The organism is Thioclava sp. UBA3469, from assembly GCF_002378135.1.
GTDB classification, from domain to species: Bacteria; Pseudomonadota; Alphaproteobacteria; order Rhodobacterales; family Rhodobacteraceae; genus Thioclava; species Thioclava sediminum.
This window is the reverse complement of sequence record NZ_DFRG01000062.1, coordinates 1-55,011: the sequence shown is the minus strand read 5'-3', so window position 1 is coordinate 55,011 and position 55,011 is coordinate 1. Positions and strand designations below refer to the sequence as shown.

Below are 55,011 nucleotides of genomic sequence, written 5' to 3'. Positions count from 1 at the left end.
CGAAACCCCGCCGCTTTTCAATGCAGTTTCGGGGCCAGTTTCCGGCGAATATCGGCGGGAAGCCGCTGAGCCGCGCCCGCCTCATTGAGACAGACGATGGTGACCTGCGCGGTGAACAGCACTTCGCCGTCGCGCTGCACGGTCTGCTCCATCACGAAACGCGCGCCTGTCTCGGCCACCAGATCGGTCGTGACCACCAGCTCGTCGTCGAATTTCGCGGGGCGCAGGTAATCGGCCTCGACCCGGCGCACCGCGAAGACCACGCCGTGATCGGCCTTCAGCGCGACCTGATCCACGCCCAGCGCGCGGACGAATTCGGACCGCCCGCGCTCGATGAACTTCAGGTAATTGGCGTAATAGACGATCCCCGCGAGATCAGTGTCCTCGTAATAGACCCGGATCGGAAACTCATGCGCCATTCTCGTTCTCCTGATCGTCCGGCTCCGCCTCGCCCACTTCGCGCGACAATTCCCGCACCGCCTCTGCGGCCTCGCCCTGACGCAGACCTGCGCGGGCGGCAAGGCGCAGCGCGTGGCTCGGATCTTTGGCAACCGCCGGCATCGTCGGATCGTAGCCCGCCGCAATGATCGCCGCGATCTCGGGGCGCAGCACGGTCACCCCGCGCGCAACCGCCAGCGGCGAGCGTTTCACGAAAGCCTTGTCGGACCACAGCAGGATCATCTGCACCGCCTGGCTCAGCGCGATCACCTCGGCAGGCACCTCGTCGAGCCCGGCATCCATCCGCACGAAGGCGAAACAGGCCCGGATCGCACCGTCCTTGTCGAAGCGGAAGACGCGATACTGGTTCGCGCCCTGATCGTCGAGCCGGATCACCAGATCCTGCAGCCCGTCGATCAGGTGATCGAGATTGGGCACCTCGAGCAATTCCTGCCAGTCGCGGAAGAAGAAGATCATCAGGTTCGCGCCAAGCTCAGGATCGGTCTCGGCCATCTTGTGCCCGGCCAGCGCGACCACCGCCTCGACCGCGCCTTTCACGGTCGCCAGCGTCGCAGCCTCGACCCCGAAGACCACCGGAACGACGGGACGCCCCCAGCGCGCGAACAGATACTCGTCGGAGGAACGCCGGAAGAGCTGCTCCACCATTTCGCCCGTGATCTCTGCCTGTTCCGACATGCTGCCTCCCTCGCTTCGCCCTGACCCTAAGAGATCGCGACGGAGGGGGAAAGGGGCCAACCCCTCTGCCGCGTATCCCCGGCTCTTGCCTGCAGCGGCATTTCGGCTTGGCACAAATATCCCGGGGGAGCGCCCGACAGGGCGTGGGGGCAGCGCCCCCCTCTTCTTCGGCATCTCCGGGCCCCCACAGTGACGGGCGGCAGCCCTTCCTGATCTGCGCTTGCCGCGCTTGCACCTCGCGCCTATAAGGGCGGCATGTTCTTGCTGGCTGCATATCCGCGAATTACCTGCCCGGCGCTCTGACGCGTCAGGGTAGCCGGGATATTGCGCCAAGCCCCGAGGCGTGCGCGCGCACGCCCTTCCCTTTCCCAAGGACGACAATTCCATGAGTTCCGACCAGACCACCGAGACGACCGCCCCCGATTATCGCGGCACCGTCTTCCTGCCGAAAACCGACTTCCCGATGCGCGCGGGCCTGCCCATGCGCGAGCCCGACTGGCTGGCGCGTTGGGAGAAGATCGGCGTCTATGACCGCCTGCGCGAGAAGGCCGCGAAGGACAACCGCCCGAGCTTCGTGCTCCATGACGGCCCTCCCTATGCGAACGGCCATCTGCATATCGGTCACGCGCTCAACAAGATCCTGAAGGACTTCATCACCCGCTCGCAGCAGATGATGGGCCGCGATGCGCGCTACGTGCCGGGCTGGGACTGTCACGGCCTGCCGATCGAGTGGAAGATCGAAGAGCAGTATCGCGCCAAGGGGCTCGACAAGGACGCGGTCGACGTCGTGGACTTCCGCCGCGAATGCCGCGCCTTTGCCGAGAACTGGGTCGACATCCAGCGCGAGGAATTCAAGCGTCTGGGCGTCTATGGCAACTGGGCCGATCCTTACCTGACGATGAACTACCATGCCGAGGCGGTGATCGCCGAGGAGTTCATGAAGTTCCTGATGAACGGCACGCTCTATCAGGGCTCCAAGCCCGTCATGTGGTCGCCGGTCGAGAAGACCGCGCTGGCCGAGGCTGAGGTCGAGTATCACGACCACACCAGCCACACGATCTGGGTGCGCTTCAAGGTGCGCCGGGGCGGCAACGCGGCCATGCCGACCGAGGATGCGGTCGAGTATGACGCGGCCGATCAGGCGCTGCTGGCCGATCAGCTGCATGAGGCGAGCGTCGTGATCTGGACCACGACGCCGTGGACGATCCCGCAAAACCGCGCCGTCTCCTTCCATCCGACGATCGGCTACGGCCTCTACCGGGTCGACACGCTGGGCGAGAAATCGACCGCCGAAGAAGGCGAGCTGCTGCTGATGGCCGATGCGCTGGCGCAATCCGTGATGGATCAGGCGAAGGTCGAGAGCTTCACCCGCGTGCGCGACGTGACCGCATCGGAGCTGGAAGGGCTGACGCTGTCGCACCCCTATGCCGGCGTCGATGGCGCGAATGGCGAATGGGATTTCGACGTGCCGCTCCTGCCCGGCGATCATGTGACCGACGAGGCTGGGACCGGCTTCGTGCACACCGCGCCGTCGCATGGTGACGACGACTATCAGATGGGCCTCAAGTTCGGCCTGCCGATGACCTACAACGTCGAGCCCGACGGCAGCTACCGCAAGGATCTGCCGCTGTTCGGCGGCGAGGCGATCGTCGCGGCGGACGGCAAGGACGGCCCGGCGAACGTATCGAACATCAAGCAGCTCGCTTGGGCCGGTGCGCTTCTCGCCAAGGGTAAGATCAAGCACTCCTACCCGCATAGCTGGCGATCGAAAGCACCGCTGATCTATCGCAACACGCCGCAATGGTTCGCCGCGATCGACCACACGCTCGACGATGGCATGGGCACCTACGGCGACACGATCCGCAAGCGGGCGCTGACCTCGATCGAGGAGCTGGTGACCTTCACGCCCGAGAAAGGCAAGAACCGCCTGCATTCGATGATCGAGAACCGTCCCGACTGGGTGCTGAGCCGTCAGCGCGCCTGGGGCGTGCCGCTGACCTGCTTCGTCAAGAAAGGCGCCAAGCCTACCGACGAGGACTTCCTGCTGCGCAATGCCGAAGCCAATGCGCGCGTCATCGCCGCCTTCGAGACCGAGGGCGCGGATGCGTGGTATGAGGACGGCTTCAAAGCGAAGGTTCTCGAAGGTCTGGTGAACCCCGACGATTACGAGCAGGTCTTCGACGTGCTCGACGTGTGGTTCGACAGCGGGTCCACCCATGCCTTCGTGCTGCGCGACCGCGCGGACGGGGCCGAGGACGGCATCGCCGATGTCTACCTCGAAGGCACCGATCAGCACCGCGGCTGGTTCCACTCCTCGCTGCTGCAGGCCTGCGCCACGAAGGGCCGCGCGCCCTATCGCAACGTGGTGACACACGGGTTCACGCTCGACGAGAAGGGCATGAAGATGTCCAAATCGCTCGGCAACACGATCGTGCCCGAGGAAGTCATCAAGCAATACGGCGCGGATATCCTTCGCCTCTGGGTTGCTCAGACCGACTTCACCGAGGATCAGCGTATCGGCCCGGAGATCCTGAAAGGCGTCGCGGACAGCTATCGCCGTCTGCGCAACACGCTGCGCTTCATGCTGGGCAATCTCGACGGCTTCTCCGACGCAGAGCGCGTCGATCCGACGGAGATGCCGGAGCTGGAGCGCTGGGTGCTGCATCGTCTGGCGCAGCTCGATGTGGAGGTTCGCAAGGGCTATGACGCGTTCGACTTCCAGGGCGTATTCCAGCAGCTGTTCAACTTCTGCACGGTGGATCTGTCGGCCTTCTATTTCGACATCCGCAAGGACGCGCTCTATTGCGACCCGGAAGACGGTCTGCGTCGCCGTTCGGCGCGCACGGTGCTCGATCTGCTGTTCCACCGCCTGACGACCTGGCTGGCGCCGATCCTCGTCTTCACGATGGAAGATGTGTGGCTGTCGCGCTTCCCGGGCGACGATGCCTCGGTGCACCTGCAGGACATCCCCGAGACGCCCGCGGACTGGGCCGACGCGAGCCTTGCCGCGAAATGGGACGGCATCCGCCGCGCCCGTCGCGTGGTGACCGCAGCGCTAGAAGTGCAGCGCTCAGCCAAGGTGATCGGGGCCTCGCTCGAGGCGGCACCTGTCGTGCATGTCGAGGATGCGGACGTTCTTGCGGCACTGAAATCGGTGCCCTTCGAGGATCTCTGCATCACCTCGGATATCGCGCTGACCGCCGATCCGGCCCCGCAGGAAGCGTACCGTCTGCCCGAAGTCTCGGGCATCTCGGTGGTCTTCGAGAAGGCGGATGGCGAGAAATGCGAACGCTGCTGGAAGATCCTGCCCGATGTCGGCACGCATAAGCATCCCGGCACCTGCAAACGGTGCGACGCGGCGCTGGACTGAGCAGACCGCTACCAAAGACAGAATGAAGGGCACCCCGCGCGGGTGCCCTTTTTCATGTCACCTCAGGACGGCATCTGATGCGGCGGCAGAGCCGGAGGCCCGAACCGGTTGCCGCCCGTGGAGCCGCGCTGAACGGTGAAGAAGAGCAGCACGAGCGTCCCGATCAACGGGATCAGCGCGATCAGGGCCCACCAGCCGGTCCGGTCGGTATCATGCAACCGCCGCACCAGCACCGCGAGCGAGGGCAGGAACACGACGAGAGAGAAGATCCCGCCGAGCAGCGATGCGTCGTGCCGCATCATCATCGGACCGAAAAGGATACGGTCCAAGATGCCGAAGACGATGTTGCCGAGAAAGATGAACAGAACGAACCACCAGAATTCGGGCCGGGCTGCGCGACCAGTGAATGTCACGTAGTTCGAGAAACATTTGCGGATTGCGTCGCTGAACTCCATCGGAGCGTCTCCCTCTGTTTATGTGCCGTAGGGAAAGCTTAGCCGCAGGGTCGCTCTCGACGCCAGCCTCAATGCAGATTCAGACCGCATCCCTGTCGCGCAGCCAGCGCTGCAGCGTGCGCTCTTCGGCCTGTGCCTGCTCGCGCTTTGCCAGCTCCGCCGCGCGTTCGGCGCGGGCACGGTCGAGAAGCGTGTCGTAGGTCTTCGCTTCTCGAAACAGCTCTCGCATCCGGTCTTCGAGCGGCACGCGGCGTTCGTTCAGCGTGCCGATTTCCTGATCGAGCCACGAGACCGTCTCGCGCACCGCCTCGCGAAACCCGGCCGCATAGGGAGCGGTCTCGGGCGAGGTGACGTGAAGCTCGGCCCTGGCGCGCTCTGTCAGCGTATCGCGTTCGCCTTCCAGCCGCGCGACCTGCGCATTCAATTTCGATAGCTCGCCAGCCTGCTCTTCGAGCTCGCGCCGCCGCAGCCGCCCGATCACCTCCAGAGCCGCGATCCGGTTGCGCGCCATCGCCTGTTTACGCCGCCTGCGGCAGCTCTTTCTGCGCCTGTTCGACGGCGTAGAAATCGGGCTGATAGACGGTGGGGATGCTGCCGCGACCGATCTCGATGCAGATATTCGGCGGGTGGTCGCTCACCAGCGCCACGAAGATATCGCGGATCACGGCATAGAATGCGGAATCCTCTTCCTCGATCTGGCGCAGACGCCCGGACATCGGCTGCACGAAGCAATAGGCAAGGAACACGCCGAGGAAGGTGCCGACAAGCGCGCCGCCGATCATGCCACCCAGAATTTCCGGCGGCTGGTCGATCGCCCCCATCGTTTTGATCACGCCCAGAACGGCCGCGATGATGCCGATGGCAGGAAGCGCGTCAGAAACGGTCTGCAGCGCGGAGGCCGGGGCCATGACCTCGCGGTGATGCTTCTTGAGCTTGCGGTTGATGACGTCCTCGGTCTGGTATTTGTCATCGAAGTTCATCGCCAGCATCCGGAAGCTGTCAGTAATCAGCTGGATCGCGAAATGGTCCTTCAGGATGCGTGGATAGCGACCGAATATCTCGCTCTCCTCCGGGGTCTCGATATGCGAGTCGAGCGCGATGATCCCCTTGTTGCGATAGAGCCGCGACAGTTCGAACAAAAGATTGAGCAGATCGGTGTAGTCCGCCGTCTTCCACTGGCTGCCCTTCATCACTTTCACAAGCCCGCGCCCCGAGCGGCGGATCATGCTGAACGAGTTCGCGATCAGGAAAGAGCCCAAGGCCGCGCCGCCGATCATCATCCCTTCGAAAGGCAGTGCGTGAATGAGAACGTCCATGCTGCCGCCGGAGAGGAGAAAGCCACCGAACACGAGGCCCACGACGGCCAACAGGCCAAGGATGATCGTCATTATTCTTTGTCCGTGTGTTTCGCGCCCTGCGGTCTTTCACCGACAGCCGCCGTTTCCTGAAATTCTTGGCTAAATCTCCGGCGACGCTCCCGTTAAGTCAAGTATAAATGCCGGAATCGCGAGCAATATTAAGCATAAATCTAAGACTTCGGAGGCTTAACAAGGAAACTTGACCGATTATTCATGAATAGATAAGTTCAATCCAACACGGATCTTGCATTCAGGGCATTTCATGAGCGCCAGCGCGGAAGCCATAGCCTTTCTGCTCGAAGAGCAGGACCTGCGCCATCTGTTCCAGCAATGGCCGCAGCAGATGTGTCTGGCTGTGGGCCTCGACCCGGAAGGCGGCTGCGCGATGCTGGTCTTTCACGCAAGCGAGGCCGAGCGCGTCCTGCCCCGGCTCGCGCGTTCGATGAACTGGCGGGCGGATGAGTTCGCCGTCATCCCGAAGGTCGACGGCTACCGGACCCGGCGGATGCTGTTTTCCGACGAGCAGAAGATCCTGTCCCTCGTACATGAGACCGACGATCTTCCGGAGATCGCGCGCGATTACGCGATCAATTTCGCCTATGCCGCCGATGAAGGTCTCGATCCGGAAGCGCTGACCGATGCGAAATCGGCCTCGGTCTCGCCCGCGATGCGCGAGGTGGAGCGGCTTCTGTCGGAGCTGAACCCGGAACAATCCACGACGACGGCGCCCGCAAGCAAGATCGCCGCGCCCCCGCCACGTGCCAGCGCGGAGGCCGCGCGCGCCACCGGCGAGGATGGCGGCCCGCCCGGCTTCCGGCGGTTGAGCGACACGCACCGGGCCGAGGCGCTGATGGCGACGTGCGAAATTAGCCTCAGGGGCGACACCGTGCGCATTTCCATCGAAGACGCCGGTGCCGATGCGCAGAGTTTCGGGGTGCGGGACGTGTATTTCCGTGACGACCTGCACAGCTTCGCCATTCCGGTCGCCGAACTGGCACGTCAGGGCGCGACCGCCATGCCCGGTCAGATCCACGCCCCCGCAGACCATTTTCCCGCCTCGCTTCTTGCGACCCTGCGGCGGACCCAGCTTTCGGCGCGACTGACCGCGCTCGACCACTTCATCTTCATCGCGCCCGAAGCCGCGAAACCGCAGGCCGCCCCCCTCGCCGCCCCGCTGCGCGAGGAGACAGGCAAGCTCCCGGTGAAGCGCGCGGGCGCGAAGCCGCAGATGCGCACGATGCTGGGTGGTGCCGCGCTGATCTTCTTTTCCGCGCTGGCGCTGCAACTTGGTCTGACGCCCGCGCTCAGCCACGGCGAGGCGCGGAAGGTCTCGCTCGATACGATCCGCGAGTCCGTCTTCCAGTCGCTTGCGGACGACCAAACAGGCGAGGAGCGCTGAGCCATGGATTGCGCCATCATCACCCCCATCGGCCCCGGCCACCGCGCGCTGTTCGAGGAAAGCTGTGCGCCTTCCGTCGAGACCGCGATCGGCTTTTCCAAGGGCCCGTTCGACCGGATCCATCACTACGCGATGGACGACACGCAAGGGCTTCACGGCCGCTCGGCACGCCGCAACGCCGCGATCCGGCAGGCACAGGAGGCGGGCGTCGCGTGGATCTTCTTCCTCGATGCGGATGACGTGCTGACCCCGAATGCGTTCGAGGCTTTCGGCGCGCGCCTTACCGAGGAGCCTGATCTCGACGCGCTTTGGGGTCTGATCTGCGAATTCGACGCGGCGGGCGAGCCCCAGCTGCGCGACGGTCAACCGGCCGAGATTTCCGCCTATGCGGAATTTCTCGCCACCCCGCCCTTCTTCGCGGTTCAGATCGGCGCCTTCATCCGCACCGAATTGGTCGCGCGCTTCGGCTTCGATGAAGCGATGGATACGGGCGAGGATTACAAGCTCTACCTGCAGCTCTGGCAGACCGGGAATTGCGCGAAACGCCCCGAGATCTTCTTCGTCAATCGCCGCGACCAGCACTCCACCGGTCCACGCTCTGCAACCGGGGCCGATTGGGCCCGGCAGGTCGAGCGGATGTGGGCCGACGCGGTCGAACGCGATCCGGTTTGGGCGCAGCTCGAACATCGGGGCGTGGCTGCGAAGATGCAGATCACCAATCCGCTCGACATCATCCAGAACACCCATCTGCAGGGGCGTTTCTTCGAGGATAGCTCGCTCGAGAAGCTGCGCGATCTGATCGGCGTGGCGCGCCCGCATATCGTCGAGGTCGGCGCGAATATCGGCAATCACGTCGTTTGGTATGCGCAGCACTTGGACCCGGCGCGCATCTATCCGGTGGAGCCGAACCCCGCCGCCTTGACCCTTCTGGAAGGCAATATCGCCGCAAACGGGATCGAAGACCTGATCGACCGGCGCGGGATGGGCTTCGGCGTCGGACGCGCGGAAGGTAGTTTCCGCGCCGAGACGACGGAAGAAAACAACCTCGGGGCTACGACACTGGTCGCCGATGAGGCGGGCGAGTTGAAGGTCGTGACGCTGGATGCGCTGATGATCGATGCCCGCGCCGATTTCCTCAAGATCGACGCCGAGGGGATGGAGCTCGATGTGCTCGCCGGAGCCGAGGCGCTGATTGCGCGCGACCGCCCGCTGATCTGGGTCGAGACCCGCCGCGACAATCTCCTCGCCTTCGCGCAGGAGTGGTGCCGCGCGCATGACTACGTGCTGATCGACAGCGTATTCTACGTCCACTCGATCGACTACTTCGCCATTCCGAGGGAACGCGCATGACCCAGACAACCCTCTCGCGCAGAGACCGGCGCGCCCGGGCCGCCAAGGCGTCGAAGTATTACGGCATCGCTGATGGCGCCGCGGCACTGACGATGCACGAAGCCTATGAGGCGCTGGCTGCGGCCGACGGCCCGAAAGCCGCGCGACTGGCGCATGAGGTCAGCCAGACGCATCCGGCCAACCGCCATCCGTGGCTCGTATTGGGCACTGTGGCGCTGGATCGCCGCGAGACCGAGGCGGCGGCGCAGTTCTTCGACCGCGCGCTGCTGATTGCGCCCACCGATGCGATGGCGTTAGCGGGGCTGGCCAAAGCGCGGGTCCTGAAGGCCGACATCTTCGCGGCCATCGATCTGTTCGCGCAGGCGATCGAGCGTGGCAGCGAAGACGTCCCGATGGCCCGCCTTTATGCCGATCTGATGGGGCGGCTCGACCGGTCGACCACGGCCGGACAAAATCTGCGCAAGATGGCTCAGCGCATGAAAACGGCCGAGATCTGGCTCATCACCGCCGACGCCTTTGCCACCGGCGAAAGCAACGGCGAGGCCGCACCGGCCTACGAGGAAGCCGCGCGTCTCGCCCCGCAGCCCCTTTCCCACCGGATCGGCCTGCTCAAGGCGAAACTCTTCCGGCAGGACTATCAGGGCCTCATCGCCGGAGCCGACGCCCTGCTGTCCGAGCTTGAGGAAACGAACGCGCATCGAGACGACGTCGTGACCCTGCGCATGGCCGCGCTGCGAGCGCATGGCGATATTCCGCGCGCGCTCGAGACGCTCTCGCATCGCTTCCAGGATCCGGCCCAGTTTCAGCGTGCCCTCGGGTTCTCCGCCAATTGCCACCTCGACCGCGAGGCGTTCCATGAGGCGCATATTGCCTTCCGGGAGGCGCTGCATCTTGTCGATGGTGGCGGGCTCTGGGTGAAGCGCGCCTATGGCACCTTCCTGATGGGTCAGGGCGATTTCGCTGGCGGCGCGCCTTACTACGCGGGACGTCAACCCGAGGCGAACCGCCGCCGTATTCCCTACGAGAACTCCGAACCCGATCGCCTCGCCGCGCGCGAGCGTCTCTTTCTGGTCGACGAGCAGGGGATCGGCGATCAGCTTGCGCTACTGCCGATCATCGACCGAGCCCCCCTCCCCCCTGAGGCGAAGGTGACTTTCGTGGGCGAGGCAAGGATGAAGCCGCTGATCGAGCGCTGCGGCCTTGGCGTCGATTTCGCGGAGACCACCGAGGTCGACAAGATGAACGTCGCGCCGGAAGAGATGATCTTCGTGGGCGATCTGGTGCGCTATCTCAGCGTCGAGGCGCTAGCGGAACAGCCGCTTGGCGGCTATTTGCGCGCGGATGCCGCGCGGGTCGAGGCGATCCGCGCCCGCTACCGCGAGATGGCGCAAGGCGGCCCGGTCGTTGGCATCGCCTGGCACAGCAACGACCCGATCACCGGCGCGCATCGCTCCCTCGCGCTCGAGACCCTGCTGACGGCGCTCCCCGAGGGTTCGCTGGTGGTGAACCTGCAATATGGCGACCGGGAAGCAGAGCTTGCACAGGCCGCCCGCACGCGCCCCGATCTGACGCTTTTCGACGATCCAGAGATTGACCAGCTCGCCGATCTCGACGGGTTCGCGGCGCAGATCATGGCGCTCGACCGGGTGGTGAGCATCGACAACACCACCGCTCATGTCTGTGGCGCGTTGGGGCATCCCGACAGCCATGTGCTGATCCCGAAAGGGGCGGCTTGCATGTGGTATTGGGGGCGTCACGGAAGCCCGGATCGCTGGTACGGCAATCTGCAGCTTCATCGTCAGACGCAACTTGGCGACTGGAGTGGTCCGCTCTCCGAGATCGCCAAGCTTTAAGGGCCGCTCAGGACCGGGGGCTTACGCGCCCTCGCCATTCCCCTCTTCGGGAAGCGGCACGTCGAACCCCGCCTCCAGAAGCAGCCGATAGGTTTCTGCGAAGGCCCGCATCGATCCAAGCTGCTCCGCTTTTCGCTGCGAGAAGAAGACCGTCGCGCTTTGGTGGAACCGGATCGCGGCATCCGTGTCGGGATCCGCGCCGGGGCGATAGGCGCCCACCCGGATCAGATCCTCCATATCGGCATATTTCCCGAGCGCGCGCCGGGCCGCCTGCATGATGCGATACTCGGCATCGGTGTGGCAGTCAGGCAGCATCCGCGAGATGCTTTTCTGCACGTTCACCGCCGGGTAGCGGTCCTGCTCGGCGATGTGGCGGTCGAGCACGATATGACCGTCCACGATCCCGCGCACGGTGTCAGCGATGGGCTCGTTCATGTCGTCGCCATCCACCAGAACCGTGTAGAGCCCGGTGATGTCGCCCGCCCCTTCGACGCCGGGCCCGGCCCGTTCCAGCAGATGCGGCAGCTCGGCAAAGACGGTCGGCGGGTAGCCCCGGGTGGTCGGCGGCTCGCCCCCGGAGAGACCAATCTCGCGCTGCGCCATCGCGAAGCGGGTAACGGAATCGATCAGCAGCAGCACCTGCTTGCCCTGATCGCGGAAATGCTCGGCCACGGCGGTGGCGGTCCAGGCTGCCTGACGGCGCAGCAAAGGCGGCTCGTCGCCCGTGGCCACCACGACGACCGCGCGCGCCATCCCCTCGGGGCCGAGATCGTTCTGGATGAAGTCCTGCACTTCGCGACCCCGCTCGCCCACGAGGCCGATCACGATCACATCCGTATCGGTGTTGCGCGCGAGCATCGCCATCAGGGTCGATTTCCCAACGCCCGATCCCGCGAAGACGCCCATGCGCTGGCCCCGGCAGATCGGGGTGAAAATGTCGAAAACCTTGATCTGCGTCTCCAGCTTCGCGCCGACCCGCTTGCGGTCGAAGGCACGCGGCGGGGCAGCCTTGAGGTCGCGCGCCGTCTCGCCCGGGGCCCAACCCGTGCCGCTGCGCACCGGGCGGCCCAGCGCATCCACGACCTGACCGATCCAGCTTTCATCGGGATGGATCAGATCGCCGTGCTGATCGAGTTCGACCCGATCTCCCACCGAGACGCCATCCCAGCTGCCGAACGGCAAAACGCGGGTCCCGGCCTCGTTCAGCCCCACCGCCTCGGCCAGCACCGGACCACGCCGCCCGTGCACGATGCACCGCTGACCGATTCCCATCGCGCGCTCGAGCCCGACGACAGTCAGCGACAGGCCGGTGACCGAATGGACATGGCCGACAATTCTTGCCTCGTCGGCCTCATCAACCGCATAATTCAAGGAAGAAAAAATCGTATTCACAAGGATAAACCCTACCAATCCATTCTCATACCGATATACTATCCATGAAAACGGAGCGATCCAACGTGAAACTTGATACGATATCCTTTTTTAACCTCGCATCGGATCGGATGCAGTGGCTTGCGGCCCGCCAGAAGGTGCTGGCCGAAAACATCGCCAACGCCGACACGCCGAATTATCGCGCGCGGGATGTGACCGACTTCCAGAGCTTCCTCGAGAAGAGCGACGCGAACCGCTCGGCGGGCGGCCCGCTGCACGAAACCACGGTCGAAACCATGGGCGGCAGTGGCGCTTGGGACAGCAGCCTCGACGGCAACGACGTGGCGCTGGAACAGCAATCCGTGATGGCGAGCGAGAATGCCGATCAATACCGGCTGGCGGCGAACCTCTATCGCAAGGCCTATCAACTTCTCAATGCCGCCAGCGGCAAGGAATAACGAGCGGAGACGACCATGAGCATGGACCCTCTGAAATCAATCGGTGCGATCGCGGCAAGCGGGTTGCGGGCACAAGGGGAACGGCTGAAGGTCGTCTCCGAAAACGTGGCCAACGCGGATTCGACCGGCTCGACGCCGGGCGCGGATCCGTATCGCCGCAAGACCATCTCCTTCGGCGAGCTGGTCGATGACGCCTCGGGCGCCTCGATGGTCGATGTGACCGATGTCGGCCGCGACACGTCGGATTTCGTGCTGAAATACGACCCTGCTCATCCGGCCGCCAATGCCGACGGCTTCGTGAAACTGCCGAACGTCAATCCGATCATCGAGATGAGCAACATGCGCGAAGCGGCGCGAAGCTACGAAGCCAACCTGAACATGCTCGAGACCGGCCGCCAGATGCGCCGCGAGATGATCGACCTCCTGAAATAGGTGAAGCATGAGCGATCCAGTCCTCTCCAATGCAGCGATCCGGGGCGCCTATGGCGCCTCGCGCAGCCTGAGCGGCGGCCCGGCCTCCGCACATGAAGCCAAATCCGCCGGGCAGAGCTTCGGCGACATGCTCAAAGGCGCCGCCGAAGAGGCGGTGCAGACGATGCGCGCGGCCGATACGACCGCGCAGGCAGGTCTGACCGGGCAGGCAAGCACGCAGCAGGTTGTCGAGGCGACCATGGCGATGGAATCCACCGTCAAGGTCACGGTGGCGATGCGCGACAAGCTGGTCGAGGCCTATCAGGAAATCATGCGGATGCCGATCTGAGGCAGGCGGGGGCGACATGGAAGAAGCCGATGTCTATGCGATCATGTCGGACACGATCTGGACGATCCTTATGGGGGCCGGCCCTATTCTTGCGCTCGCGCTGATCGTCGGCCTCGGCATCGCGATCTTTCAGGCGCTGACCCAGGTTCAGGAGATGACGCTGACCTTCGTGCCGAAGATCGTCGCGATCTTCGTCGGTCTCGTGCTTGCCCTGCCCTTCATCTACGCAACGCTGTCGCATCTGTCGGACACCGTCTTCGATCTCATCATGAACGGGCCCGCGTGATGGCGCGGGCGGGGTGGTTTCAATCCCTGGCGGCGCTTGCGATTGCGAGCCTCGCCGCGACAGGCCCCGCACGGGCCGAAGGCTGGGCGGGGTTCTACACCTCGAGCCGCCCGAGCGTGCCCGAGGCAACGACGCCCCTCCCCTCCACCTTCGGCAATGACCAGCAATGCCTGCGCCAGATTTTCGCGGCGCAGGACCGCTACGGCATCCCCGACAACCTGCTGCTCGCGATCGGCCTGCAGGAGGCAGGGTATCGCAACGAGGGCCGTCTGACCGTCTGGCCGTGGAGCGTGAATGCCGCGGGCGAAGGGCGCGTGTTCGACAGCCGCGAGGCGGCGATGGCGTGGGTTCACCAGAAGCAGGCCGCGGGGGTCACCTCGATCGACACGGGCTGCATGCAGGTGAACCGCAAGTGGCACCCCGACGCGTTCGACTCGCTGGCGCAGTCCTTCGATCCGGCGGCGAATGTGGATTATGCCGCGCGATTTCTGGTCGATCTGCACCGGCGGACGGGGGATTGGTGGATTGCCGCGGGCTCCTATCACTCCTTCACCCCGGAGGCGCGCCAGACCTATCTGACCGCGCTGAAACGCAATCTCGCGGTGGCGCAGAAACGTGGCGATTATTTCGTCCAGCTCGCAGGCGCCGCCCCCGTTGATGCGCCCGCGCCGAGCACCTCGCCGCGCCCCGCGCGCCGGAAACTGCCCGTCTTCTGGTCGGCCGACCTGACGGCGGATCAGGACATGCGGCTGTCGATCTATTCGACCAATGACCTGCAACCCGTGCTTCCCAATTTCACGCGAACGAATTGAGCGACGGATGAGCCAAAATCAGACCAGTTTCGGCAAGAACCTCGTAGGGCTTGGTATCAAGAACCGCGATATCGGCTTCGCGATTGGCGTGACGCTGATCCTCGGGATGCTGTTCGTTCCGCTGCCACCGATCATCCTCGATTTCGGCCTCGCAATTTCGCTGTCGCTGTCGGTGCTGATCCTGATGGTGGCGCTGTGGATCCCGAAGCCGCTGGAGTTCAACTCCTTCCCGACGCTGCTGCTCGTGGTGACGATGCTGCGGCTGTCGCTCAACATCTCCTCGACGCGGCTCATTCTGAGCCAGGGCCATACCGGGCCCGGCGCGGCGGGCGGCGTCATTGAGGGGTTCTCGCGCTTCATCGTGGGCGGGGATTTCGTGATCGGGATCGTGATCTTCGCGATCCTCGTGGTGATCAACTTCGTCGTCATCACCAAGGGCTCGACCCGGATCGCCGAAGTCTCCGCGCGTTTCTCGCTCGATGCGATGCCGGGCAAGCAGATGGCGATCGACGCCGATCTCGGCGCGGGGCTGATCGACGAGGTGGAGGCCAAGCGCCGCCGCAAGGAGCTGGAGGACGAGAGCGGCTTCTTCGGCGCGATGGACGGTGCGTCGAAATTCGTGCGCGGCGACGCGGTGGCGGGGATCATCATCACGCTGATTAACGTGGTCGGCGGGATTCTGATCGGCGTCGTCCAGCACGGGCTGAGCGTCTCTCAGGCGGCGGGCAATTACACCGTGCTGACGATCGGCGACGGGCTTGTGACGCAGATCCCGGCGCTGGTGGTCTCGCTGGCGGCGGGCCTGATCGTCACGAAAGGCGGCACCGAGGGCGCGGCGAACGAGGCGGTGCTGGGGCAGCTTTCGAACTTCCCCAAGGCGCTCTACATGGCGGCGGTGCTGCTATTCGGGATCGGCCTGCTGCCGGGCTTCCCCATCGTGGTGTTCTTCGCGCTGGCCGGGCTGCTCGCCGGGCTGGGCTATGTGATGCAGGAGCAGGCCGCCCTGCGCGCCAGCGACGAGGCGGCGGCGGAGGCCCGCGCGGCCCAGATGGAAGAGACCTCGGCAGAGACGACGCAGCAGCAACTCAAGCTCGACGAGCTGCGCCTCAGCCTCGGCGCAGGACTGGTGCCGCTGATCTCGAGCATGGATGCCGCCCTGCCCGGCAAGGTCAAAAGCCTGCGCAATCTCTTCATGAAGGATTACGGCTTCGTCTTACCCTCGGTGCGCATCAAGGACGACCCGATGCTGCCGACGAACAGCTATTCGATCCTCGTGCAGGGCGTCGAAGCGGCGAAAGGCGAGCTGCGCCCCAATCTGGTGATGGTGATCGACCCGTCCGGCGATCAGGTGAAGCTGCCCGGCGAGCGGATCAAGGAACCAACTTTCGGGCTGAGCGCGGTCTGGATCGATCCGGCGCGCGCCTCCGAGGCCGAACAGCAGGGACATACGGTCGTCGACCCCGAGAGCGTGATCACCACTCACCTCACCGAGATCATCAAGGAGCATATGTCCGAACTGCTCACCTATGGCGCGGTGAAGAAACTTCTGGCCGAGCTGGACCGCGACTACCAGAAACTCGCGAGCGATATTTCCAACTCCGCCCCGGAGATTCTGCTGCAACAGGTGCTGCAATCGCTGCTGGCCGAGCGTATTTCGATCCGCAATCTGCCGCTGATCATCGAGGCGGTGGCTGAAGCCGCGCCGTCGAGCACCAACCCCGCCGTCATCACCGAGCGGGTCCGCGCCCGCCTCGCGAACCAGATCTGCCGTGCGCTGGCGGATGGTTCGGGCTTCGTGCCGGTGCTGACCATGTCGGGCGCGTGGGAGCATGAATTCGGCGAGGCGGTGAAGATCAACGGCAAGGAGCGAACCTTCCTGATGTCGCCGCAGCGCGTGCAGGAATTCGTTTTGGAGGCCCGTCAGGAAATCCAGCGCCACGCGGCACGCGACGAATGGCCCGCGCTGATGGTCGCGCCAGAAGTGCGTGGCTATGTCCGCTCGATGCTCGAACGCGTGAGCCCGATGACGCAGGTGATCTCGCATAACGAGGTGCACCGGAAGGCCGCGATGAAGACGGTCGGGACGATCGGGGCCTGAGGGGTGAGCGGGCTGAGCGCATTTCTCGACGGGCAGCTCTTCGGCTATCTGATCGTCTTCGCCCGGCTGGGCAGCGCGTTGATGTTCATGCCGGGCTTCGGCGAGATGCAGGTGCCGACCCGCAGCCGTCTGGCGATGGCGGTGGTGTTCAGCCTCGCGCTTTACCCCGCGACGCCGGTGATGCCGATGCAGCCCGACAATCTCGTGACCTTCGCCATCTACCTTGGCCTCGAGGTGACGACGGGCCTCTGGATCGGGCTGACGGCGCGGGTGCTGTTCAGCGCGCTGCAATTCGCGGGCCATCAGGCCGGGCAGGTCTCGGGCCTAGCCAACGCTTTCGCGCCCAGCCTCGGATCTTTCGAGGGCTCCACCATGATCGCGAGTTTCCTGCTGATCTCCGGCGTTGCGCTGATCTTCGTCACGAACACGCATCACATCATCATCCGCGCGCTGCTCTATTCCTACGACGTCTTCCCGCCGGGCACGCTGCTGCTGGGCGACATGGCGAAGCAGATCGTCAAAGCCGCATCGGCCAGCCTCTATATCGGGGCGGCGATCGCGGCCCCGTTCTTCGTCATGGGGCTGATCTTCAACCTCGGGATGGGGCTTGCGAACCGGATGATGCCCGCGCTGCCGGTCTTCTTCGTCGCAGCGCCCGCGCTGATCGCGTCGGGCCTGCTGATCCTCGCGGCGGCCTCGCCCAGCATGCTGCATGTCTTCCTCGGCCAGTTCACCGACTGGCTCGGCACTTTCGTCATACCCTAAGGAGCGCGCCGTGGCCGAAGGCGACGAACAGGACAAATCCTCGAAGACCGAAGAGCCGACAGACAAGCGGCTGAAATCGGCGCGCGAGAAAGGCGACGTGCCCTCCTCGCGCGAGACCGGCAACATGATGTCGGTCTTCTCGCTGCTGCTCATCGTGGTGTTCGTCCTTCCGGTTGTCGCGGGCCGCGCAATGACGTCGCTCGGTCAGGTCTTCTCCGGCGCGGGTCAGGTGAAGATCGGCCAGGGGTCGGCAGGCGCGCGCGATATCGGCGACATCCTCAGCCTGCTTTTCGGCGAGATCGCCGGTTGGGCCGCCCCGATCTTCGGCGTGATGCTTCTGGCCGCGCTGTTCGGCGTGTTGATCCAGGGCGAGACCGTGGTCTCGTCCGAACGCATGAAGCCGAAACTGTCGAAGCTCTCGCCGCTCGCAGGGCTCAAAAAGATGTTCTCGCCCGGCGCGCTGGTCGAGTTCGCGAAGAGCATCACCAAGGTTCTGGTCATCGGCGCGCTCGCGCTCTGGGTCGCCAAACGCGCGGTCACCGGAATCTGGCAGGGCGAGAATTTCCTGCCCGAGCATATCCCCAGCTACGCGGCCCATTGGGCAAGCTGGCTGCTGAGCGCGGCGATGGTGTTTCTCGTGCCGATCACCATCGGCGATATCATCTGGAAGCGGTTCGAGTGGCGGCGAAAACTGCGCATGTCGCTCAAGGAAATCCGTGACGAGATGAAGGATTCCGAGGGCGATCCGCAGATCAAGGGCCGCCGCGCGGAGATCGCGCGCCAGCGGGCCCGGCAGCGTATGGCGCAGGCGGTGCCGACCGCGAGCGTGATCGTGACGAACCCGACGCATTACGCCGTCGCGCTGAAATACGAACAGGGCAGCGACGCCGCGCCGGTCTGCGTCGCGAAAGGGGCCGATGCCGTGGCCGCCCGCATCCGCCAGATCGCGCGCGAGAACGAGGTGCCGATCGTCGAGAACAAGCCCCTCGCCCGCACGCTGCACGCCACGATCGACGTGGATGACACGGTGCCGATCGAGCATTGGCAGGCGGTCGCGGAGATCATCGGCTACGTCATGGACCTGCGCCGCAACATCCGGCGCGCGCCGCCGAAGGGCTCGGTGCTGCGGGTCGACGAAGACTAAAAAAGGGGGCTGCGCGCCCCCTTTCCCCAATCAGCAACAACTGCGCGGCGCGGCACGGCCATGACGCCCGCGCGGTTCAGTTGAGCTTGACGTTCACCAGCTTCTGGTCGCCCGGCAGCTTCGAACGTTCGAGAATGATCTTGGAGACCGCCCGCGCGCGCACCGGGTTCATCTCGGCCATGATCGGGGCGACGTCGCGCTCCTTCATCGTGGCCAGCACCATGACCGTCACCTCGATATCGAGGTCGTTCATGATCGACGCCGCCGCCGCGGGCTTCATGTTCTTGTAGATCGACACGAGGCGATCGACGTCTGCGGTATGCGATTTGCCGACTTGGTCGAGCAGCTTGGTCACCTTGTCCTTCAACTCGGTCAGATGCTGCGACTGGGTGTCGAGACCCTGCTTGGCAAGCTCGATCTCGGCGCTGCGGGCGTCGAGTTTCTTCTTCTGCTCGGCGAGGAGGTCGCGCTCCTGACGCACGGACATCAACAGCTCTTCCGGCGTCGGGCCGCAGCCGCCGGTCGCATCGGCGGAGGCATCGCTCGCCGGCGTCGCGGCGGCATCCTTCTCCGCTCCGCTTGCAAGCGCGGCCTGCAACAGCGAATCCGGGAAAGGGATCATGTCGGCGGGAAGGCTGGTCGCGAGTTTCGCACCGCCAGAGAGTAGCAATACGCCCACGAGAACCTGAAGGGGGCGGTTCTTTACCATTGGCCCTGCGCCTCCCGGCGCACGCGGGTCTGCTCGAAGAAGCTTTTGACCAGTTCGGCCTTGCCGGTCACGCGGGTCAGCCCCATCGGCGCTTTCGGCGCGGCGCGGCGCGAGTTGAAGGTCAGGGCGGGCGCGGCCTCTTGCGCAGGTGCCGGTTCGGGCGCGGGCGCTTTCTGCGCCTCGGCCACGGCGTCCTTCATCTCCTCGACGGAGAGTTGCGACTTGTCCACGGCTGCGGAGAAGGCCGCGACGAGCGGCTCCATCTCTTCGAGAACGAGCATGAGCTTCTTCACCCGCCGCGTGATCACCACGCCATAGGCCATCAGCCCGACAAGAGACACGAGAATAATCGCGTTAATCAGCATCGACATCATTGCTCCACTCGTCCTTTCCCATGAGGTTCGCGGTCACTTTCAGTGCCATCGACCCGTTTTGCTTCTTGCCCATTTCACCCTCGAGAACCGGGCTCCCGGCACAGAGCAGGAGAACCGAATGGGTATCGTCGATCCCGAGATCGAGCGTGTCGCCGACTTTCCAGTCCAGAATCTCGCGCATCGGCACCACCAGCTCGTGCAGCTGCGCGGTAAGCGCCACCGACGACCCTTCGATCTTCTGCTTCAGCTGTGTGCGCCACGAGCTGTCCGCCCCGAGCCGATCCCCGAAGAAGATCTTGGTGAGCAACGGGCGCACCGGTTCCAGCGTCGAGTAAGGCAGGATCAGGTGGACCTCGCCGTGGTAGCCTTCGAGGCTGACCTTGAGCGGCACGCGGACCGTGGGGCTGTTGGGCTGGGCGATGTTGGCGAATTGCGGATTGCTCTCCATCCGGTCGACCTGGAAGGAGACCTCGCAAATCTGCCGGAAACCCACCGCCATATCGGCAAGGATACGTTCGGCCACCTGCTCGCCCATCCGGCGCTCGATCGTCGTGAAACCGTGCTTGGCATCCTTCGCCCGGCCCGACGGCTGTCCGCCCAACATCAGTTCGAGCGCAGAGAACAGGAAGACCGGATCCTGCGAAAGGATGAACTGGTCATCCCAAGGATCGGCCTGCGCAACCGCGATCAAACCATGCTTGGGCAGACTTTTCATCGCGTCGGCGAAGGGCAGGTATTCGACCTCGCCCAGCGTCACGTCCAGCACCGAGCCGGTCAGCGACTTGAGCGAGCTGGAGAAGGACAGCACGAAGCGCTCGAAGATCACGTCCAGCATCGGCAGACGCTCGTAATTGAGCATCGACATGCGGATGATCTCGTCTTCGACCTCTGCCGTTGTCGTGGCCGCCATCGCCATGTCCGCCTGCTCCGCCATCGTCACTGCACCACCAGATCGCTGATGAGAATTTCGCTCGGCGTGTCATTGCCCACGACCGCGCGGGCGCGCTTGAGCAGTTCCGCCTTGAGCTTGATGAGGCCGATGCTGCCGCGCAGGTCCTCGACCGTCATCTGACGCAGGAACCCGGTGAAGGTGTCGCGGATGAAGGGCTTCTTCTCGGCCATCTTGGCCTCGGCATCCGGCGATTCGGGATAGACCAGCGCGAGGTGAATCTTGAGGTAGCGCGCAGCGGGCGTGCCGTCTGCGGTCGTCTCGGTGATGTTCACCACGATGTCGTCGAAATCCAGCAGCGCATCCGCGCCAGCTGCGCCCGAGGCGCCATGCCCGGCCGGCTCTGCAGCGCCTCCTCCGGTGAGCGCCGAGACGCCGCCGAAGGCCACGAAGCCACCGCAGAACATGGCCACGACCGCGAGCGCACCCGCCGCCATGACGAGACGCTTATGGTCGCGCAACGTCCGCCAGCGCGTTTCGGGCGCCTCGGCAACCTCTTCTTCATCAATGGCCGCATCAATCATCGGCTATCGCGCCTCTCTTTGTCGAATTTAAAGATAAAACCCGATCTTCACTGGACATCGTGAAGTATATACATCCGTACTTTACTTGCAATACAAAGATAGAATACCATCTACGGGATAAATTAAGAATAACTGGTGTTCGCCGTGCAGCAATTCTTGCAGAACCTTCAATCCTTGGGACGACGCAAGCTCCTGATGCTTGGGGCTGTCGGTGTCGTCAGCGTTCTCGCGCTGGTCTTCGGCCTCTCCGTCGTGACGGCCCCGAGCTACAAGCTGCTCTACAGCCAGCTTTCACCCTCCAGCGCCGCCGGAATCGTCGACACGCTCGAACAGGCGGGATTCAAGACGCAGCTTTCCGCAGACGGCAGCGCCGTGTCGGTTCCCGAGGGCGATATCGCCCGCGCCCGCATGGCGCTGGCCGAGAAGAACCTGCCCGTGGATGGCGAACCCGGCTGGGAGTTGTTCGACAATGCGAGCGGCTTCGGCATGAACACCTTCATGCAGCATGTGAACCGGTTGCGCGCGATGGAGGGCGAGTTGGCACGCTCGATCCAGACCATCGACGGGGTGCGCAGCGCCCGCGTCCATCTGGTTCTGCCCGAGCGCGAAGCCTTCTCGCGCACCAGCCCCGATCCGAGTGCTAGCGTCATCGTCCGCGCCGCTTCTTCTCGCGGGATCAGCCGCAAGGAGGCACTGGCGATTCGCAACCTGATTGCGGCGGCAGTTCCCAATCTCGACGGCAACCGGGTGACCGTGCTCTCGGCTAGCGGCGAGACGATCCTCGCGGAGAATTCCGACGCGGCCGGGCAAGCGACGCTGCAGTCGAACAAGGCCGCGACCGAAGACCGGATGGCGCGCTCGATCGAGCAGATCCTGACGGCGCGCGTCGGCGCGGGGAACGCCCGCGTGCAGGTCAATGTCGATCTGTCCAACCAGCGCGAAGTCGTGGTGCAGCAAAGCTTCGATCCCGATCAGCAGGTCGTCCGTTCCACCCAGAACAATGCCGAGCAGCAGAAGGGCGTGCAGAACGGCGATTCCGGCGTGAACACCGGCAACAACATCCCCGGCGCGCTTGGCGGTCCGGGTGCGAGCAGCACGACCGACAGCCGCAGCAAGAACGGCGAGTCGGTGCAATACGAGATCGGCAACACCCGGCGCGAGACCACGACCGAAGCCGGTGCGGTGCAACGCGTCTCGGTCGCCGTGCTGGTGAACGGCATCTACAACGTGCAGGACGACGGGTCGCTGAAATACGAACAGCGCTCGCCGGAAGAAATCGCCCGCCTCACCGCGCTGGTGAAATCGGCGATCGGCTATGACCAGAACCGCGGCGACACCGTGTCGGTCGATAGCCTGCGCTTCATCGACTACTCGATGGAGGTCGGCGGCCCGGTTGGCCCGACGCTGATGCAGCGCCTGTCGAACAATATCGTCTCGATCCTGCGCTGGGTCTTCGCCCTGCTGATCGTGGTCGCCGTGCTTGTCTTCGGCCTGCGCCCCCTGCTGAACCGGGCCGACCGCGAACGCGCGCGGCTGAGCGAGGCGACCGGCGCAGGGGCGCTCGCAGCCCCCGAGGGCGAGGCGGAAGCAGCGACCCCCGCGAGCAACAACCTGCCCGCAACGCCCGCCAACGCCGTCGCACCCCGCACGCAGGAGGCCGCCGAGCCCGCAGCCCCCGTCCAACGTGCGGAGCGCTATGACCCCGCCGGGGACGAGGAGCTGATCACCAATTTCGCGATCAGCGGTGCGATCCTGAAGCGCAAGGTCTCCGCGATCCAGAAGATCGCCGAAGACGAGCCGCAAGAGGCCCTCAAGGTCCTGCGCGGCTGGCTGTTGAACGAGGCGTGAGATGACGGTTTTCCAGCGCGATTTCGATGAAGAGCTGCAGGCGGAAGATGCCCGCCGCGCCGCCGAACGGCTGAAGGTGTTCACCCAGGCCGATCTCGATGCCGCAGCGGCGGCTGCGCGCGCCGAGGGTTTCGAGGCGGGCCGTGCGCAGGGGCGCAATGAGGCCAGCGCCGAGATCATGGCATCGCTCGAGGCGCGCCAGACCGAGGCGCTGGAGAAATTCGCCCCCGAGATCGTGACGCTTTTGGGCAATCAGCTAGCCCATCAGGCCGCGCTGGAGCGGCACCTTTGCGGCTTCGCGCTGCGCGTTTGCGAGAAGGTCTTCCCCGAATTCATCGAGAGCTGCTCAACCGCGCGGGTCGAGACGCAGATCCGGCGGGCGATGGAAATCGCGCTGCGCAAACCAAGCCTCACGATCCGCCTCTCCCCCGCCAATGTCGCAGGGCTGACACCGGTGATCGAGACCAGCGCCGGGCCGAACAGCCCCGCTCTGAACATCGTCGCGGACCCGGCGCTTGCCGATGGCGACATCCATGCCGACTGGGATGACGGCGTGATGGATTACAGCTTCGAGACGGTCTGCCGCAGCATCCTCATCGCTCTGCGCCAGACCGTCTCGCCCCAAGCCACACCAATCAGGAAAGCCGTGTAAATGTCCGACAACGATACGCCCGAATCCACGCAACCGCCTGAGACGCCGGAAACCGAAGCGCAGCCGACGCAGGACGAAGCCCGCGCTGCTGCGGCGGAGACCCTACTGCACAGCCTCGCCAGCAAGCAGGCTGCGAGCGACGGTGACGGGCAGAACGTCAACGCGATGCTCAATGTCGGGCTCTCGGTTCAGATCGTGCTGGGCCAGAGCCGTATCCCGATCTCGCAGCTTCTCAACCTGAGCCGCGGCTCGGTCATCGAGCTGGAGAAAAAGATCGGCGAGCCGGTGGACGTGGTGATCAATGACCGGCTCGTCGCGCGCGGCGATCTGGTGAAGGTTGGCGAGAACCGCCTCGGCGTCACCCTGACCGAGATCGTCAAAGACTACGTCCCGACACGATGACCACCCTCGCGAAGCGTTCTTTGACAGTGAAGGCTGGCCTGCCGCTCTTCGTTCTGACCCTCGCCGCGTCGCTTGCGTTCAGCGGCAGCGCCGAGGCGCAGGAGGCGGGCGGCTTGCTGAGCGATCTGGCGCAGGGGCTCAACAATGCCGCGCCTGGCAGCGACGCCGCCGCCAGCCTGAGCGGGCGGATCATCCAGCTGATCGCGCTGATGACCGTGCTCAGCATCGCGCCGGGCGTCCTCGTCGTCATGACCAGCTTCACCCGCTTCGTGATCGTCTTCTCGATGCTGCGCTCCGCTCTCGGGCTGAACCAGACGCCGCCGAACATGGTGCTGAGCGCGATGGCGCTGTTCATGACCTTCTTCGTGATGCAGCCGGTCTTCGACGATGCCTGGACCGGCGGGCTGCGGCCGCTTCTGAACAACACGGTGACCGAGGAACAGGCGCTCGTCGGGATCGGCGCGCCGTTCAAGGCCTTCATGTTTGCCAATACGCGCCCGAAGGATCTGAAGCTCTTCGCCGATCTCGTCCGCGACAACGAAGCGGGGCAAAACGCCGAACCCGCGCCCGAGACGCCCGCCCCGGCCACGGCGGAAGAGGCGAGCTGGCGCACCCTCGTCCCCGCCTTCATGATCTCCGAACTGCGGCGCGCCTTCACGATCGGCTTCCTGATCTACCTGCCCTTCATCGCGATCGACCTCATCGTCGCCTCGGTGTTGATGAGTGCGGGCATGATGATGTTGCCGCCGGTGATGATCTCGCTGCCCTTCAAGGTGATCTTCTTCGTACTGATCGACGGCTGGTACATGCTCGCAGGCAGCATGATGCAATCCTATGTTGCCTATGGCGGGGGCGGCTAAGCCTCGGCGCCGTCCCTATCCTTATAAAATGCCTCACCCCAAAGAATAGCGCGCGATCCTGATTGAGAATACAAGGATAGACTGCTATTCTTGTCGAGACCTCAGAACAGATCGAGCGCCGACGATGAAAACCTCCCGGGATTACAAGAAACTTCGTGGCCCCGAGAAGGCGGCGATCCTTTTCCTCTGCCTTGGGGAGAAGCATGGCGCCGGGCTGATGCAGAGGCTCGACGATTACGACATCCACTCGATCACCCACGCGATCTCGTCTCTGGGCACGATCCCCGCCGATGTCGTGGAAGAGGTGATGAGCGAGTTCATGGAAACCGCAGGCGATGGCGGCGGTATCGTCGGGTCGATGGAAATGGCCCAAAGCATGCTCAAGGGGTTCCTGCCTGAGGATCGGGTGAGCGACATCATGCAGGAGATCCAGGGCCCGCTGGTAGGCCGCAATATCTGGGAGAACTTCTCCGCGCTCAACGAACAGGTCATCGCCAATTACCTCAAGGAAGAGCACGATCAGACGGTTGCGGCGATCCTCAGCAAGGTGAAACCCGAGGTCGCCTCGAAAGTACTGCCGCTTTTGGGCGAGGAGCGCATGATGGAGGTGCTCGAGCGGATGATCGGCATCGACACCGTGCCGCGCTATGTCTTCCAGAATATCGAGGAGACGCTGCAGAAAGAGTTCATGAGCTCGGCGACGCGCAACACCGGACCGGACCCGCAGCAGCGCATGGCCGATCTCTTCAACAAGCTCGACAGCAAGCTGTTCGACGACATCACCCAGCGTCTGGAGAAGCGCATCCCGGATGCCTTCGGCGCGATCAAGGCGAAGATGTTCACCTTCGACGATCTGTGCAAGCTCGACCAGCAGAGCCTCGTCAAAGTCATGCGCGGGGTCGAAGGGCAAACGCTTCCGCTCGCCTTGCGCGGGGCCAAGAAAGAGGTGCGCGATTACTTCCTGAGCGCCCTGCCCGCCCGCTCGCGCAACATGCTGAACGAGGAAATGACTGCGATGGGCCCGGTGCGCGGGCGCGAAGTGCAAGAGGCGCAATCGGCGCTGGTGGACTATGCGCTGGAGCTGTCGCGCGATGACGAGATCCGCATCCCGCTCGACGATGACGACGTGATTATCGACTGAGACCAGCCGCGATCTGCGGCCATGCTTACCGGTAGCGCGAGGCCGAGAAGGTCGCGATCGCGGTCAGATCGAAGGTCGCGGGCACGAACTGGCCCGAGCCGCCCTGAACCGCGCCTTGCATCAGCGTCACCGCAGCACTCCCCGCGCCGTTCGTCGCGAAACTCTGCGCATCGGACACGGCGACGAAATGGGAGATCAGATTGTCGACCTCTTTAGGGTCCTTGAGCTTCGTGATGTCGAACTTGTCCTCGAAGATCTGTTTCTGCCGCTCGACATCGAGCTTCACGACGTCATTGGGGATGCCCAGAGCCGTGCGCATGAACTGTGCCGTGTCCTTGTCTTTCAGGACCGAATACCACGTTTTGACGCCATCGAGTTTCTGACGGAATTCGAGCACGGACCCGACAGTCGCGTTCTGCTCGCTCTCGCCATTGATGAACTGCTGGCTGACATATTGATCGACGATCTTGTCCTGCCACGCGGTCGAGGAGGTATTCGTATTCGCCGTCCCGCCGTTAGTGAATCCGAGCGCATCGTAGAGCTTGCGGAAGCGCGGATCGGTGAGCTTGTTCACAAGCGAGGTCTTGTCGGCGGAATCGCTCGACAGGATTTCGCGCATCATCGCCTTGCCGAACATCTGGTCTTCCAGATCGAAGGCCTTCATCACGAAGCTATAGGCGTCGTAATTGTCCACCAGATCGGCTGCAGTGTGGATATTGGCGATATTCTCGCGGAAACGGCTGATCGCGCGGGCATGTTGCGGCTCTTTCGCCAGCTGATCGAGCTGCTTGGATTGCGTCCGGTCGATCAGGTTCAGCGCGAGGCGGCTGCTCATTCCCGAAATCGTCAGCATTCTTCCCCCTCCAGCGCCACCGCCGGGCTCGCAGTTTCGGACAGGCGGGCGAACAGTTCCTCTTCGCGTCGCATGACCGGGCGCAGCGCGCTCAATGCCTTGTAGTAATCGCCCTGGGAGACCCAGTTCGCGGCCTCGAAGACGCCGCCGACCACGGGGGCACTGAAAATCGTGGCAAGATCGGCAAGCTTTTCCTGAATGACCGGCACCAGCGTGTCGCGCGTATCGGCGCGGATCAGCGCCGTCTGAATCAGGAAGTAGGCCTGCTTCACCGGGGTCGGCTCGCAGTTTTCATCCAGCAAATCTTCGGCCCGGATCACGTCGGCGGTGTTCTCGATCTGAAGCGTCTGGCGACGGTTGGCATTTCGGATCACGCATCCATTGACCACGATCCGCTCGTTCGGTTTCAACGTCAGTCGTAATGCCATGATCCGCGCCCCTTCTTATTCCGCAGCCACCGGCTCGCCAGCGTCGCCGCTGAGCCCACGGATGATGTTGCGATTCACCTCGACGAGGGGCGAGACCGTGCCACCGCCACCCATCACGACTTGCGTCTCCCGCTCGACCCAGAGCGCGAGAGAAATCAGCGCCGCTTTCAGCTCGGCGGGGAACTGGTTCGCCGGCTCCGCGAGGTCATCGCGCAGTGCGGTCCAGATGCGCTCATTCTCCCAGAGCGCGGTGCGCAGACCCTGCGCGAGGATCGCCCCCCGCCCTGCCTTCGGCGCGCCGTCATAGTCGACCATATGGGACTCAAGCTCTCCGGTGACGCGGGACAGGATGCGACGCTCGATCTGCCGCGGAGACTCGGTTTCGGAAATGGTTCGCTTATACGCGGCGACGCTCATGCAAGCTCTCCTCTCGATATTCTTTTCTTCTCTTTCGCCGAACTTAACACGACGCGGTTAAAGGCGTTTTTAAACTTTGCCAGAAAAGACAACCCAAGCGCGACAAAAGAAAAGGCCCCGCAACATACGGGGCCTTTCCATTCAGTTCATCACCACGATTTAGCGGAACAGGCTCAGAAGGTTCTGCGGACCCTGGTTCGCGATCGAGAGCGACTGCGTCGCGAGCTGCTGCTGGACCTGGTAGGACTGCAGGCGAGCCGCCTCCTTTTCCATGTCCGCATCGACCATGTTGCCGACACCGGTGTCGAGCTTGTCGGTCAGCTTGCCGAGGAAGTCCTGCTGGGATTCCAGCGACTTCTCCGCAACACCGAGCGAGGTCGCGTTGTCGATGGCCGTCGACAGGGCGCTTTGGGCGCTCGTCAGCGCGCTGGTCAGAACCGCCGCCGAACCGCTCGTGATATCGATCCCGCTCAGCGTCGCCTGAAGCGTAGAGAGATCGACCGCCTGGAAGGTCATCGACGTGGTCGCGAAGGAACCGCTTGCGCGGCTGATCCCGGTGACGACCGTCACGTTGGCCGAACCGTCGACGAGGCTGTCGCCGTTGAAGGTCGCCTGGCTGATCGTGGTGCCGATCTGATCGACGATGCTGCGCAGTTCCTTCTGGACCGCAGCATGATCAACCGCGTCGCCTTGGGCGAACGAAACACGCTCGACGAACTGCTGCGCGAGATCCTTCACCGACTCTGCGCCAAGACGTGCGGTCGAAACCGAGTTCTTGGTCAGGGTTAGACCTTCGTTGATCGACTTGTACATGCCGCTGTCGCTGTTCATCGATTCCGAGATCGAGAAATAGGCGGCATTGTCTTTCGCCGAGTTGATCTTCTTGCCGGTCGAAATGCGGTTCTGCGTGTCTTCGAGACCCTTGTTGACCCCACGGAGGGTCGCAAGAGCATTCATCGCGGAGGTATTGGTAAGAATGGACGACATTTCTAGTCACTCCTCATTCTGAAAGATATTTGTTTTCGTCTTCTGACAGAAAAACGGCGCGAGCCGTGGAGAGGAATTTTGGGCCGAAGATTAAGCGCAGGTTAACAAATGCAGGAAACCTAGAATTCCCTATCGATATGCATCTGCGGACCGTCCTGTCCTGTGACCGGTTTGCCACTCTTTCCATAGAGGCCATCGAGACTGTGCCGGTTCCGGATCTTCTCGATTTCGCGCACGATGTCCCGGGTCGCTTCGGACATTCGCGACAGCAGAACGCTATTGTCCTGCACGGCGGTCTTCAGCTGGCGGAGCTTTTCGCGCAGCGCGGGCGCGGCATCCTCAGACGCCTCCAGAAACGGCTCGATCACGGGGATCTTCAACTCGATCCGCTTCAGCAGGTCCGCCTTGCGATCATAAAGCTCGGTGACGCGGTCGAGATGCCCCGCCTCGACCGCCGCGATTTCCTCATGCAGCAGATCGAGCGTCGCATCGATATTCGCCTCGAAAGCGGCGAGGTTCGCATCATCCTCGTCGGTCAAAACGGGGCCTTCGGCGGCGATATCGCGCCGGGCCTGCATGCGCTTGCGAAAACGCGACGGGGTCTCGTCAGCCATGGTCATCTCCGTTCGAGTTGTAAGCGCCGATCATCCGCTCGACGCTCTGCGCGATCCCGGTCCGGCCGGAGGCGGCGATCTCGTCGGCGATGCCGCGTGCGAGGAAGGATTTCCACATCTCCTCGGCGTGGCCACCATCCATCCCGCCCATCTTCACGGTCTTCATCATTTCGCCCACGGCCTGCTGCAGGAAGGTCGCCTCAAAATTCTTGGCGATCTCCTTCGCATCCTGCGACTTCGCACCAGAGGCAGCAGGCGCCTTGAGCGACGCAGCTGAGAGCGACGCCTTCGACGGATCGAGCGGATTCATCAGATGATCTCCAGATCGGCATGAAGCGCACCCGCGGCCTTGATCGCCTGCAGGATCGAGATCGTCTGCCGGGCGCCGACGCCAATCGCATTGAGGCCGTCCACGAGGTCCTGAAGGCTGACATCGCCCCCTTGGAGCACGCTGAACTGGGTGCTTCGCTCTTCGACCTGCACATCCGTTTCGGGCACAACGACAGTCTCCCCGATGGAGATCGGCTTCGGCTGGCTGACCGCGTAGCTTTCCTTGACCTTCACGGTCAGGCCACCCTGGCTGATCGCAACTTGATCGATCCGCACATTCGAGCCGATCACGATGGTCCCGGATTTCTCGTCGACCACCACCTTGGCAACGGAGTCGGGCGTGACGGGCAGGTTTTCGATCATCGCCAGAAGCTCCGGCACACCATATTTGCCCTTCGCCTGCACCTCGATGGTGGAGGGGTCTAACATCTGCGCAGTATTGTGGCCGAGCTTGTCATTGATCACGCCCGCCACCCGCGAGGCGGTCGTGAAATCGGGCTCCCGCAAGGACAGGCGCACGGAATTCATCGAGTTCAATTCGAATGCGATTTCCTTCTCGACGATGGCGCCGTTCTCCATCCGCGCGACGGTCGGCACACCGTCCACGATGCTCGCCGCATTGCCCTTCGCGCTATAGCCCGCGACCGAGATCGGCCCCTGCCCCACGGCATAAATTTCGCCATCGGCCCCGACGAGCGGCGTCACGATCAGCGTGCCGCCGCGCAGACTGTCCGCATTGCCGAGCGAGGAGATCGTCACATCGATCGTCGAGCCGCGGCGTGCGAAGGGCGGCAGTTTTGCGGTCACCATCACCGCGGCCGTGTTCTTCGTCTTGATTGCATCGCCGGAGAGATTGCCGACCCCGAGCCGTTCGAGCATCCCCTCGATCGACTTCTTAGTGAAGGGGCTGCCGTTGAGGGTGTCGCCGGTCCCGTTCAGGCCGACCACGAGACCGTAGCCCACGAGCTGGTTCTCACGTACGCCTTCGAAACTGGCGATGTCCTTGATGCGAACCTGTGCGGCGGCCGGGATCGCGCAGAGCGTCCCCGCAATGACGGAGAGCGCGACGAGCACCCCACGAACCCCGGCGCGAGAAAACGACGCCCGATTACCTTTTTGGCGCAAAGAAGCAAGCATAGTTTCCTCACATCACCAGCACATTCCGCCAAATTAAAGCAAAACATAAATAGTGTCCAATATAAATCAGTACTATTCTTGACTAATCCTTTGTGGCAACTTAGCGTGATCTTGCCGCTTGTGCGAGAAACTTGCCCGGGATGGAGGCCTGCATGAATATTTACGTCTTTGAGCCTCGCGATGGCCGCGTTCGCGGCCTGCTCAGCGAGCTGGAGAGCGTTGGGCTGCAACCCGTCCTCGTCCCCGCATCCTTCTTCGCATCCGATCTCAGCACGCTGAACCAGAAGGGCGTCGACACGCGGGCGATCCTGATCGGCGACTGCCCGGAAGTGACCGACTATATCCGGGCGATCCGCAATTGCGGCTGCCGCAACCCGGTTCTGGTAATGCGCGACTTCAAGAACTCCCGCGATGCCTCCGAAGCGCTCGATGCCGGGGCTGACGACGTCATGGTCAGCCCGATCAAAGGGATCGAGGCACTGTCGCGGATCAACTCGATCATCCGCCGCTCCTATGGCCACGCCGCCGAGAGCATCAGCGTCGGCGAGATCACCGCCTTCTTCGACGGTCGCGATCCGCTGGTCTCGGGCGCGCGGCTGAAGCTGTCGAACCGTGAGCACGCGATCTTCCAGCACCTGGCGCTGAATGCGAACAAGGTGATTGCGAAAGGCGCGATCTATGATGCGGTCTACGGGATGAGCGACGACCAGCCCTTCGACAAGGTCATCGACGTCTATATCTGCAAGCTGCGCAAGAAGATCGCCGATGCGGCCGATAGCGGCCACCAATATATCGAGACGGTCTACGGTCGTGGCTACAAGTTCAGTGAACTGGAAAGCACGAGAGACGTGAAGCTCGCAGCCTATGAGCAAACCGACGCGCGGGGCACGGTAGCCGCGCGATAATCGCGCGGCTCAGAGATAATTCAGGATCGACAGTTTCGACATCTGCGCGGCTACGCTGTAGCTCGCGCTGAGTTGCGTCTGGAGCGCGGTCATCCGGGTCGCAGCCTCGTAGGGATCGACCGAGACGTAATCCGACAGGCGGCTATTCAGCACCGAATCCATCGATTGCTGCTGCGTCAGCTTGATGTCGAGCCGCTTTTGTTTCGCACCCAGCGCAGTCTCGGAATTGCGCAGCCCTTCGACGCCATCGCTCAGCGCTTTGACGCCGGCTGCCACCCAGCTTTTATAGGCATCCTGATCAGTGATCTTCGACACGTCGGTCGAAGCGAACAGCGCAAGCCCCTTGATCAGGTTGCGGAACTCGGGATCGTCCGCCTGCATCCCGTAATCGAGCGTCTCGCCATCCCCGATCAGCGCCGTTTTGCGCGGCGTCCCGGCTGTCGCGTCCCCCTGGAAGAAGGTCGAGCTGTAGCGTTTGGCCGGATCGGCATTGGTGTCGTCGAATACGCTGTCGATCTGCGACAGCATCGCCGCGGCCTGGGTCGCATCCGCGGGGCCGCTGCCCACGATCCCCGACAGGACGTCCCCCGCCGAGAGACCCGTCGCACCGTTCGTCGCGTCATAGCCCCGCAGCGCTGGCTTGTCCGAAGCTACCCCGGAGAACAGATGCTCCCCGTCGAGCGAGACATTCAGGCTCGTCATGATGGTGTCGAGGGCGGCGCGGGCGCTTTGCTGCAGGGTCGCCGCCGAGGCGCCGGGGCGCTCGAGGTTCCCGACGGCGAGACCGAGCACATCCTGCGCGGCCCCGCGCGCCGTCGACGCGCTGGATGCGATCATATCCAGCTTGCTCCCGAGGAGTTTGTTCGAGGTAATGAAATGCGAATTGGTCGTCGCGCGATCTTCCAGCGCGAGCACGAAGGCCGATTTCGCCCCCATATCCGCGTAGACATCCGATTTGCGCCCGGTCGTGACCTCGTCGCTCGTCCGTTGCAGCTCTGCCGTGGTGCGGCTGACCGACCGCCGCGAGATCACGCTCATCTGCAGGGTCGACAGCGAATTCCGGATTAGGGGGATCATCGTTCAGTCTCCTCAGACGGCTTCAAGCAACGTGTCCATCATCTTCATGACGGCAGTCATCATCTTCGAATTCGCGGCATAGCTTTGCTGAATCGTTATCAGCTTCTGCATCTCATCGTCGATGTTCACGCCCTGAATGCCCTGGCGCGTGCCGTTCACCGTCTCGGCGGCGGTGCGCGCGGCGGCGAAACGCTCCTGCGCGCGGGTGCCCTCGAACTCCTGCGCCGAGATCATGTTGCTTCCGTAATCGCGCAGCGAAAGGGACGTCTCCAGCCCCGTGCGCGGGTCCGCCGAAAGCGGATCGTCGAACATCGAAACGAAGGCTTCCACCTGAGTGGAATCCCCCGCAGCGCCCGGCGTGGTGGCACCGATCCCGTCGCGCAAACGCGACAGCTGGCCACCCTGCGCCGGGTCTACCGCCGCATTGACCGCGATCCGGCCCGCCAACCCTTCGAGCTTGGCCGGATCGAAAGCTGCGCCTGCATCGGTGAAGAGCCCCGCCTGTCCGGGTGCGAGCGAAGCATCCGCACTCTCGAACCCCTGCACGAGCCCCCGTGCCATCTCATCGAGCTGAAGCTGGAAGCGCGGCAGAACGTCTTTCTTCACTGCGAACAGACCGGCGAGGCTGCCATTCTGGAAGCCGCGCGCATCGGTGGAGTCCGGGGTGATATTCGTTTTGCCTGCAAACAGCGTTCCGGCCGTCTGGTCGTAGGTGATGTAGCTGGCCTGATCTCCGTCGACGAGCGGCGTGCCCCCGGCAGTGTAGAGCGTGGCCCGCCCATCGGTGGAGCGGCGCACCTGCATGTCGATCAGCTTCGACGCCTTTTCCACCAGCACATCCATCCGGTCCCCCAGATCGGCTGCACCGAGCGAGCCGGGCGGCGCGTCCGAGATCTGCTTGTTAAGCGAGGTGATCTTGTGCAGCGTCTCGTTGAAATCCGAGACGTCGTATTTGATCTCCATATCGACCTCGCCGCCGACCCGCGCGAGCATGTCGCTGCTTTGGTTCAGCGAGGTCACCATCTCCTGCGCGGAGGACGCCACGCCGTTTTGCGCAGCATTACTGCCGGGATTGTTTACCAGCGCGATCATCGAGCTACGCAGATCGGTCAGTCGATCCGCGGGCGAGAGGCCATCGCCCGGCTGGCCAAGGGTCGCGGTATATTCGCCCACCGCCTCGTAGATCGCCTGCTCGCGCGCCATCGCCGAGGAATGTTGGCGATACATGCGGTTAAGCGAAGCGTCGACTTCGCGCCGCGCCTCACCGGTTTGCACCAGGCCGCCCGAGGTCGTGACCTGCGGCAACTCCTTGCGCACATAGCCCTCGGTGCTCGCATTCGCGATGTTGCGCGAGGTCGCTTCCGATTGCATCTGCGCCGTGCGCAGACCGCTCGTGCTCGCCTGGAGGGCGCCCGTCAGGCTCATGGGTTTACTCCGTTCTCAGCGTGACGATCAGCGTTTGAGACGCGTGGTCTCGTCGAGCATCTCGTCCATCGTGGTGACGATCTTCGCGTTGGTGGAATAGGCCCGCTGGGTGCGGATCAGATCGCTCAATTCCTGCGCGATATCGACATTCGACCCTTCAAGCGTCCCCGAGGAAATCGTGCCCACCGGGCCCTCGTTCGCCTTGTGGATCGTGAAGTCGCCGCTGTTGCGGGTCAGCCGATAGGCATCACCATCGACCTCCTGCATTCCGTTCGGGTTCGCCACATGGGCGAGCGGAATCTTGTAGAGCGCCTGCCGCTGGCCGTTATCGAAGATCCCGTACATCGTGCCGGTATCATCGACCTCCATCCGGGTCAGCGCGCCGGCGGACGAGCCGTCAGTGTCGAATTTCTGCGGGGTGAAATCGCCAGCGAACTGGGTCATCCCGTCGAAGCTGTTCAGCGCACCGAGACCGACGTCGATCGGCTGGGTCGTGCCACCGTCATTCATCGTCAGGCTCATGACGCCCGTGGTCGTGTCCATCGAGAAGGCACCGGGCGCCGTGGCGAGATTGGTCACGCCGGAATAGCTGACCGGGGCGCCCGCATTCGGCCCGCTGGCGGCGAAATCGACCGTGACCTGACCGTAGGGAACGCCGTCGCCATCGGACACGGTGACGTCCCACTGGTTTTGGGTCGCGGTGGGCTGCCAGGAATATTCGAGCCGCTTCGCCGCACCGAGCGGCGTGAAATATTGCGAGGACGAGGTGAACGGCGCGCCCGGCGTCGCGTTTCCGGTTTCCTGCGAAGGCAGATTGCCTTGCACGCTGACCGTGGTCGTCGCCTTCGCGCTCAGCGTCGCATCGGTCACGTTCACCGTCTTCAGCCCATTGAAGCTGTTGCCGTCGATCGAGCCGAGCGTGCCGTCGGTATAGGGGTAGCCCGAGAGGAAATAGCCTGCCGAATTGACAAGATCGCCATTCTCGTCGGGCTTGAACGACCCGGCGCGCGTCAGGACGTAATCGGACTCGACGCTCGTATTGGCTCTGCCGGATACGACGAAGAACCCGTTGCCGTTCACTGCGAAATCGGTCGCGGAACTGGTGGGGATCACCGCGCCCCCGTTCGTCACGTCGGAGGAAACCACAGCATTGACGCCCGAGGGTGCATCGAGCCCGCCGCTCGGCGTCATGGTCACCATCTGGGCGAAGCTGCGCTTGTAGCCGGTGGTATTCGCATTCGCGATATTCTCGGAAATTTCGCCAACGGCGACGGAGTTTGCGTTCAGGCCGCTCACGCCGGTCTGCATCGCGCTCGAAATACTCATGGTTTTATCCTCTCATGTCCGAAGAGAAGGGGGTCCTATCTAGGAGATATGCGACTGATGTTTAACTGGAGTTAAAAATATCTGCGTTTTGTCTTTGACGATGTTGGTGAGGGGCAATGCATAGCAAAGATATCTACCCGCCAGCCCGCTTCGCCTCCGACCCGACCATCTCAAGCGCGTCATCCGCCTTGCGCAGCCGGTCCCGCGCAGCCGCGTCCATCAGCGGACTGAGCTTGGCGGGCTCCGCCAGAAGGCTTGCGACGAGCTTGTTCAGATCCTCACGCCCCGCCAGACGCGGGAAGACCTCGGCGACGCTGCGGGCCGTGGTCAGATCGCCGGAGCGGTAGGCGGCCAGCAGCAATTCGACCGCGTCGGTCTCGGAGAAATCGTCCGGGGCCTTCTTCCACAACTCGCGATAGGATTGGGTCGCCGCCTTCCAATCGCCCTTCTTCCAGTGGAGCCGCGCCTGAAGCCGCAGATGATCGGCCGAGTGCGAGGTGACCTTGGCCTCCAAGGCCGCATCGGTCTTCCCGGCCTCGGCCAGAACGCGGGCCTGTAGCGCGTTGAACTGGTTCAGCTCCTGCGCATCGGCGGGACGCTCGGAGGTCTCCAACACCTTGGCGGCGCGGGCGAATTGCCCCCCGCGCGCAAGCGCCTCCGCCTCGCGCAGCGCCAGATAGGCCATCCGATCTTGCGACACCGCCTCGGGGGTATCCTTGCGCTGTGCGCTCAGAGCTTCCCGGATCTTGCGATATTCCGTGGCGGCCTGAGTCGTAGCCCCCAGCTCCAGCAGGCGATCCGCGAATTGCTCGGCATAGGTCTGAAAATCGGGACGGACCTCGTAATAGGCCTCCAACCGCTGATGCCCCTCGGCAAAATCCGTGAGCGAAATCTTCCCCGCCGCACCCTTCGCATAAAACGCCTTGAGCCGCTTGTCGGCGGCCTTCGCCGCCGCGCGCGCCTGAGGACGCTCGGGGAACCGGGTGAGGATCTCGCCATAGGCAATCAGCGCATCCACATCGTGGCCGGAGGTCTCGCCCAGATGCGCGCGCTGTTCGAGCGCCTGCAGGTCGAACCTGTCGCCGCGCCACGCAAGGTTAGCCTCGGCGAGCATCGACAAACCTTGGTCGGGCGTCAGCGCTCCATGCTCGAGCCCCAAACTGACCAACGCAAGCCGCGCCCGCTGCGCGTAACGATCCTGCCCCTTCGCCGCTTCGCGATAGGCGGCATAGGCCTTGTCGGGATGATGCGATTGCTCCGCCACCCGCCCAATAAGAAAGCTATAGACCGGCTGCGATTTAAGCTCGGGATAGTTGTCGAAATCCCGGCTCAGCCGCTGAGCCAGCGGCCATTTCTTGACCGCGATCGCGCCTTCCAGAAGCGCGGGCAGGCAGGCCTCAACGAAAACGGGCGGATAGGTCGGAAGCCGGTCAGCCGCGCCCGCGAGATTGCCCTCAAGCTCCACCGCGTCGCCCTGCGTGATCGCGTTCAGCGCCGCCCAGAGGTGATAGTCCTGCCAGTTCGCCCAGTCGGCATTCGGCAGGAGCGTGCCAGTCGGCACCCCCGTCCCGTCCATGATGCTGAACCCGGCCGCAATCGCGCGCCAGCGCGCCTGCTCTGCCGGGATCAGACCGTCGGGCATTTGGTCGCCCAGCACCGAGCGCCCCTCGGGCAACATGACATGGGCGAGATAGAATTCCGCGAGATCGAGCCGCGCAATGGCGCGCGACGGCCCGGGCTCGGCTGTGGCGACGCCAGCGGCCAGCGCATCGCGATCCGCGAGGAACCCCGCCTGCGTGTATTGCGCGAAGTCGAAAGGGGGAGGCGCGGGGAGCGTCTCCGCCGCGGCACCGCCACACAGAAGACAGAGCGCCAAAACGCCGCCCATGAAGGGGAATCCGCCTCGCAATTCCATCACCTCTTGCCCAAACGCACCAGAATTCCTTCGCGCCTTAAAGAATAGTATTGATTATTTCAAGATTAGCAAACATTATTGAATAGAAATTGGCAGCAATCCAAGCACAAAGCCACAAGATCCATTCTCGCGGACGGAAATCCATGGATAGCTCAAATTACGTCTCTCTATCCCTCGCCTCGACGCTGTGGCGCAGCCTCGACATTTCGGCCAACAACATGGCCAACGCCAACACGGCTGGTTTCAAGGCGGAACGCTCGCTGACCGAGAGCTACAACTCGAAGGGCAATGCGGGCCCCGAGGATGACGTGAGCTACGTGCTCGACAAGGGCTCCTATCTTGATGACCGCCAGGGCTCGCTGACCAAGACGTCCAATCCGCTCGATGTCGCGCTGAATGGCGACGGCTGGCTCGCCTACACGACGCCCGAGGGGCAGACGGCTTTCGGGCGCGACGGGCGGCTGGCGGTCGACCCGCAGGGCAATCTCGTGACGCTGACGGGCAACAAGGTTCTCGACCGGGGCGGCGCGCCGATCGCGGTCCCGCCGGGCGAGGAGATCACCATTTCGCGCGACGGCACGATCTCGGGGCCCAATAGCGGCACCATCGGCACGCTGGGCATGTTCACCGTGCCCAACATCCAAAGCTTCAACCGGCTGGGCGGCGGCCTCTTTGCCGCGCCCGGAGGTGCCGCCCCCGCCTTCACCCCGTCTGACACGACGCAGGTTGCGCAGGGCTTCGTCGAAGAGAGCAATGTCCAGCCGGTGGTCGAGATGACCCGGATGATGGACATCCAGCGCTCCTACGAGCGGGCGGTGAAGTTGATGGATGAACAGAACACCCTTCGTCAGGAAACACTGCGCAGGCTTGGCAAAGTCTGACCGGCGCGAAAAGGAGCTGAACCATGAGAGCACTTGGAATTGCCGCGACGGGGATGCTGGCCCAGCAGACCAATGTGGACGTGATCTCGAACAACATCGCGAACGCGAACACCACCGGCTACAAGAGCAGCCGCGCCGCGTTTCAGGATCTGGTCTACCAGTCGCTGCAACGCGAAGGCTCGCTGACCTCGGCCGACGGGACCGCGCGCCCTGTGGGCGTCGATATCGGCCTCGGCGTGCAAAGCGCGGGCGTGGTGCGGCTCAACACGCAAGGCGGTCTGGTGCAGACCGAAAACCAGCTCGATCTCGCGATCGACGGCGGCGGCTATTTCACCCTCAACATGCCCGATGGCAGTCAGGCCTACACCCGGGCCGGCACCTTCCAGCTGAGCCCCGAGGGCCAGATCGTGTCGATGGACGGCTACGAGGTCGCGCCCGGGATCAACGTCCCGGCCAACACCACCAATGTCGAGATCAACCAGCAGGGCCTCGTGATGGCCTATGTCGGCAAGGATCCGACCCCGGTGCAGATCGGCCAGATCACGATGTCGACCTTCGTCAACGAGGCGGGGATGAAACCGCTGGGCAACAACCTTCTGCAGGCGACGACCGCCTCGGGCGAGCCGACCGAGGCGCTGCCGGGCGATCCGGGCGTCGGCATCCTGCGTCAGGGCTACCTTGAGAGCTCCAACGTCAACATCATCCAGCAGATCACCGACCTGATCTCGGCGCAGCGCGCCTATGAGATGAACTCCAAGGCGATCGAGACGGCCGACCAGATGATGTCCACCTCGAACCAGATCAAGTGATGCCATGATCCCGAAATTCGCCTCTGCGACTGCCGTTCTCGCCACGCTCGTCACCGCGCTTCTCGCCGGTCCCGCGAGCGCGGAATCCGTGCGGGTACTCATCGCCGAGAAGGCGGAGCAGTCCTGGGGCCTCGAGATGCCGCCGAGCGGCCATTTCGAGATCACGCTGCAAGACAGCGATCCGGGCGACGCAGAGATGATCAGCGATTTCTGGATGGACCGCTCCACGGGGCAGTTTCTCGCGAATGCGGTGGAGGCGTCGGGCGACGTGCGCCGCCTCGCGGGGCTTGCACTGCTAAACGTGCCCGTTCCTGTCCCGACGCAGCAGATCCTCCCCGGCGCGATCCTGTCGGGCGACGATTTCCAGATGGTCGACCTCCCCTATGGCCAAGTCGGCGCCTATGCCGTGACACAGCTCGACCACCTGGCCGGGATGCAGGTTCGGCGCGTCTTGGCGCGCGGACGCCCGGTGATGAGCCAGTCGATCACCGAGCCAGTCATCATCTCGCGCGGCGACCCGGTCTCGATCGAATATTCGAAAGGCCCGATGTCGCTGACCGCGCCCGGCAAGGCGATCTCCGACGCCCATGCGGATCAGTCGGTGCGCGTGGTCAATCTCGTAAGCAACAAGATTGTCGAAGGCATCGCCAAGCCCGACGGCAAAGTGGAGATTCAGAAGTGAGACATCCGTTCTACATCCTGCCGATGCTCGCGCTGGCCGCCTGCGGTCCCGGCACGGCCTTCGAGCGCGACCCGAAAGTGAGCGACATGGTCGTCGATGGCGACACGATCCCAGAAGTGAACCGGGTCAGCGTTCCGATGCCGCCGCTGGAGCCTGCGCGCGTTCCGCAGCGGGCCGAGGCCGCGTCGCTCTGGCAGACAGGCTCCACCGGTTTCTTCGGCGATCAGCGTGCCGACAAGGTGGGCGATCTGCTGACCGTCGATATCGACATCAACGACGAGGCGCAGCTTCAGAACGCCTCCCAGCGCAGCCGCGACGGCAGCCAGAGCGTCGGATTCCCGACCTTCCTCGGCTATGGCGGAAAGATCGCGAAGATCCTGCCCGGCGTCAGCGAGAAAGACCTGCCCACGGGCAGCAACATCGTCGATCTCAGCTCGCAATCGAGCGCCAGCGGAAGCGGCTCGATCAAGCGTAACGAGACGATCAGCCTCAAGGTCGCAGCTCTCGTGATCCGGAAACTGCAAAACGGGAATTTCGTGATCGCCGGACGCCAGGAGGTGAAGGTCAATCACGAGCTGCGCGAATTGCGTGTGGCCGGGATCATCCGTCCCGAAGACATCCGGATGGACAACACCATCCCCTACGAGAAGATCGCCGAGGCGCGTATCTCCTATGGTGGGCGTGGCCAGATCAGCAAGGTGCAACAGCCGCGCTACGGGGAAGACGCGCTCGACGTCGTCCTGCCCTACTGAGCGCGACCGATGCCGCGCTGGAGAACACTCGTGCTGCTCATAGTGGTGGTGCCAATCGTCGCGGCGGGCCTGGGCTATCTTGGCGGCAGCCAGATCGCGCCGGGGCCCAAAGCGCCCGAAGCGCCGCCCGAGCCTGCCCCGCGTGACATCGCCTTGGGGGCGATCACGGTCCCGATCTTCCGGGCCCGCGAGGTCAGCTATCTGACGGTCGATGTGACGCTGGTTCTGAAGGGAGAAGACCTCCCCGATGGACCGGCGCTCGTGCCGAAACTGCGCGACGAGACGCTCGATCTGCTGACCAGACTCGCGGATAATCGGATCTTCGAACCCGATACGGTCACGCCTGACGACCTCGTCGCGCTGCTCGAGCGCGGTCTCAAGGACCGTGTGCCCGGCTTACAGGCGGCGAAGGTGAACAGCGCGGCGCCATTCAAGCAAGGATAGGAAAGCCCCGGTCGCGCACCGCGCCGGAGGACACTCGCGTCAGCCCGACACTGCAACGATAAGCGAGCTGGGCACTTCCTCGCCATTGCGCAGAACCAGCGACTGCCCTTGCGACGAGAACCGCACCTGCTCGACCTGCGTGCTGGGATAGGTGTCGTAGGAAACCGCATTGCCATCGGTATCCTGCGCGTCGATCTCGACCCGGAACGTGTCATCGGGCACCGGCAGCCCCGCAGAATCGCGCCCGTCCCAGTTCAGCGCGATCTTCTCGCCCGAACGTCCGGGCAGGCCTGTGATTCGGCGCAGTTCGGTCCCATCCTCCGTCTTGATGATCGCGGTCACCTTGTCGGCGGGCGCGGCAAGCTCGTAGCTGGTGCTGGCCTGACCGTCGCGCAGCTCGATCCGGTCGGAGGCGAGCGACACCGTCTTGCCCATCAGGGCCACATCCGCCATCCCGCCCATCGCACTCAGCTTCGCGTCGATGGTCTTGAGGTTGGTATTGGTCTGCACCGATTGCTCTACCTGACTGAGCTGCGCCAGCTGCGAGACGAATTGCGTCGAGTCCATCGGCTTCAGCGGGTCCTGATTTTTGATCTGCGCCGTCAGCAGCTGCAGGAAGCTGTTGTAATCCGCCGAGAGCTTCGACTGCGCGGTGTTCGTCGCGGCATCGGTCGTGGCCGCGGTCGGCGTGGTGCTTGTCGGGGAGATGCTCATCTGGGGCTCCTCAGGTCCTGATATCCAGTTGTCCGTCGTCAATGGTGGGCTGCCAATCGGCGCCCAGCACGGGGACGTCTTCGTCAATGCTCGCGCTCTGGCCGGAGGAGCGTTCATCTCCGCCCTCGCCATGACCGCCGAATTGCTCGAAATCGAGCGCGCCGCTATCCATCTGCAGGCCCTGCCCCGCCAGGATCGCCGCGAGCGTCTCGCGATCCCCGCGCAAGGCGCTCAGCACCGCCGGGCTTTCGGCCCGAACGACCACGTTGACCTGACCGCGCTTGTCGCGCTCCACGTCGATCTCGATATCGCCGAGCCCGCGCGGGGTCAGGGCCACGCGAGTGCGCCCCTCCTGCAGGTCCGCGCGGCGGAGTTGCGTTGCGACAAAGGCGGCAAAGCGCGGCGAGGGCTGGGCTGTCTGCCCCGGTTGCGCCGCAGCCTCGCTGCGGGCCGCGTGACTTGCGTCATGCTGCGTGAGCCGTGCCACGGCCGCATCGGGCAGCGCACCGGCGCGCGCGGCCTCGGCGAATGGCTGCGCCGGTTTGGGGTCGGCTTTGCTCGACTCGGCAGGCAGCAGTGCTGCCTGCGCCTCGGCCTTGCCGGTCTTCCCCGCGCCTTTCGCGGCCGCTTCCAGAACGGCGCGCACGCGCGGGTCCATGTCGTTCTGCGGGACCTCTGGCGCAAGTGGCGCAGGCACCGCCCCGGCAAGCCCCTGCGGAACGGAGGTGATAACCTGTGGCTGCGTCTGGGGCGCCTCAGGCTTCAGCTGCGCCGCCGGAGAGGAAAGGTCGCCCGCAGAATGCGCGGGCATGAGCCCGGCGACCGATGGGATCTGCGCGCCGCCCTTATGCGGCGATGCGGGTTCAGCCGGCTTCGCTTGCAGACCGAGCGAGACCAGAAGGCTCGCGAAGACCTCGTCGATCGTGTCGCTTTTGTCGCGCGCATGATCCGAAGCGGGCTTTGCCTCCGCGCCGCCCGCTTGCAACGGCATCCCTTTTAGCGCTTGGGCGAGCGCTTCCTGCAATTTCGTGCCATGCGCGGCGTCGAACTCGGCGAGCACCGTCGCGAGCGAGGTTCCCAGCTCTTTCAGCACCGCCTCGACCGGCTTGCCCTGCGCCAATTCTGCCAGCGCACCATCCCGAACCTTCTGCAGCTTCCCGGCCAGTTCGACCTGAAGCGCGGGATTCTCCGCGAGGATCGCCGCTGTCGCACCCTTGGGCGAGGCGGCCGCAGGCGACGCCCCCGCCTTCGCGGCACTACCCGCATCCGGTTGCGCGCCTTGCAAAAGCGATCCGAAGCCGGTCGCCTCCGATAACGGCTTCCGCCCGCCCCCTGCGCCAGAGGCCGTCGTCTTCAGCAATGTCGCAGCTATCGCGTCCATCTCATCACCCTCGTCACACCAAGCCCAAGCGCTTGCTCCGGCGCCCCGACGCCGCCTGCCACTCCATGAAAGGCGCGAACCAGTTGCGGTCCTTTTCGTAGCCAAGCTGCTCGAGCAGATCGAACAGCACCGGGAAGCGCGAGAACTGATCGCAGATGCGCGCCCGGTGTTCGTCGTCGCGCCACTTCGCGCGGGCCTTCTCGACCGGGCGGATGCCGTTTAGCGGCCCTTTCAAATCCTCCGGGATCTCGGCCGCACCGAAATCGGAGAAGTGCCCCTCGAACTTCAGATCGAGCGCATCGCGCAACTTCTGCTGAATCCTGTCGGGATCATCGGCAAGGTCTTCGTATTTCAGAAGGAAGACGCCTTGCGGGAAAATGCCGGATTTCAGCACGGTCGCGATCGCCTCGTGGATATGCAGCAGCCCCGGCATGACCGGCACGGGCGCATCCGCGCCGCCGATGAAATACATCGCATCTGCCGAGATGAAGTAATCGTCCGGCACCGCCGAATGACGGCTCACGAGGATGTCGCGCGGATCGCGCAGAGGCACGATCAGATCGATCCGCTTGTTGCGGACATTGGCCCGCGCGATATTCGCGATCTGGAAGATATCCAGCGGCCGCTTGCTGACCCAGTCGCCCGGTTGCCCGATCGTGGACAGTGCGCTGGTCTCGCGCGGCGGGATCTCGAACCCTTTGAGGGTCTCGCGCAGCATATTGTAGAACAGCGTCGTGCCCGCGCGCCCATGTCCTGCGATCATAAGATGACGTGCCATCTTTGCCCTCTCAGTTCAGCATCGCAGGGCTGAACCCGCGCTTTTCAAGGCATCGCTTGAGCCGGAGGAGCGCCCGCTTTTCGACCTGCCGGGCGCGCTCGCGGCTCATCCCGAGATCGCGGGCTAGATCGTCGAGAGACTCCGGCGGCGTCTGCAATTTGCGGCGCAAGACCATCTCGCGATCCGGCGCATCCAGATCGTCCAGCGCATCTTCCAGAACCTCATGCGCCGCGCGCGCCGCGGATGCGGCCAAAGTCTGCTCTTCGGGCGTGAGGTCCGGGCTGCGCATCATTTCCATCATCTCGGCATCGCTGTCGTCGAACGACTTGGCATCCAGCGCCACCAGTCCGGTCAGAAGCTGGCTCGCCTCGGGATTGTCGAGCCGTCCCATCCGCGCATCGAGATAGACCCGCGCCGGCACATCGATCACCGTCTTGATCCGGGCGAGCGCATTGAGGACGCAGGTCATCACCCACCAGTGCGAATAGGTGGAGAACCGCACGTCCTGCGTCAGATCGAACCGTTCGGCGGCGCGCATCAAACCGATGATCCCTTCCGCCACGAGGTCTTCGAGCTCGACCGGATTGGTCGCCCAGCGACGCGCCTGCGCATAGGCCTGACGGACATGCGAGCGCAGGAGAATTTCGAGCGAGTCCCGATCCCCATATTCCTGCCAGCGCGAGATGGCCTGCCGTTCTTCTTCAACATTCAGAAATGGCGCATCAAGTGCAGCACGGAAGCTCAATGCAAACATTACTCCGCCTCTATCCGCTCTATTCTTGAAGAACAGAAGACCACGGGGGCATGTTTGGAGAAAGCTTTACTTGATTAAAGGCAAGTTAATCGGAGGCTTTTCTGGTTAATCTCGGATTAATTCCGCGGGAGGCCGCGCCGCCTCTCGAGACGGCGCGGCATTCTCATGACTTTGTCAGACTGGCCCGGTCCGCCAACCGGGTGCAGAACGCATAGCGGCCGTTTTCCACGGCCGTCGCGCTCACAGGTGACTGCCCGTCGCGGTCGCGCTGCGATCCCGTGCATCTTCGTGCAGCGAAAAGCCACCGCGTGCGGGCGACGCCATCGCCGGCAGCCGGAGGTCGATCGCACGGTCCCCAAAACCATGCTTCACCCCTGCGACATGCGTCGGCTCGATCACCACGAGACTTCCATAAGGCACCTCGATTCCAAGCTCTTCTGCAAGAATATCACCAAGCGAGATACCCGGCAGAAGCTCTTCGGCTTCGGGCAGCACGAGCAAGCTTGCATCCTTGCGAGTCGAGCGCAGCAAAACACTGTGCGCAGGCAGAAGCGCAGCCGCCACCAAACTTCCCTGAGACCCTGCGCCCGACGACGTTTGCGTCACCGAACCTTCCCAAATCTGCGCTAACAAATCGTTATTTTTCATGGACATCCCTAATCCCCGAGTCCCCAAATTCCAGTAACGGCAGATTACCAGCGTTTCACGATCCGGTAAGGTTAAGGATTGTTAAACCGTAAGGCGAGTAAGGATAAATTCTACGTGAAGGTGGCAAGCCCGTGACCGCCAAGTTATCCCCAGACCGACAACGGGCGAAGTGTTGGAAAGCCTATTTTTCATAGGTTCAAACACTATCGGTTGTGGCCCCCCCCTCAATCATCCACAGCTTGTCGATGGTGCGACCACAGATTGTGTGCTCACGATCAGTCGCCGAGATGTTAACAATTAATAGCTTGACAGCGACTACCGCTAAAACAGTCTCAGAGACTCAACAACTCAATCTGAAGTTGCAAGACTGCGCGACTTCCCGACGGGGATCTCGTAGAACGAGTATCCAGCCGAACGCACTGTTTCCACGACATATCTCTCGCCAAACGCGTCACGCAGCTTCTTACGAATCTTGGTGATGTGAACGTCGAATTTGCGATCACCATAGACCCACATGCAGTTGTCGATTCGTCGCGACAGCGCGTCCCGCGTGACGATTCGTCCGCCGCTCCGGATCAGCTCGATCATGATCTCCCCCTCCGTGGGGGTAAGCTGCACCGCCTCGACGGCATCAGGGCCGGTCAGGCGGTTTTCCTCGTCGATCTTGAGGCGAGCGACTCGCTTTTCTTCGCTCGGGAAGCTGATGGGCAGACTGTTGCCCGCCCGAAGCCAGAGACGCGCGGCCAATTCCCTCTGAGAATAAGGCTGTCGGATCACATCATCGGCGCCGGCCAGAATCATCTCGGCAGCAAGCTCTCCGTCCGGAGTTGAGTCGACGAAGAAGATCAGGCTCTCCTTCGTACTGACGCGCGCAGTTCGGATCAGATCCGCGGCACCCTCTGCGTCGGTGAGGCTGATCAGCAAAATGCATGGGGGTCCATGCAGCAGGATATATTGCTCCGCTTCCATCGCAGTCGCGAAGGGCAAAGCCTCCCAGCCGCAGCACGCGCGAAAGAAGTCGGACAACTGTCCTTGCTTCGCGCCTTCCTCCGCTACGATAATGACGTTCTGTCTTCGCATGGCGTCTGAGCCAAACAAAAGGCAACTCCCCGTATCCCTCAGCGCTTTCGGGGCGAGACTCAGTCTTACGCCCTCCCCCCGTCGCACTGTCGCTTTCGAATAACACCGAGCGTCAGACTGGAAGGCGAAGCGTAAATCCGCCGAGCCTGACATCTTTGCGTTTTCGAATTTTTATCCCTGCGATATGCGATAATTCACGTTTTTTTAACTGACAAGTCCGGCCTGTGCCTTGAAATAGGACGCATCTGCGGGCCGTTGATGGAAAAATTGGATTTCTTTGACCTAACTTTAAGAATTTCTTCAATCTTTCCCCTAAAGACAAAACCATGTGAGAGTGGACATGACGCAACAATCCCCGGCTTGTGCCGGCGCGCCCGCGACTTCCCGCCCCCCAGCGGTGCCGATTTCGGAGAGTGTCTTTCCTGATCGGCTGATCTGCCTGGAGACGGGCCGCCCGATCAAGATGTTGAAGCGTCATCTTAAAAACCTGCTCGGAATGACCTTCGAGGAATATCGCGCCAAATGGGATTTGCCGCCGGACTATCCTACGAGCGCCCCGGACTATCAGCTCGCCAAGCAGCGTTGGCGCACGTGCGACAAACTGCATTGATCACCGCTAGGACAGCCGAAGCACTCAACAGAACAATCCTGCGCAGAAAATATGTATTTGCAGGAAACCCAAGCACAGATACTCGCGTTTATTGACAGAAACGCATGTTGCACGTAACTTTCTCTACTAATCCGGGGATAGTGCAAAATTTAAGCATTGGAGAGACCACATGTCGAAGGATCGGCCCACGGATGCAGCTAACATTATCGCGACAGTGGCTGCCGCCTATGCCGCCCGCGCGGATGTAACGGCGGATCAAGTGGTCGACCTCGTGGCGAAGCTCTCCGCGCAGTTTGGCGAGGAGCTGGGCGAGGCAAGCGCCTCTCATGCAACGGACACAGCCACGGCGAACGCCAGCCATGCACGCCCGCAACCCGCACTTCCTATTGAAGACGCGGTGACCGAGGACAAGGTCTTCTGCCTGTGCTGCGGGCGCGGCTTCAAGATGCTCAAACGCCATCTCGGCTCGGAACACGGATTGAGCGAAGACGAATATCGGACCCTGTTCAATCTGCCCGCCGATATGCCGCTTGTCGCCCCCAGCTATTCGGCGCGCAAAGCGGCCTATGCCAAGAAAGTCGGCCTGGGCAAGCACAGCCGCGACGACCTCGAAGCCTCGCTTCACGACGCCTGAGCGCGCGCGGGCCGCACAACGCCCGCCGCCCGAAAACGGTTCCAAAGCCACCGTTGCGCGGCTTTGTTTCCAGATCATGAACGATTATCGCCCTCTTTTGGCCCATTTTTAATCCGACAACCCACAGTCAGGGGCTGCAGAAGACGTATGCCCTGAGAATACAGCTGGCTCCGGTCGGCGAGGTGGGAAAGGGCAATCCATGGCACGGTCGAACCAAGCGCCGATCATTGTGAAGCGGAGCGATGACGATCACGAATCCGAGCATCACGGCGGAGCGTGGAAAGTCGCTTATGCCGATTTCATGACCGCAATGATGGCCTTCTTCCTGCTGATGTGGATCCTGTCCGTGTCGGACGAGAACCAACTGACCGGGATCGCCGATTACTTCGCGCCGGCGAAAATCTCGATGCAGGCGCCCGGTGGCACCGGTCCGCTCGCTGGCGAGACGATCGGGCCGAAAGGCGTCCTGAACGCGTCGCGTGCCAATGATGCGATCCCCGCCAATCCCGGCATCGGAAGCGCGACCGATCCCTCGACCGAGATGGCCAACGCCTCCGGCAAATCCAAAGACACCACGCCCGACGCGACGACAGACGAGCTCGCAGCCGCGGCAATGGCAACGACTGAGGCCGGAGATGCGACCGACGCGAAGACCGCCGCCGCCACGCCGCATGCTATTGACGACGCCCGCTTCGAGACGCTTCAGACCCGGATCACGCAAGCGATCCAGCACGTCCCGGACCTCCGCCCGCTGCAGCAAAACGTGCTGTTCCGCCGCACGCCGGACGGGCTGAATATCGAGGTCGTGGATCAGGCTGGCAAAGCCATGTTCGCCTCGGGCAGCGCGAAGATCGACGGGCCGACGTTGAAGCTGATGGATCAGCTTGGCCGCGCCCTCTCCGATCTGCCCAATGATGTGCTGATCGCGGGCCACACCGACTCGGTGCCTTATCAGAAAGCGGGCGGCACCTATGGGAACTGGGAGCTGTCCTCGGACCGCGCCAATGCGACGCGCCGGGCGCTCGTGACCGCCGGGGTCGCTCCGGAGCGTATCACCCGGGTCTCTGGCCTGTCGGACACCGATCCGCTGAAACCGGCAGAGCCCCGCGATCCCTCCAACCGCCGGATCACCGTGACCCTCGCCTATCTTCATCCGAAAACCGATGCGCCCGCGCCGACCGATACGGCGACGCCGCGGCTCGAGGCGAACGCGGAGCCCGCGGCCCCGCAACCGGCCCCGGCAGTCGAACACGCAGCCCCCGAAGCCGCCGCGCCCGCCGCGCCGAGCACGTCGGAACAGCCGCAGCAATACAGCTCCGTCGCGCTCGACGATCTGCGCAGCGCCCTGCAATAACCCCCATCATCAAAGAAAAACGCCGGCGCGATACTCATCGCGCCGGCGTTTTCTTGTCTTCGCTTGGCTCGGACCCTCAGATCAGACCGGCATGCGCCATCGCGGCGTCGATCGCGGTCTTCGTCTCGGGCAGAAGCTCGGTCAGCGGCAGACGCACTTCGGCCGAGCACATGCCCAGCTTCGACATCGCGTATTTCGCGCCCGCAACGCCCGGCTCGAGGAAGATCGCCATGTGCAGCGGCATCAGCTTGTCCTGATAGCTCAGCGCTTTGGCGTAATCGCCCGCAAGCGTCGCCTCTTGGAACTCGGCACACAGCTTCGGCGCGACGTTCGCAGTCACCGAGATGCAGCCCACGCCGCCATGCGCGTTGAAGCCGAGCGCGGTCGCGTCCTCGCCCGAAAGCTGGATGAAATCCGGCCCGCAGGTCGCGCGCTGCATCGAGACCCGCTCCAGCTTGCCGGTCGCGTCCTTCACACCGACGATGCGCGGCAGCTTGGCCAGCTCGCCCATGGTCTCGGGGATCATGTCGATCACCGAGCGGCCGGGGATGTTGTAGATCACGATCGGCAGTTCGCAGGCATCGTGCAGCGCGCGGTAATGCTCGATCATGCCGCGCTGCGTCGGCTTGTTGTAATAGGGCGTAACGACGAGCGCCGCATCGGCCCCGGTTTCGGCCGCGTGCTGGATCAGACGGACGCCTTCGGCGGTCGAGTTCGAGCCCGCGCCAGCGATGATCGGGATACGCCCCTTCGCGGCTTTCACGACCTCGGTGATGACGGTCATATGCTCGGCATGGCTCACCGTCGGGCTTTCACCGGTAGTGCCGACCGGCACGAGGCCGTGGCTGCCCTGGTCGATATGCCACTCGACGAGTTTCTTGAGCGTGTCCAGATCCAGTTCGCCGTCCTTGAACGGCGTGACCAGTGCGGGAAGAGACCCTTTGAACATGACACGCTCCTTTTTTGGTTGGGCCGGGAAGGTGAGTCGTCCCGGCGGAAATCGGCCGGGTTATAGGCGGTTGCGCGGCGGTTGCCAACTTGTGATTCATCCCCATCTGTGAGAGGCCCGTAGCAAAGGGACAAACCCGCGACCACGAGCAGCTATGATGATCCGACGCCAGTTCCTCGCCGCACTTGCGGCTTCGAGTTTCGCGCTCTCGCCGGCCGCGCTTCGCGCCGCGAGTTCCGCGCTGTCCGATGCTTTCGCCGCGGCCAATTCCGGCAACTGGGACGAGGCCGAAAATCTCGCGCGCCGCGTCGGTCCCCTGGGCTTCGATGTCATCGAGTGGAAACGCCTGCGCGACGGCGAAGGAGACTTCGCCGACTATCTCGATTTCGCCACCCGCCGCGCAGATTGGCCCGGCATGCCGTGGCTGCGCGAGAAGGGCGAAGCCAAGCTCGACGGCATCCCGCCGCGCGAGGTGATCGCCTATTTCAAGCTCGGCCCGCCGCAGACCGGCACCGGCGCGCTGGCGTTGATTGGTGCGCATCTCGCTTTGGGGCAGAAGGCGCTAGCGGCTGAAGTCGCCAAGACCGCATGGCGCCAACTTCCAATGGACGAAGATGAGCAGGCGAAGTTCTTGGCCGACTACCCCTCGCTTATCTCTGCCGATCATGGCGGGCGGATGCAGAACATGCTCGATCGCGGGCATCTGTCGGATGCGCGCCGGATGATCGGTCTGGTCACGCCGGGCACCAAGGCCGTGGCCGAGGCGCGGATCGCCCTGCAGGCACGCGAGCACGGCGTGGACGATTTCGTCGCCGCCGTGCCCCAATACATGGTCGAGCGTTCCGCAGGGCTTGCCCGCGACCGCGCGATGTGGCGCTGGCGCGCCGGGCTGGAGGACGGCGCGGCAGAGTTGATCCTAGAGCGTTCGAAATCCGCAACCGATCTGGAAGACCCCGACCTTTGGGCGACGCTGCGCGGCTATCAGTCGCGCTGGGACCTGCGCGCGGGCAATACGCAGCGCGCCTATGATCTGGCCTCCTCGCATCATCTGGAACCGGGCGGCGCGGATTACGCCGATCTCGAATGGGTGGCGGGCTATGCTGCGCTGAAACTGGGCCGAGCCGATACGGCCTACAGCCATTTCCACAACCTCGAGAAAGCGGTGGACGGGCCGATCTCGTCGTCGCGGGCATGGTATTGGCAAGGCCGCGCACTGGAGGTTCTGGGCCGCAGCGACGAAGCCAAGGCCGCATGGCGCAAAGGCGCGGAAAATCAGGACGCCTATTACGGGCTCCTGTCGGCGGAGCGGCTGAACCTGTCACTGCCCGCGAATTTCTCAAAGGGCCCAGAGCTGCCCGACTGGCGGCGCTACAAGCTGCGCCATTCTTCGGTCTTCAAGGCCGCGCAGCTGCTCTACGAAGCAGGCGAAAACGAGCTGGGTGCGCGCTTCGTGCTGCATCTCGAGGAAAGCCTCGGGCCGGGCAATTTCGGCGCGCTCACGAAGTACGCGCTTGAGGAGGACGACACCTATCTCGCGCTGATCATCGGCAAACGCGCCGCGCTGAAGGGCGAGATCATCGCGCAGGCGCTCTGGCCGATCCCGGGGCTGACGAGCCACGATCTGGGCGTGCCGGAAGAAGTCGTCCTCGCGGTCGCCCGGCGCGAGAGCCAGTTCGCGATCGGCGTGGGCTCTCCGGTGGGCGCGCAGGGCCTGATGCAGCTTATGCCCGGCACCGCGAAGATGATGGCGGATAAAACCGGCCTGCCCTACGAGAAGGCGCGGCTGACGACGGATGCGACCTATAACCTCAAACTGGGAGGCGCCTATCTTGCCGAGCTGCGCGACGAATTCGGACCGTCTTCGGTGCTGGTCGCCTCGGGCTACAACGCAGGGCCCGGACGTCCGCGCAACTGGATGGAAGATCGCGGCGATCCGCGGATCGGCACGGTCGACGTGATCGACTGGGTCGAGATGATCCCCTTCACCGAGACCCGCAACTACGTCATGCGCGTCTCCGAGGCGATCCCGCCCTATCGCGCGCGGTTGGGCAAGGGCGAGGTGAAATTCACCGACATCCTGCGCGGTGACGTGACGGATTGAGGGGCGCTGCCTCCCCGTCGCCGCAGGGCGACAAATGAAAAGAGGAGAGGGGCGCTGCCCCTCGGCCTGACGGCCTCACCCCGGGATATTTGAACCAAGCCGAAAGAGGCGGTCACGCCTCTTGGGCCACCCGCGCGCGCCAGAGCGTGAAGAGCCCCGCGCTGACCACGACCCCCGCGCCGATCACCACGTTCCACTCCAGCGACTCGCCGAAGACGACGACGCCCAGAGTCGAGGCGAAGACCAGTTGAAGATAGGCGAAGGGCTGGATCGCCGAGGCCTCGGCCACCTCATAGGCCTTGATCAGCAGGAAATGCCCGGTCGCGGCGGTGAAGCACAAAACGACCATCCACGCCCAGTCCGACGCGATCATGTTCTCCCAGTGCCAGATGCCGACCGCCGTGATCACCAGCGCCCCGATCACGCCGGTGTAGAAGAAGGACACCGAGGCCGGATCGACGCGGCCCACATAGCGCGTCATTAGCGAGTAGAGCGCGAACAGCGTTGCCGCCGCCAGCGGGATCAGCGCATAGGGAGAGAACACACCGAAGCCGGGCTTGAGGATGATGAGCACCCCGATGAAGCCCACACCGATCGCCGCCACGCGCCGCCAGCCGACCTTCTCGCCCAGCACCGGCCCGGACAGCGCCGCGACCAACAGCGGGTAGCAAGCGAAGACCGCATGGGAATGGACGAGCCCGAGATAGACGAAGGCCTGCACCATCACGACCACCTCGGTGATCAAGATGAGCGAGCGGATCACCTGCGCCCAAGGCAGGCCCGAGCGCGTCGCCCGCTTGATCCCGCCGGGGCTGCGCGCTGCGATCACCAGCACGAAGGCGGCGAAGAACCAGAAGCGCACCATCAGCGCCATATAGACGTTATAGGTCTCGGCCAGATGGCGCGAGATGCCGTCCTGAAGCGCGAAAATGAAGGTCACCGCGACCATCAGCGCGATGCCGCGGCGAGTCGATTGTTCAACCATGTTTCACCCCGCGCGACATATGGCGTTTGCGCCCGAAGCCCGGGCTGCGGCTGACCTCGAAGCCCGCGGTTTCGAGAGCGCGGCGCACGAAGCCTGCAGCCGTATAGGTCGCGAAGGAGCCGCACGGCACCGTATGCGCGCCGACCTCGGCCATCAGATCGTCGCCCCATAGCTCGGGGTTCTTCGCGGGCGAGAACCCGTCGAGGAACCACGCATCGGCTTTTCCCGCCCAAGCGGGAAGCGCCGTGCGCGCATCCCCCTCGATGATCTCCACCGCGATCGGACCGAGTTGAAACTGGCGCTGCCCCGCAGCCCAGGCTTCCAGATAGGGACCGGCCACGGGCGCGACCTCCGGAAATGCGTCCAGCGCCCGTGCGATCTCGTCCGCCTCCATCGGGTAGGCCTCGAAAGAAGTAAAGCGGATCGGGCAGTCCTCGGGACAGGCCAGCCGCAGCGCCAGCAGGTTCAGCCCCGTGCCGAAGCCCAGCTCGGCCACGTGAAAGCCGGGACGCAGCCGCGCGGCCAGATCATTGCCCGCCAGAAACACGTGCCGCGTCTCGTCCAGACCGCCCGCAAGGCTGAAATAGGGATCGTCGAACCGCCGCGAGACCGGCACAAGGTCATCGCGCCAATCGAGATCGGCTTTGCTCTGGTCAGGGGCGTTCATCGGGGATAGTCCACAGTCTCCGGCCCAGCCTTGAAGCAGGAGGCGCGAAATGGCAAGCGGCACACCCGACATTACCGTGCGCGGCGGCGGCATCTTCGGCCTCGCGATCGCGTATCAGGCAGCAAAGCGCGGCGCGAAGGTCCAGTTGATCGAGCGCAGCCGCATCGGTGCGGGCAGTTCGGGCGGCCATGTCGGCGCGCTCGCCCCGCATGTGCCGGAGAACTGGAACCCCAAGAAACAGTTCCAATTCGAGAGCCTGCGCATGGCGGAAGCCTTCTGGGCCGACGTGCAGCGCATCGGTGGTGGCGATCCGGGCTATGCGCGTCTCGGGCGGCTGCAGCCGCTTGCGGACGAGGCGCAGATCGCACGCGCCAAGGACCGAGCGGCAGGGGCGGCCGAGCTGTGGCAGGGCTTCGCCACATGGCGCGTGGCCGAGGCTACGGAATTCGGGGCCTTCGCACCGCCCTCGCCCACCGGGCTCGTGATCCACGACACGCTCACCGCCCGCGCCAATCCGCGTGCCGCCGGGGCCGCGCTGGTCGCGGCGCTCAAAGCGATGGGCGCGGAGATCGTGATCGGCGAGGCCGAGGAGGTCGGTCCGGTCATCCACGCGACCGGCGCCGAAGGTCTGGCCGAGCTGAACGCGGTGGTCGGCAAGACCATCGGCACCGGCGTGAAGGGCCAATCGGCGCTCTTCCGATACGATGCGGGCGACGTGCCCCAGCTCTTCGCGGAGAGCCTCCACATCATTCCCCATTCCGATGGAACGGTCGCGATCGGGTCGACCTCCGAGCGCGAATTCGACGCCCCCGCCACGACCGACGCCCAACTCGACGCGCTGATCGAGAAGGCCCGCGCGCTTTGCCCGCCCCTCGCCGAGGCTCCGGTAATCGACCGCTGGGCCGGGGTGCGCCCGCGCGCCAAGTCGCGCGCGCCGATGCTGGGCGACTGGCCCGACTGTCCGGGGCATTTCATCGCCAATGGCGGTTTCAAGATCGGCTTCGGCATGGCGCCGAAAGTGGCCGAGGTGATGGTCGATCTGGTGCTGGAGGGGCGCGACACGATCCCCGAAGGCTTCCGCGTGACCGATAACCTCTAAGGGGCTCCGCCCCCGGCCTGCGGCCTCCCCCGGGATATTTCTCCCAAGAGGAAGAAAAACGCCCGGCTCGAACCCGGTTGCGGGCGGCAGGCCGGGCGCTTCCCCTTGGGCGGTCATCGGCGTCCCCGCCTGTTCCGCGAGATCAGGGTCAGGCGATTCTGGTTACGGAAGGTTTAACTTCCTCTTGGCGGAAATATCCCGGG

58 protein-coding genes are annotated in these 55,011 nt (G+C 63.8%); 28 read left to right on the top strand and 30 right to left on the bottom strand.

The features are described 5' to 3' along the window. Positions 1 to 17 precede the first annotated feature (17 nt). A complete protein-coding gene (gene ybgC / locus B3D39_RS05360) occupies positions 18 to 419 on the bottom strand; it encodes a tol-pal system-associated acyl-CoA thioesterase (RefSeq protein ID WP_078521933.1) in 402 nt (133 codons plus the stop codon). Continuing rightward, on the bottom strand, positions 409 to 1,134 hold the full coding sequence (locus tag B3D39_RS05355) for a hypothetical protein (protein ID WP_371326886.1): 726 nt from the start codon (positions 1,132 to 1,134) through the stop codon (positions 409 to 411). Before B3D39_RS05355 ends, ybgC begins: the two co-directional genes overlap by 11 nt. A gap of 385 nt (positions 1,135 to 1,519) precedes the next feature. Between B3D39_RS05355 and ileS the strand changes: the two genes are divergently transcribed. Next, positions 1,520 to 4,504 (top strand): isoleucine--tRNA ligase, encoded by a 2,985-nt coding sequence (gene ileS, locus B3D39_RS05350; RefSeq protein WP_274962873.1) that lies wholly within the window; start codon positions 1,520 to 1,522, stop codon positions 4,502 to 4,504. A gap of 62 nt (positions 4,505 to 4,566) precedes the next feature. Here ileS and B3D39_RS05345 read toward each other — a convergent pair whose 3' ends face one another. The 3 genes from B3D39_RS05345 to motA all read right to left on the bottom strand — a co-directional run bounded on the left by B3D39_RS05345 (position 4,567) and on the right by motA (position 6,347). Beyond that, a complete protein-coding gene (locus B3D39_RS05345; RefSeq protein WP_274962874.1) occupies positions 4,567 to 4,959 on the bottom strand; it encodes a DUF805 domain-containing protein in 393 nt (130 codons plus the stop codon). 79 nt (positions 4,960 to 5,038) lie between these two features. Further along, positions 5,039 to 5,470, bottom strand: coding sequence for a flagellar FliJ family protein (locus B3D39_RS05340; RefSeq protein WP_078521938.1), 432 nt, complete (start codon positions 5,468 to 5,470; stop codon positions 5,039 to 5,041). Between the two features lie 7 nt (positions 5,471 to 5,477). Beyond that, on the bottom strand, positions 5,478 to 6,347 hold the full coding sequence (gene motA, locus B3D39_RS05335; protein ID WP_078521940.1) for a flagellar motor stator protein MotA: 870 nt from the start codon (positions 6,345 to 6,347) through the stop codon (positions 5,478 to 5,480). Between the two features lie 232 nt (positions 6,348 to 6,579). Here motA and B3D39_RS05330 point away from each other — a divergent pair, with 232 nt between their 5' ends. The 3 genes from B3D39_RS05330 to B3D39_RS05320 are packed head-to-tail and all read left to right on the top strand — an operon-like array spanning position 6,580 to position 10,919. Next, complete coding sequence (locus tag B3D39_RS05330) at positions 6,580 to 7,716, top strand: hypothetical protein (protein WP_274962875.1); 1,137 nt, start codon at positions 6,580 to 6,582, stop codon at positions 7,714 to 7,716. A 3-nt stretch (positions 7,717 to 7,719) separates the two neighbouring features. Further along, positions 7,720 to 9,066: an FkbM family methyltransferase gene (locus B3D39_RS05325; protein WP_274962876.1), complete on the top strand. Its 1,347-nt coding sequence runs from the start codon at positions 7,720 to 7,722 to the stop codon at positions 9,064 to 9,066. Beyond that, positions 9,063 to 10,919: a hypothetical protein gene (locus B3D39_RS05320; RefSeq protein ID WP_274962877.1), complete on the top strand. Its 1,857-nt coding sequence runs from the start codon at positions 9,063 to 9,065 to the stop codon at positions 10,917 to 10,919. Before B3D39_RS05325 ends, B3D39_RS05320 begins: the two co-directional genes overlap by 4 nt. A 21-nt stretch (positions 10,920 to 10,940) precedes the next feature. On the opposite strand, the gene B3D39_RS05315 is transcribed toward B3D39_RS05320, so the two are convergent. Next, positions 10,941 to 12,290 carry a FliI/YscN family ATPase gene (locus tag B3D39_RS05315; protein ID WP_274962878.1) on the bottom strand — a complete coding sequence of 450 codons (1,350 nt, stop codon included), beginning with the start codon at positions 12,288 to 12,290 and terminating at the stop codon, positions 10,941 to 10,943. Positions 12,291 to 12,421: 131 nt separating this feature from the next. On the opposite strand from B3D39_RS05315, the gene B3D39_RS05310 reads away from it, so the two are divergent. Genes B3D39_RS05310 through flhB form a run of 8 tightly spaced genes read left to right on the top strand, consistent with a single transcriptional unit; the run spans position 12,422 to position 18,613 of the window. Next, complete coding sequence (locus B3D39_RS05310; RefSeq protein ID WP_414717969.1) at positions 12,422 to 12,748, top strand: flagellar basal body rod protein FlgB; 327 nt, start codon at positions 12,422 to 12,424, stop codon at positions 12,746 to 12,748. Between the two features lie 21 nt (positions 12,749 to 12,769). Beyond that, positions 12,770 to 13,180, top strand: a complete 411-nt coding sequence (gene flgC / locus B3D39_RS05305; RefSeq protein WP_083077789.1) for a flagellar basal body rod protein FlgC — start codon at positions 12,770 to 12,772, stop codon at positions 13,178 to 13,180. Positions 13,181 to 13,187: 7 nt separating this feature from the next. Then, the gene (locus B3D39_RS05300) at positions 13,188 to 13,508 is read left to right on the top strand and encodes a flagellar hook-basal body complex protein FliE (protein WP_083077746.1); all 321 of its coding nucleotides are present in this window, start codon (positions 13,188 to 13,190) and stop codon (positions 13,506 to 13,508) included. Between the two features lie 16 nt (positions 13,509 to 13,524). Then, positions 13,525 to 13,794, top strand: coding sequence for a flagellar biosynthesis protein FliQ (gene fliQ, locus B3D39_RS05295; RefSeq protein WP_078521954.1), 270 nt, complete (start codon positions 13,525 to 13,527; stop codon positions 13,792 to 13,794). Then, positions 13,794 to 14,606 carry a transglycosylase SLT domain-containing protein gene (locus B3D39_RS05290; RefSeq protein ID WP_274962880.1) on the top strand — a complete coding sequence of 271 codons (813 nt, stop codon included), beginning with the start codon at positions 13,794 to 13,796 and terminating at the stop codon, positions 14,604 to 14,606. The genes fliQ and B3D39_RS05290 overlap by 1 nt, the downstream gene beginning before the upstream one ends. A gap of 7 nt (positions 14,607 to 14,613) precedes the next feature. Continuing rightward, a complete protein-coding gene (gene flhA / locus B3D39_RS05285) occupies positions 14,614 to 16,704 on the top strand; it encodes a flagellar biosynthesis protein FlhA (RefSeq protein WP_286789439.1) in 2,091 nt (696 codons plus the stop codon). A 3-nt stretch (positions 16,705 to 16,707) separates the two neighbouring features. Then, entirely contained in the window at positions 16,708 to 17,469 is a 762-nt protein-coding gene (locus tag B3D39_RS05280) for a flagellar biosynthetic protein FliR (RefSeq protein ID WP_246831646.1), read from the top strand. A 10-nt stretch (positions 17,470 to 17,479) separates the two neighbouring features. Further along, positions 17,480 to 18,613, top strand: a complete 1,134-nt coding sequence (gene flhB, locus B3D39_RS05275) for a flagellar biosynthesis protein FlhB (RefSeq protein ID WP_274963750.1) — start codon at positions 17,480 to 17,482, stop codon at positions 18,611 to 18,613. A gap of 76 nt (positions 18,614 to 18,689) precedes the next feature. Here flhB and B3D39_RS05270 read toward each other — a convergent pair whose 3' ends face one another. Genes B3D39_RS05270 through B3D39_RS05255 form a run of 4 tightly spaced genes read right to left on the bottom strand, consistent with a single transcriptional unit; the run spans position 18,690 to position 21,169 of the window. Further along, positions 18,690 to 19,322, bottom strand: coding sequence for a MotE family protein (locus B3D39_RS05270; protein WP_274963749.1), 633 nt, complete (start codon positions 19,320 to 19,322; stop codon positions 18,690 to 18,692). Beyond that, the gene (locus B3D39_RS05265; protein ID WP_077701087.1) at positions 19,316 to 19,693 is read right to left on the bottom strand and encodes a hypothetical protein; all 378 of its coding nucleotides are present in this window, start codon (positions 19,691 to 19,693) and stop codon (positions 19,316 to 19,318) included. The genes B3D39_RS05270 and B3D39_RS05265 overlap by 7 nt, the downstream gene beginning before the upstream one ends. Continuing rightward, positions 19,677 to 20,630 (bottom strand): flagellar motor switch protein FliM, encoded by a 954-nt coding sequence (locus B3D39_RS05260; RefSeq protein WP_274963748.1) that lies wholly within the window; start codon positions 20,628 to 20,630, stop codon positions 19,677 to 19,679. Before B3D39_RS05260 ends, B3D39_RS05265 begins: the two co-directional genes overlap by 17 nt. 2 nt (positions 20,631 to 20,632) lie before the next feature. Continuing rightward, complete coding sequence (locus B3D39_RS05255; RefSeq protein ID WP_274963747.1) at positions 20,633 to 21,169, bottom strand: flagellar basal body-associated FliL family protein; 537 nt, start codon at positions 21,167 to 21,169, stop codon at positions 20,633 to 20,635. Positions 21,170 to 21,325: 156 nt separating this feature from the next. On the opposite strand from B3D39_RS05255, the gene fliF reads away from it, so the two are divergent. The 5 genes from fliF to B3D39_RS05230 all read left to right on the top strand — a co-directional run bounded on the left by fliF (position 21,326) and on the right by B3D39_RS05230 (position 26,072). Then, positions 21,326 to 23,017: a flagellar basal-body MS-ring/collar protein FliF gene (gene fliF, locus B3D39_RS05250; RefSeq protein ID WP_286789438.1), complete on the top strand. Its 1,692-nt coding sequence runs from the start codon at positions 21,326 to 21,328 to the stop codon at positions 23,015 to 23,017. Between the two features lies 1 nt (position 23,018). Beyond that, positions 23,019 to 23,669: a FliH/SctL family protein gene (locus B3D39_RS05245; protein WP_286789437.1), complete on the top strand. Its 651-nt coding sequence runs from the start codon at positions 23,019 to 23,021 to the stop codon at positions 23,667 to 23,669. Further along, complete coding sequence (locus tag B3D39_RS05240) at positions 23,670 to 24,071, top strand: FliM/FliN family flagellar motor switch protein (protein ID WP_098409868.1); 402 nt, start codon at positions 23,670 to 23,672, stop codon at positions 24,069 to 24,071. It begins immediately after the preceding gene. A 20-nt stretch (positions 24,072 to 24,091) separates the two neighbouring features. Beyond that, positions 24,092 to 24,931 carry a flagellar type III secretion system pore protein FliP gene (gene fliP / locus B3D39_RS05235; RefSeq protein WP_414717968.1) on the top strand — a complete coding sequence of 280 codons (840 nt, stop codon included), beginning with the start codon at positions 24,092 to 24,094 and terminating at the stop codon, positions 24,929 to 24,931. A 124-nt stretch (positions 24,932 to 25,055) separates the two neighbouring features. Further along, on the top strand, positions 25,056 to 26,072 hold the full coding sequence (locus B3D39_RS05230; RefSeq protein WP_274962039.1) for a flagellar motor switch protein FliG: 1,017 nt from the start codon (positions 25,056 to 25,058) through the stop codon (positions 26,070 to 26,072). Positions 26,073 to 26,097: 25 nt separating this feature from the next. Here B3D39_RS05230 and B3D39_RS05225 read toward each other — a convergent pair whose 3' ends face one another. The 7 genes from B3D39_RS05225 to B3D39_RS05195 form a co-directional block, all read right to left on the bottom strand. Next, entirely contained in the window at positions 26,098 to 26,925 is an 828-nt protein-coding gene (locus B3D39_RS05225; protein ID WP_078540273.1) for a DUF1217 domain-containing protein, read from the bottom strand. Beyond that, entirely contained in the window at positions 26,919 to 27,353 is a 435-nt protein-coding gene (locus B3D39_RS05220; protein ID WP_274962040.1) for a flagellar biosynthesis repressor FlbT, read from the bottom strand. Before B3D39_RS05220 ends, B3D39_RS05225 begins: the two co-directional genes overlap by 7 nt. Before the next feature lie 15 nt (positions 27,354 to 27,368). After that, positions 27,369 to 27,770, bottom strand: a complete 402-nt coding sequence (locus B3D39_RS05215; RefSeq protein WP_274962041.1) for a flagellar biosynthesis regulator FlaF — start codon at positions 27,768 to 27,770, stop codon at positions 27,369 to 27,371. Between the two features lie 159 nt (positions 27,771 to 27,929). Beyond that, positions 27,930 to 28,757: a flagellin gene (locus tag B3D39_RS05210; protein WP_274962042.1), complete on the bottom strand. Its 828-nt coding sequence runs from the start codon at positions 28,755 to 28,757 to the stop codon at positions 27,930 to 27,932. Between the two features lie 119 nt (positions 28,758 to 28,876). Next, positions 28,877 to 29,371: a flagellar biosynthesis protein FlgI gene (locus B3D39_RS05205; protein ID WP_098409862.1), complete on the bottom strand. Its 495-nt coding sequence runs from the start codon at positions 29,369 to 29,371 to the stop codon at positions 28,877 to 28,879. Further along, on the bottom strand, positions 29,364 to 29,681 hold the full coding sequence (locus B3D39_RS05200) for a rod-binding protein (protein WP_274962043.1): 318 nt from the start codon (positions 29,679 to 29,681) through the stop codon (positions 29,364 to 29,366). Before B3D39_RS05200 ends, B3D39_RS05205 begins: the two co-directional genes overlap by 8 nt. Continuing rightward, a complete protein-coding gene (locus B3D39_RS05195) occupies positions 29,681 to 30,775 on the bottom strand; it encodes a flagellar basal body P-ring protein FlgI (protein WP_274962044.1) in 1,095 nt (364 codons plus the stop codon). The genes B3D39_RS05200 and B3D39_RS05195 overlap by 1 nt, the downstream gene beginning before the upstream one ends. A 215-nt stretch (positions 30,776 to 30,990) precedes the next feature. Here B3D39_RS05195 and B3D39_RS05190 point away from each other — a divergent pair, with 215 nt between their 5' ends. After that, positions 30,991 to 31,743, top strand: coding sequence for a response regulator transcription factor (locus B3D39_RS05190; RefSeq protein ID WP_274962045.1), 753 nt, complete (start codon positions 30,991 to 30,993; stop codon positions 31,741 to 31,743). Between the two features lie 9 nt (positions 31,744 to 31,752). On the opposite strand, the gene B3D39_RS05185 is transcribed toward B3D39_RS05190, so the two are convergent. The 4 genes from B3D39_RS05185 to B3D39_RS05170 all read right to left on the bottom strand — a co-directional run bounded on the left by B3D39_RS05185 (position 31,753) and on the right by B3D39_RS05170 (position 37,459). Then, positions 31,753 to 32,820, bottom strand: coding sequence for a flagellin (locus B3D39_RS05185; RefSeq protein ID WP_274962046.1), 1,068 nt, complete (start codon positions 32,818 to 32,820; stop codon positions 31,753 to 31,755). A gap of 12 nt (positions 32,821 to 32,832) precedes the next feature. Continuing rightward, on the bottom strand, positions 32,833 to 34,245 hold the full coding sequence (flgK, locus tag B3D39_RS05180) for a flagellar hook-associated protein FlgK (RefSeq protein WP_274962047.1): 1,413 nt from the start codon (positions 34,243 to 34,245) through the stop codon (positions 32,833 to 32,835). Between the two features lie 27 nt (positions 34,246 to 34,272). Next, on the bottom strand, positions 34,273 to 35,571 hold the full coding sequence (locus B3D39_RS05175) for a flagellar hook protein FlgE (RefSeq protein WP_078602115.1): 1,299 nt from the start codon (positions 35,569 to 35,571) through the stop codon (positions 34,273 to 34,275). A 133-nt stretch (positions 35,572 to 35,704) separates the two neighbouring features. Beyond that, complete coding sequence (locus B3D39_RS05170; protein ID WP_274962048.1) at positions 35,705 to 37,459, bottom strand: tetratricopeptide repeat protein; 1,755 nt, start codon at positions 37,457 to 37,459, stop codon at positions 35,705 to 35,707. A gap of 170 nt (positions 37,460 to 37,629) precedes the next feature. Between B3D39_RS05170 and flgF the strand changes: the two genes are divergently transcribed. From flgF to B3D39_RS05145, 5 genes are read left to right on the top strand one after another with little or no spacing between them, the layout of a single operon-like run. Further along, positions 37,630 to 38,367: a flagellar basal-body rod protein FlgF gene (gene flgF / locus B3D39_RS05165; RefSeq protein ID WP_274962049.1), complete on the top strand. Its 738-nt coding sequence runs from the start codon at positions 37,630 to 37,632 to the stop codon at positions 38,365 to 38,367. A gap of 23 nt (positions 38,368 to 38,390) precedes the next feature. After that, positions 38,391 to 39,176: a flagellar basal-body rod protein FlgG gene (flgG, locus tag B3D39_RS05160; protein WP_078522000.1), complete on the top strand. Its 786-nt coding sequence runs from the start codon at positions 38,391 to 38,393 to the stop codon at positions 39,174 to 39,176. Positions 39,177 to 39,180: 4 nt separating this feature from the next. Then, positions 39,181 to 39,858 carry a flagellar basal body P-ring formation chaperone FlgA gene (flgA, locus tag B3D39_RS05155; RefSeq protein ID WP_078545138.1) on the top strand — a complete coding sequence of 226 codons (678 nt, stop codon included), beginning with the start codon at positions 39,181 to 39,183 and terminating at the stop codon, positions 39,856 to 39,858. Further along, a complete protein-coding gene (flgH, locus tag B3D39_RS05150) occupies positions 39,855 to 40,610 on the top strand; it encodes a flagellar basal body L-ring protein FlgH (RefSeq protein ID WP_338113613.1) in 756 nt (251 codons plus the stop codon). The genes flgA and flgH overlap by 4 nt, the downstream gene beginning before the upstream one ends. Before the next feature lie 30 nt (positions 40,611 to 40,640). After that, positions 40,641 to 41,054: a hypothetical protein gene (locus tag B3D39_RS05145; protein WP_274962050.1), complete on the top strand. Its 414-nt coding sequence runs from the start codon at positions 40,641 to 40,643 to the stop codon at positions 41,052 to 41,054. A gap of 39 nt (positions 41,055 to 41,093) precedes the next feature. Here the strand turns inward: B3D39_RS05145 and B3D39_RS05140 are convergent, their stop codons facing one another. From B3D39_RS05140 to B3D39_RS05115, 6 genes are all read right to left on the bottom strand, one after another. Further along, positions 41,094 to 41,768, bottom strand: coding sequence for a flagellar hook assembly protein FlgD (locus tag B3D39_RS05140; RefSeq protein WP_274962051.1), 675 nt, complete (start codon positions 41,766 to 41,768; stop codon positions 41,094 to 41,096). A gap of 10 nt (positions 41,769 to 41,778) precedes the next feature. After that, positions 41,779 to 43,149, bottom strand: coding sequence for a flagellar hook-length control protein FliK (locus B3D39_RS05135; RefSeq protein ID WP_274962052.1), 1,371 nt, complete (start codon positions 43,147 to 43,149; stop codon positions 41,779 to 41,781). Between the two features lie 13 nt (positions 43,150 to 43,162). Then, positions 43,163 to 43,927, bottom strand: a complete 765-nt coding sequence (locus B3D39_RS05130; protein WP_274962053.1) for a hypothetical protein — start codon at positions 43,925 to 43,927, stop codon at positions 43,163 to 43,165. A 10-nt stretch (positions 43,928 to 43,937) separates the two neighbouring features. Then, positions 43,938 to 44,681 carry a sigma-70 family RNA polymerase sigma factor gene (locus tag B3D39_RS05125; RefSeq protein ID WP_274962054.1) on the bottom strand — a complete coding sequence of 248 codons (744 nt, stop codon included), beginning with the start codon at positions 44,679 to 44,681 and terminating at the stop codon, positions 43,938 to 43,940. A gap of 240 nt (positions 44,682 to 44,921) precedes the next feature. Beyond that, on the bottom strand, positions 44,922 to 45,329 hold the full coding sequence (locus tag B3D39_RS05120) for a hypothetical protein (RefSeq protein WP_143593918.1): 408 nt from the start codon (positions 45,327 to 45,329) through the stop codon (positions 44,922 to 44,924). A 348-nt stretch (positions 45,330 to 45,677) separates the two neighbouring features. Next, positions 45,678 to 46,427: a response regulator transcription factor gene (locus tag B3D39_RS05115; RefSeq protein WP_168176818.1), complete on the bottom strand. Its 750-nt coding sequence runs from the start codon at positions 46,425 to 46,427 to the stop codon at positions 45,678 to 45,680. 322 nt (positions 46,428 to 46,749) lie between these two features. On the opposite strand from B3D39_RS05115, the gene B3D39_RS05110 reads away from it, so the two are divergent. From B3D39_RS05110 to B3D39_RS05100, 3 genes are all read left to right on the top strand, one after another. Beyond that, positions 46,750 to 47,019 carry a MucR family transcriptional regulator gene (locus B3D39_RS05110; RefSeq protein ID WP_274962055.1) on the top strand — a complete coding sequence of 90 codons (270 nt, stop codon included), beginning with the start codon at positions 46,750 to 46,752 and terminating at the stop codon, positions 47,017 to 47,019. Between the two features lie 169 nt (positions 47,020 to 47,188). Then, on the top strand, positions 47,189 to 47,653 hold the full coding sequence (locus B3D39_RS05105; RefSeq protein WP_078522010.1) for a MucR family transcriptional regulator: 465 nt from the start codon (positions 47,189 to 47,191) through the stop codon (positions 47,651 to 47,653). 199 nt (positions 47,654 to 47,852) lie between these two features. Next, entirely contained in the window at positions 47,853 to 49,007 is a 1,155-nt protein-coding gene (locus B3D39_RS05100) for a flagellar motor protein MotB (protein WP_274962056.1), read from the top strand. 76 nt (positions 49,008 to 49,083) lie between these two features. Here B3D39_RS05100 and dapA read toward each other — a convergent pair whose 3' ends face one another. Further along, positions 49,084 to 49,956 carry a 4-hydroxy-tetrahydrodipicolinate synthase gene (gene dapA, locus B3D39_RS05095; protein ID WP_078522012.1) on the bottom strand — a complete coding sequence of 291 codons (873 nt, stop codon included), beginning with the start codon at positions 49,954 to 49,956 and terminating at the stop codon, positions 49,084 to 49,086. Positions 49,957 to 50,113: 157 nt separating this feature from the next. Here dapA and B3D39_RS05090 point away from each other — a divergent pair, with 157 nt between their 5' ends. Continuing rightward, complete coding sequence (locus B3D39_RS05090) at positions 50,114 to 52,057, top strand: lytic transglycosylase domain-containing protein (RefSeq protein ID WP_274962057.1); 1,944 nt, start codon at positions 50,114 to 50,116, stop codon at positions 52,055 to 52,057. A gap of 112 nt (positions 52,058 to 52,169) precedes the next feature. Here B3D39_RS05090 and B3D39_RS05085 read toward each other — a convergent pair whose 3' ends face one another. Both B3D39_RS05085 and mnmD read right to left on the bottom strand, forming a co-directional pair. Then, on the bottom strand, positions 52,170 to 53,042 hold the full coding sequence (locus B3D39_RS05085) for a DMT family transporter (protein WP_078604361.1): 873 nt from the start codon (positions 53,040 to 53,042) through the stop codon (positions 52,170 to 52,172). Further along, positions 53,035 to 53,709, bottom strand: a complete 675-nt coding sequence (mnmD, locus tag B3D39_RS05080; protein ID WP_274962058.1) for a tRNA (5-methylaminomethyl-2-thiouridine)(34)-methyltransferase MnmD — start codon at positions 53,707 to 53,709, stop codon at positions 53,035 to 53,037. The genes B3D39_RS05085 and mnmD overlap by 8 nt, the downstream gene beginning before the upstream one ends. A 49-nt stretch (positions 53,710 to 53,758) precedes the next feature. On the opposite strand from mnmD, the gene B3D39_RS05075 reads away from it, so the two are divergent. Beyond that, the gene (locus B3D39_RS05075; RefSeq protein WP_274962059.1) at positions 53,759 to 54,808 is read left to right on the top strand and encodes an NAD(P)/FAD-dependent oxidoreductase; all 1,050 of its coding nucleotides are present in this window, start codon (positions 53,759 to 53,761) and stop codon (positions 54,806 to 54,808) included. Positions 54,809 to 55,011 lie beyond the last annotated feature (203 nt).

Bases quoted from the DNA above. Each gene is read 5' to 3' on its own strand.
- ybgC (WP_078521933.1), bottom strand. From the start codon at position 419: ATGGCGCATGAGTTTCCGATCCGGGTCTATTACGAGGACACTGATCTC.
- B3D39_RS05355 (WP_371326886.1), bottom strand. From the start codon at position 1,134: ATGTCGGAACAGGCAGAGATCACGGGCGAAATGGTGGAGCAGCTCTTC.
- ileS (WP_274962873.1), top strand. From the start codon at position 1,520: ATGAGTTCCGACCAGACCACCGAGACGACCGCCCCCGATTATCGCGGC.
- B3D39_RS05345 (WP_274962874.1), bottom strand. From the start codon at position 4,959: ATGGAGTTCAGCGACGCAATCCGCAAATGTTTCTCGAACTACGTGACA.
- B3D39_RS05340 (WP_078521938.1), bottom strand. From the start codon at position 5,470: ATGGCGCGCAACCGGATCGCGGCTCTGGAGGTGATCGGGCGGCTGCGG.
- motA (WP_078521940.1), bottom strand. From the start codon at position 6,347: ATGACGATCATCCTTGGCCTGTTGGCCGTCGTGGGCCTCGTGTTCGGT.
- B3D39_RS05330 (WP_274962875.1), top strand. From the start codon at position 6,580: ATGAGCGCCAGCGCGGAAGCCATAGCCTTTCTGCTCGAAGAGCAGGAC.
- B3D39_RS05325 (WP_274962876.1), top strand. From the start codon at position 7,720: ATGGATTGCGCCATCATCACCCCCATCGGCCCCGGCCACCGCGCGCTG.
- B3D39_RS05320 (WP_274962877.1), top strand. From the start codon at position 9,063: ATGACCCAGACAACCCTCTCGCGCAGAGACCGGCGCGCCCGGGCCGCC.
- B3D39_RS05310 (WP_414717969.1), top strand. From the start codon at position 12,422: ATGCAGTGGCTTGCGGCCCGCCAGAAGGTGCTGGCCGAAAACATCGCC.
- flgC (WP_083077789.1), top strand. From the start codon at position 12,770: ATGGACCCTCTGAAATCAATCGGTGCGATCGCGGCAAGCGGGTTGCGG.
- B3D39_RS05300 (WP_083077746.1), top strand. From the start codon at position 13,188: ATGAGCGATCCAGTCCTCTCCAATGCAGCGATCCGGGGCGCCTATGGC.
- fliQ (WP_078521954.1), top strand. From the start codon at position 13,525: ATGGAAGAAGCCGATGTCTATGCGATCATGTCGGACACGATCTGGACG.
- B3D39_RS05290 (WP_274962880.1), top strand. From the start codon at position 13,794: ATGGCGCGGGCGGGGTGGTTTCAATCCCTGGCGGCGCTTGCGATTGCG.
- flhA (WP_286789439.1), top strand. From the start codon at position 14,614: ATGAGCCAAAATCAGACCAGTTTCGGCAAGAACCTCGTAGGGCTTGGT.
- B3D39_RS05270 (WP_274963749.1), bottom strand. From the start codon at position 19,322: ATGGTAAAGAACCGCCCCCTTCAGGTTCTCGTGGGCGTATTGCTACTC.
- B3D39_RS05265 (WP_077701087.1), bottom strand. From the start codon at position 19,693: ATGTCGATGCTGATTAACGCGATTATTCTCGTGTCTCTTGTCGGGCTG.
- B3D39_RS05260 (WP_274963748.1), bottom strand. From the start codon at position 20,630: ATGGCGGAGCAGGCGGACATGGCGATGGCGGCCACGACAACGGCAGAG.
- B3D39_RS05255 (WP_274963747.1), bottom strand. From the start codon at position 21,169: ATGATTGATGCGGCCATTGATGAAGAAGAGGTTGCCGAGGCGCCCGAA.
- B3D39_RS05245 (WP_286789437.1), top strand. From the start codon at position 23,019: ATGACGGTTTTCCAGCGCGATTTCGATGAAGAGCTGCAGGCGGAAGAT.
- B3D39_RS05240 (WP_098409868.1), top strand. From the start codon at position 23,670: ATGTCCGACAACGATACGCCCGAATCCACGCAACCGCCTGAGACGCCG.
- B3D39_RS05230 (WP_274962039.1), top strand. From the start codon at position 25,056: ATGAAAACCTCCCGGGATTACAAGAAACTTCGTGGCCCCGAGAAGGCG.
- B3D39_RS05225 (WP_078540273.1), bottom strand. From the start codon at position 26,925: ATGCTGACGATTTCGGGAATGAGCAGCCGCCTCGCGCTGAACCTGATC.
- B3D39_RS05220 (WP_274962040.1), bottom strand. From the start codon at position 27,353: ATGGCATTACGACTGACGTTGAAACCGAACGAGCGGATCGTGGTCAAT.
- B3D39_RS05215 (WP_274962041.1), bottom strand. From the start codon at position 27,770: ATGAGCGTCGCCGCGTATAAGCGAACCATTTCCGAAACCGAGTCTCCG.
- B3D39_RS05210 (WP_274962042.1), bottom strand. From the start codon at position 28,757: ATGTCGTCCATTCTTACCAATACCTCCGCGATGAATGCTCTTGCGACC.
- B3D39_RS05205 (WP_098409862.1), bottom strand. From the start codon at position 29,371: ATGGCTGACGAGACCCCGTCGCGTTTTCGCAAGCGCATGCAGGCCCGG.
- B3D39_RS05200 (WP_274962043.1), bottom strand. From the start codon at position 29,681: ATGAATCCGCTCGATCCGTCGAAGGCGTCGCTCTCAGCTGCGTCGCTC.
- B3D39_RS05190 (WP_274962045.1), top strand. From the start codon at position 30,991: ATGAATATTTACGTCTTTGAGCCTCGCGATGGCCGCGTTCGCGGCCTG.
- B3D39_RS05185 (WP_274962046.1), bottom strand. From the start codon at position 32,820: ATGATCCCCCTAATCCGGAATTCGCTGTCGACCCTGCAGATGAGCGTG.
- flgK (WP_274962047.1), bottom strand. From the start codon at position 34,245: ATGAGCCTGACGGGCGCCCTCCAGGCGAGCACGAGCGGTCTGCGCACG.
- B3D39_RS05175 (WP_078602115.1), bottom strand. From the start codon at position 35,571: ATGAGTATTTCGAGCGCGATGCAGACCGGCGTGAGCGGCCTGAACGCA.
- B3D39_RS05170 (WP_274962048.1), bottom strand. From the start codon at position 37,459: ATGGGCGGCGTTTTGGCGCTCTGTCTTCTGTGTGGCGGTGCCGCGGCG.
- flgF (WP_274962049.1), top strand. From the start codon at position 37,630: ATGGATAGCTCAAATTACGTCTCTCTATCCCTCGCCTCGACGCTGTGG.
- flgG (WP_078522000.1), top strand. From the start codon at position 38,391: ATGAGAGCACTTGGAATTGCCGCGACGGGGATGCTGGCCCAGCAGACC.
- flgA (WP_078545138.1), top strand. From the start codon at position 39,181: ATGATCCCGAAATTCGCCTCTGCGACTGCCGTTCTCGCCACGCTCGTC.
- B3D39_RS05140 (WP_274962051.1), bottom strand. From the start codon at position 41,768: ATGAGCATCTCCCCGACAAGCACCACGCCGACCGCGGCCACGACCGAT.
- B3D39_RS05135 (WP_274962052.1), bottom strand. From the start codon at position 43,149: ATGGACGCGATAGCTGCGACATTGCTGAAGACGACGGCCTCTGGCGCA.
- B3D39_RS05130 (WP_274962053.1), bottom strand. From the start codon at position 43,927: ATGGCACGTCATCTTATGATCGCAGGACATGGGCGCGCGGGCACGACG.
- B3D39_RS05125 (WP_274962054.1), bottom strand. From the start codon at position 44,681: ATGTTTGCATTGAGCTTCCGTGCTGCACTTGATGCGCCATTTCTGAAT.
- B3D39_RS05120 (WP_143593918.1), bottom strand. From the start codon at position 45,329: ATGAAAAATAACGATTTGTTAGCGCAGATTTGGGAAGGTTCGGTGACG.
- B3D39_RS05110 (WP_274962055.1), top strand. From the start codon at position 46,750: ATGACGCAACAATCCCCGGCTTGTGCCGGCGCGCCCGCGACTTCCCGC.
- B3D39_RS05105 (WP_078522010.1), top strand. From the start codon at position 47,189: ATGTCGAAGGATCGGCCCACGGATGCAGCTAACATTATCGCGACAGTG.
- B3D39_RS05100 (WP_274962056.1), top strand. From the start codon at position 47,853: ATGGCACGGTCGAACCAAGCGCCGATCATTGTGAAGCGGAGCGATGAC.
- dapA (WP_078522012.1), bottom strand. From the start codon at position 49,956: ATGTTCAAAGGGTCTCTTCCCGCACTGGTCACGCCGTTCAAGGACGGC.
- B3D39_RS05090 (WP_274962057.1), top strand. From the start codon at position 50,114: ATGATCCGACGCCAGTTCCTCGCCGCACTTGCGGCTTCGAGTTTCGCG.
- B3D39_RS05085 (WP_078604361.1), bottom strand. From the start codon at position 53,042: ATGGTTGAACAATCGACTCGCCGCGGCATCGCGCTGATGGTCGCGGTG.
- mnmD (WP_274962058.1), bottom strand. From the start codon at position 53,709: ATGAACGCCCCTGACCAGAGCAAAGCCGATCTCGATTGGCGCGATGAC.
- B3D39_RS05075 (WP_274962059.1), top strand. From the start codon at position 53,759: ATGGCAAGCGGCACACCCGACATTACCGTGCGCGGCGGCGGCATCTTC.